Annotated in this window: 42 protein-coding genes (2 of these 42 cut by a window edge); 12 read left to right on the top strand and 30 right to left on the bottom strand. The window is 58.9% G+C overall.

The window, feature by feature from the left end; translation table 11 throughout:
- The 5 genes in view from ureC to FZE95_RS07140 are tightly spaced (at most 10 nt apart) and all read left to right on the top strand, a layout consistent with a single transcriptional unit that may run on beyond the window.
- Window positions 1–64, top strand: the 3' end of a protein-coding gene (ureC, locus tag FZE95_RS07160; RefSeq protein WP_150300173.1) for an urease subunit alpha. 1,637 nt of this gene lie to the left of the window's left edge; 64 of the gene's 1,701 nt are visible here — the last part of the coding sequence; its start codon lies beyond the left edge, outside the window; it ends in the stop codon at window positions 62–64.
- Between the two features lie 10 nt (window positions 65–74).
- Window positions 75–566, top strand: a complete 492-nt coding sequence (gene ureE, locus FZE95_RS07155) for an urease accessory protein UreE (protein WP_150300172.1) — start codon at window positions 75–77, stop codon at window positions 564–566.
- Entirely contained in the window at window positions 553–1,239 is a 687-nt protein-coding gene (locus tag FZE95_RS07150; RefSeq protein WP_150300171.1) for an urease accessory protein UreF, read from the top strand. The genes ureE and FZE95_RS07150 overlap by 14 nt, the downstream gene beginning before the upstream one ends.
- A gap of 10 nt (window positions 1,240–1,249) precedes the next feature.
- Window positions 1,250–1,891, top strand: coding sequence for an urease accessory protein UreG (ureG, locus tag FZE95_RS07145; RefSeq protein WP_150300170.1), 642 nt, complete (start codon window positions 1,250–1,252; stop codon window positions 1,889–1,891).
- A 2-nt stretch (window positions 1,892–1,893) separates the two neighbouring features.
- The gene (locus FZE95_RS07140) at window positions 1,894–2,466 is read left to right on the top strand and encodes a HupE/UreJ family protein (RefSeq protein ID WP_150300169.1); all 573 of its coding nucleotides are present in this window, start codon (window positions 1,894–1,896) and stop codon (window positions 2,464–2,466) included.
- 10 nt (window positions 2,467–2,476) lie between these two features.
- On the opposite strand, the gene FZE95_RS07135 is transcribed toward FZE95_RS07140, so the two are convergent.
- The 7 genes from FZE95_RS07135 to FZE95_RS07105 all read right to left on the bottom strand — a co-directional run bounded on the left by FZE95_RS07135 (window position 2,477) and on the right by FZE95_RS07105 (window position 13,835).
- A complete protein-coding gene (locus FZE95_RS07135; protein WP_150300168.1) occupies window positions 2,477–3,517 on the bottom strand; it encodes a proline racemase family protein in 1,041 nt (346 codons plus the stop codon).
- The gene (locus FZE95_RS07130; RefSeq protein ID WP_150300167.1) at window positions 3,517–4,686 is read right to left on the bottom strand and encodes a zinc-binding dehydrogenase; all 1,170 of its coding nucleotides are present in this window, start codon (window positions 4,684–4,686) and stop codon (window positions 3,517–3,519) included. Before FZE95_RS07130 ends, FZE95_RS07135 begins: the two co-directional genes overlap by 1 nt.
- A gap of 59 nt (window positions 4,687–4,745) precedes the next feature.
- Window positions 4,746–5,843, bottom strand: coding sequence for a lipocalin-like domain-containing protein (locus tag FZE95_RS07125; protein ID WP_150300166.1), 1,098 nt, complete (start codon window positions 5,841–5,843; stop codon window positions 4,746–4,748).
- The gene (locus FZE95_RS07120) at window positions 5,836–8,310 is read right to left on the bottom strand and encodes an ABC transporter permease (protein ID WP_150300165.1); all 2,475 of its coding nucleotides are present in this window, start codon (window positions 8,308–8,310) and stop codon (window positions 5,836–5,838) included. Before FZE95_RS07120 ends, FZE95_RS07125 begins: the two co-directional genes overlap by 8 nt.
- Window positions 8,307–8,975, bottom strand: coding sequence for an ABC transporter ATP-binding protein (locus tag FZE95_RS07115; protein WP_150300164.1), 669 nt, complete (start codon window positions 8,973–8,975; stop codon window positions 8,307–8,309). Before FZE95_RS07115 ends, FZE95_RS07120 begins: the two co-directional genes overlap by 4 nt.
- A gap of 659 nt (window positions 8,976–9,634) precedes the next feature.
- Entirely contained in the window at window positions 9,635–11,422 is a 1,788-nt protein-coding gene (locus FZE95_RS07110; protein ID WP_150300163.1) for an acyl-CoA dehydrogenase C-terminal domain-containing protein, read from the bottom strand.
- Window positions 11,423–12,044: 622 nt separating this feature from the next.
- Window positions 12,045–13,835, bottom strand: coding sequence for an acyl-CoA dehydrogenase C-terminal domain-containing protein (locus FZE95_RS07105; RefSeq protein ID WP_150300162.1), 1,791 nt, complete (start codon window positions 13,833–13,835; stop codon window positions 12,045–12,047).
- A 269-nt stretch (window positions 13,836–14,104) separates the two neighbouring features.
- Here FZE95_RS07105 and FZE95_RS07100 point away from each other — a divergent pair, with 269 nt between their 5' ends.
- On the top strand, window positions 14,105–15,901 hold the full coding sequence (locus FZE95_RS07100; protein ID WP_150300161.1) for an SLC13 family permease: 1,797 nt from the start codon (window positions 14,105–14,107) through the stop codon (window positions 15,899–15,901).
- Window positions 15,902–16,001: 100 nt separating this feature from the next.
- On the opposite strand, the gene FZE95_RS07095 is transcribed toward FZE95_RS07100, so the two are convergent.
- From FZE95_RS07095 to FZE95_RS07035, 13 genes are all read right to left on the bottom strand, one after another.
- Complete coding sequence (locus FZE95_RS07095) at window positions 16,002–17,276, bottom strand: bifunctional O-acetylhomoserine aminocarboxypropyltransferase/cysteine synthase (RefSeq protein ID WP_150300160.1); 1,275 nt, start codon at window positions 17,274–17,276, stop codon at window positions 16,002–16,004.
- 165 nt (window positions 17,277–17,441) lie between these two features.
- Window positions 17,442–18,209, bottom strand: a complete 768-nt coding sequence (locus FZE95_RS07090) for a ParA family protein (protein WP_150300159.1) — start codon at window positions 18,207–18,209, stop codon at window positions 17,442–17,444.
- A 24-nt stretch (window positions 18,210–18,233) separates the two neighbouring features.
- Window positions 18,234–19,316 (bottom strand): uroporphyrinogen decarboxylase, encoded by a 1,083-nt coding sequence (gene hemE / locus FZE95_RS07085; RefSeq protein ID WP_150300158.1) that lies wholly within the window; start codon window positions 19,314–19,316, stop codon window positions 18,234–18,236.
- A gap of 132 nt (window positions 19,317–19,448) precedes the next feature.
- The gene (locus FZE95_RS07080; RefSeq protein ID WP_150300157.1) at window positions 19,449–20,867 is read right to left on the bottom strand and encodes an FAD-dependent oxidoreductase; all 1,419 of its coding nucleotides are present in this window, start codon (window positions 20,865–20,867) and stop codon (window positions 19,449–19,451) included.
- A gap of 91 nt (window positions 20,868–20,958) precedes the next feature.
- On the bottom strand, window positions 20,959–25,407 hold the full coding sequence (gltB, locus tag FZE95_RS07075; RefSeq protein ID WP_150300156.1) for a glutamate synthase large subunit: 4,449 nt from the start codon (window positions 25,405–25,407) through the stop codon (window positions 20,959–20,961).
- A gap of 461 nt (window positions 25,408–25,868) precedes the next feature.
- On the bottom strand, window positions 25,869–27,344 hold the full coding sequence (locus FZE95_RS07070) for an AAA family ATPase (RefSeq protein ID WP_150300155.1): 1,476 nt from the start codon (window positions 27,342–27,344) through the stop codon (window positions 25,869–25,871).
- On the bottom strand, window positions 27,341–28,432 hold the full coding sequence (gene aroB / locus FZE95_RS07065) for a 3-dehydroquinate synthase (protein WP_150300154.1): 1,092 nt from the start codon (window positions 28,430–28,432) through the stop codon (window positions 27,341–27,343). The genes FZE95_RS07070 and aroB overlap by 4 nt, the downstream gene beginning before the upstream one ends.
- A gap of 144 nt (window positions 28,433–28,576) precedes the next feature.
- Window positions 28,577–29,083 (bottom strand): shikimate kinase AroK, encoded by a 507-nt coding sequence (gene aroK / locus FZE95_RS07060; protein ID WP_150300153.1) that lies wholly within the window; start codon window positions 29,081–29,083, stop codon window positions 28,577–28,579.
- Window positions 29,083–31,251: a type IV pilus secretin PilQ gene (pilQ, locus tag FZE95_RS07055; RefSeq protein WP_150300152.1), complete on the bottom strand. Its 2,169-nt coding sequence runs from the start codon at window positions 31,249–31,251 to the stop codon at window positions 29,083–29,085. The genes aroK and pilQ overlap by 1 nt, the downstream gene beginning before the upstream one ends.
- Before the next feature lie 57 nt (window positions 31,252–31,308).
- The gene (pilP, locus tag FZE95_RS07050; RefSeq protein ID WP_397387111.1) at window positions 31,309–31,842 is read right to left on the bottom strand and encodes a type 4a pilus biogenesis lipoprotein PilP; all 534 of its coding nucleotides are present in this window, start codon (window positions 31,840–31,842) and stop codon (window positions 31,309–31,311) included.
- A complete protein-coding gene (gene pilO, locus FZE95_RS07045) occupies window positions 31,839–32,459 on the bottom strand; it encodes a type IV pilus inner membrane component PilO (protein WP_150300151.1) in 621 nt (206 codons plus the stop codon). The genes pilP and pilO overlap by 4 nt, the downstream gene beginning before the upstream one ends.
- Complete coding sequence (locus tag FZE95_RS07040; RefSeq protein WP_150300150.1) at window positions 32,456–33,034, bottom strand: PilN domain-containing protein; 579 nt, start codon at window positions 33,032–33,034, stop codon at window positions 32,456–32,458. The genes pilO and FZE95_RS07040 overlap by 4 nt, the downstream gene beginning before the upstream one ends.
- Window positions 33,034–34,098, bottom strand: coding sequence for a pilus assembly protein PilM (locus tag FZE95_RS07035; RefSeq protein WP_150300149.1), 1,065 nt, complete (start codon window positions 34,096–34,098; stop codon window positions 33,034–33,036). Before FZE95_RS07035 ends, FZE95_RS07040 begins: the two co-directional genes overlap by 1 nt.
- A 186-nt stretch (window positions 34,099–34,284) precedes the next feature.
- Here FZE95_RS07035 and FZE95_RS07030 point away from each other — a divergent pair, with 186 nt between their 5' ends.
- Together FZE95_RS07030 and FZE95_RS07025 are read left to right on the top strand one after the other, a co-directional pair.
- The gene (locus FZE95_RS07030) at window positions 34,285–36,684 is read left to right on the top strand and encodes a penicillin-binding protein 1A (RefSeq protein WP_150300148.1); all 2,400 of its coding nucleotides are present in this window, start codon (window positions 34,285–34,287) and stop codon (window positions 36,682–36,684) included.
- Between the two features lie 216 nt (window positions 36,685–36,900).
- Window positions 36,901–40,191, top strand: coding sequence for a carboxyl transferase domain-containing protein (locus FZE95_RS07025; RefSeq protein WP_150300147.1), 3,291 nt, complete (start codon window positions 36,901–36,903; stop codon window positions 40,189–40,191).
- A gap of 206 nt (window positions 40,192–40,397) precedes the next feature.
- Here the strand turns inward: FZE95_RS07025 and cydC are convergent, their stop codons facing one another.
- The 6 genes from cydC to FZE95_RS06995 all read right to left on the bottom strand — a co-directional run bounded on the left by cydC (window position 40,398) and on the right by FZE95_RS06995 (window position 47,422).
- Window positions 40,398–42,053 carry a thiol reductant ABC exporter subunit CydC gene (gene cydC, locus FZE95_RS07020; protein WP_150300146.1) on the bottom strand — a complete coding sequence of 552 codons (1,656 nt, stop codon included), beginning with the start codon at window positions 42,051–42,053 and terminating at the stop codon, window positions 40,398–40,400.
- Window positions 42,046–43,641 carry a thiol reductant ABC exporter subunit CydD gene (gene cydD, locus FZE95_RS07015; RefSeq protein ID WP_397387110.1) on the bottom strand — a complete coding sequence of 532 codons (1,596 nt, stop codon included), beginning with the start codon at window positions 43,639–43,641 and terminating at the stop codon, window positions 42,046–42,048. The genes cydC and cydD overlap by 8 nt, the downstream gene beginning before the upstream one ends.
- Before the next feature lie 85 nt (window positions 43,642–43,726).
- Entirely contained in the window at window positions 43,727–44,728 is a 1,002-nt protein-coding gene (gene cydB, locus FZE95_RS07010; protein WP_150300144.1) for a cytochrome d ubiquinol oxidase subunit II, read from the bottom strand.
- Window position 44,729: 1 nt separating this feature from the next.
- Entirely contained in the window at window positions 44,730–46,136 is a 1,407-nt protein-coding gene (locus FZE95_RS07005) for a cytochrome ubiquinol oxidase subunit I (RefSeq protein ID WP_150300143.1), read from the bottom strand.
- Window positions 46,137–46,337: 201 nt separating this feature from the next.
- Complete coding sequence (locus tag FZE95_RS07000) at window positions 46,338–47,063, bottom strand: LrgB family protein (protein WP_150300142.1); 726 nt, start codon at window positions 47,061–47,063, stop codon at window positions 46,338–46,340.
- Complete coding sequence (locus tag FZE95_RS06995; RefSeq protein ID WP_150300141.1) at window positions 47,060–47,422, bottom strand: CidA/LrgA family protein; 363 nt, start codon at window positions 47,420–47,422, stop codon at window positions 47,060–47,062. Before FZE95_RS06995 ends, FZE95_RS07000 begins: the two co-directional genes overlap by 4 nt.
- A 400-nt stretch (window positions 47,423–47,822) precedes the next feature.
- Between FZE95_RS06995 and FZE95_RS06990 the strand changes: the two genes are divergently transcribed.
- A complete protein-coding gene (locus FZE95_RS06990; RefSeq protein ID WP_190324521.1) occupies window positions 47,823–50,339 on the top strand; it encodes a putative bifunctional diguanylate cyclase/phosphodiesterase in 2,517 nt (838 codons plus the stop codon).
- 62 nt (window positions 50,340–50,401) lie between these two features.
- Here FZE95_RS06990 and FZE95_RS06985 read toward each other — a convergent pair whose 3' ends face one another.
- The 3 genes from FZE95_RS06985 to FZE95_RS06975 all read right to left on the bottom strand — a co-directional run bounded on the left by FZE95_RS06985 (window position 50,402) and on the right by FZE95_RS06975 (window position 53,576).
- Complete coding sequence (locus FZE95_RS06985) at window positions 50,402–51,544, bottom strand: acyl-CoA dehydrogenase family protein (protein WP_150300139.1); 1,143 nt, start codon at window positions 51,542–51,544, stop codon at window positions 50,402–50,404.
- An 18-nt stretch (window positions 51,545–51,562) separates the two neighbouring features.
- Window positions 51,563–52,741: an acyl-CoA dehydrogenase family protein gene (locus tag FZE95_RS06980; RefSeq protein WP_150300138.1), complete on the bottom strand. Its 1,179-nt coding sequence runs from the start codon at window positions 52,739–52,741 to the stop codon at window positions 51,563–51,565.
- 364 nt (window positions 52,742–53,105) lie between these two features.
- Window positions 53,106–53,576, bottom strand: a complete 471-nt coding sequence (locus tag FZE95_RS06975; protein ID WP_150300137.1) for a hypothetical protein — start codon at window positions 53,574–53,576, stop codon at window positions 53,106–53,108.
- A gap of 461 nt (window positions 53,577–54,037) precedes the next feature.
- Here FZE95_RS06975 and FZE95_RS06970 point away from each other — a divergent pair, with 461 nt between their 5' ends.
- The 3 genes from FZE95_RS06970 to FZE95_RS06965 all read left to right on the top strand — a co-directional run bounded on the left by FZE95_RS06970 (window position 54,038) and on the right by FZE95_RS06965 (window position 57,323).
- Window positions 54,038–55,690 carry a sodium:solute symporter family protein gene (locus FZE95_RS06970; protein ID WP_150300136.1) on the top strand — a complete coding sequence of 551 codons (1,653 nt, stop codon included), beginning with the start codon at window positions 54,038–54,040 and terminating at the stop codon, window positions 55,688–55,690.
- Between the two features lie 46 nt (window positions 55,691–55,736).
- Complete coding sequence (locus FZE95_RS19725; protein ID WP_218573642.1) at window positions 55,737–55,868, top strand: putative transporter small subunit; 132 nt, start codon at window positions 55,737–55,739, stop codon at window positions 55,866–55,868.
- A gap of 402 nt (window positions 55,869–56,270) precedes the next feature.
- Window positions 56,271–57,323, top strand: coding sequence for a glycosyltransferase family 2 protein (locus FZE95_RS06965; protein ID WP_150300135.1), 1,053 nt, complete (start codon window positions 56,271–56,273; stop codon window positions 57,321–57,323).
- Here FZE95_RS06965 and rfbC read toward each other — a convergent pair.
- Window positions 57,291–57,671, bottom strand: partial view of a dTDP-4-dehydrorhamnose 3,5-epimerase gene (rfbC, locus tag FZE95_RS06960; protein WP_150300134.1) — the 3' portion only. It continues 168 nt past the right edge of the window; 381 of the gene's 549 nt are visible here — the last part of the coding sequence; its start codon lies beyond the right edge, outside the window; the stop codon is at window positions 57,291–57,293. The genes FZE95_RS06965 and rfbC overlap by 33 nt on opposite strands.

Raw genomic sequence — 57,671 nt, 5'->3', positions numbered from 1 at the left:
CGTCGCCCTGTTATGCGATCCCGCCGAAGACCTACCGCTGGCGCAACGCTACTTTCTTTTCTGAGGAGGCTTAGATGCTCGAATGTCACCAATGGCTGGACGACACAGGGCCGGTTCACCATGAGCTGGAGCTGACTTACGAGATGCGTACCCGCAGTCGGCTGCGCACCCACACGCGAGCAGGCGTCGAGGTGGGGCTGTTTTTGCCGCGTGGCCGCGTTTTGCGCGAAGGCGACCGTCTGCTGGCCAATGACAATACGGTGGTGATGATCCACGCCGAGCCGGAGCCGCTATCACGCGTGCTCTGTGACGACCCGCTGCTGCTGGCCCGTGCCGCCTACCACCTGGGCAACCGGCACGTTGCGCTGGAAGTACTGCCAGGGCAGTTGCGCTATCTGCGCGATCATGTGCTGGAGGCCATGCTCATCGGGTTGCGGCTGGAGGTGGAGGATATCTTTGCGCCGTTCAATCCCGAGCCCGGCGCTTACCACGGGCACGCGCATAGCGTCGCCACACCGCCAGCGCCTTTTGTTCGGCTGAACGGCAAGCAGCATGTCGAGCACTGAACAGGCCGACAGGGCCCTGTTGCGGGTACTCCAGCTGGCCAGCCCAGCGCTGCCGATCGGCGGCTATGCCTACTCCCAGGGTATGGAATATGTCGTGGAACAGGGCTGGGTGACCGATCTCGACTCGGCAGTGGAATGGCTCGACGGGCTGGCGACGCGATCGCTGGGGTACCTGGATATTCCGCTACTGATGCGCCAGTACGTGGCCATGGATGATGGCGACCTGGATGCCGTCTCTGAATGGAACGACTGGCTGCTGGCCAACCGCGAAACGGCTGAACTTTATCTGGAAGACAGCCAGCAAGGCGGCGCGCTGTTGCGGCTGCTCTGTTCGTTGGAAATTCCGCTGGCGCTGGACTGGCCCAGGGGCGAACCCATCGCCCTGATGACCGCCTTCGCCATGGCCGGCTGGCATTGGCAGACTGGTGCACACCAGCTGGCACTCGGCGTGCTCTGGAGCTGGCTGGAAAACCAGACCGGTGCCGCAACCAAACTGATTCCGCTGGGCCAGACCGACGCCCAACGGCTGCTCGACCACCTGTTGCCGCGTCTGCCGGTGATCGTCAACGCAGCGACGCAGCTGCATGACGACGAACTCGGCGCTGGCTTGCCCGGTCTGGCCTTTGCCAGCGCCCGGCACGAACACCAATACACACGACTGTTTCGATCATAAGGAGCACTACATGAATACCAAACCCGCATTGCGCGTGGGGATTGGCGGCCCGGTCGGTTCGGGCAAGACCGCACTGGTCAGCACGCTGTGCGAGCACCTGTATCCCCACTACAACCTGGCGGTGATTACCAATGACATCTACACCCGCGAGGATGCCGATTTCCTGCTGCGCAACCAGGCGCTGCCGGCTGATCGCATTCTCGGCGTGGAAACCGGCGGCTGCCCGCACACCGCCATCCGCGAAGATGCATCGATGAACCTCGCCGCCGTGGCGGAACTGCAGGAACGCTTCCCGGGTGTTGAACTGATTCTGGTGGAAAGCGGCGGTGATAACCTCGCGGCGACCTTCAGTCCGGAGCTGTCGGATCTGACGCTCTACGTGATCGACGTGTCCGCCGGCGACAAGATCCCGCGCAAGGGCGGCCCCGGCATTACCCGCTCGGACCTGCTGATCATCAACAAGACAGACCTCGCACCGCTGGTTGGCGCTGACCTCGGCGTCATGGACCGCGATGCGAAGAAGATGCGCGGCGAGCGGCCCTTTGTGTTTTCCAATCTGAAAAGTGGCGCGGGTGTCGACGACATCATCGCCTTCATTGTTCGCGAAGGCATGCTGCGTCCATTACCCGCATCTGCCGCAGAAGGAGTCTGACCATGGGTCACCTGATAAGCCGTACCTTCACCCTGACCGCACTGATCGCCCTGCCGACACTGGCGCATGCTCACCCCGGACACACCGAGCTCGGCGGACTGGCCGCCGGGCTTGGGCATCCCATCGGCGGGCTTGACCATCTGCTCGCCATGGTTGCGGTCGGGCTTTGGGCGGCGCAGCTCGGTGGACGTGCGCGCTGGTTGTTACCGGTATTGTTCGTTGCCTTCATGCTCGCCGGCGCCGGCCTGGGCATGGCCGGCATAGCAGTTCCTGGCGTCGAGCAGGGTATAGTCGGCTCGGTACTGGCGCTCGGGCTTCTGCTGCTCTGGGCCAGGCGCGTGCCGTTGCTGCCTGGTGCAGTACTGGTATCCGCTTTCGCTGTGATGCACGGGGTGGCGCACGGTGGTGAGATGCCGCCCGGCGCAGAGATGACGCTGTATATGCTCGGCTTTGCGCTGAGCACTGCAGTTCTGCATTTGGTCGGCGCCGGACTGGGTAGCTGGAGATCAACCTGGCTGTCACGGGTTATCGGCGCTGCGATTGCGCTGGCCGGGGTGGGTCTCGCGCTCACCTGACAGGCGTATTTCACGGCTGGCGGCTGCTGAGAATATGCAGCAGACCGCCACACTCCACCATCGGATCCTCACAATTGATGATGATCTCCGAGCGGGCCAGGATGTAGCACTTGCCGGTGATGCTGTTCTCTACCAGCTGATGGTCGCCGGCCTGGTTCACGCCGGTGAATTCACCGATAAAGCCGGTATCACGCAGAGAAACGGTTTCAAGCCGGTCGCCCTGTTTGATACTGCCTTCGTAGTGCATCAGCGCCAGACGCGCCGAAGTACCGGTGCCGGTAGGACTGCGGCAAATCACTCCCGGATGCACATAGGTGGCAGAGCGTGACCGGTAAAAACTGTCGGACAGTTGCTCCACCGGCCCCATGTAATGCAGAAACGGCAGCGGCCCGACTTCGCCCAGCGTGTAATGCGAAAAACCACGCTCGGCCTGCAGGGCATCGACAATGGCATGGGCGCAGGCAGCCAGCTCCAACTCCTCTTCCCGCACTAACGAAAACCCCAGTGCGGGCGCGTCTACCAGCGCATAAAAGCCGCCACTATAGGCAACGCTGTAGGTCACATCGCCAATCGCCGGCACATGGATGCTATTCCGGTAGCTGTGAATGTAGGTTGGCAGGCCTTCGCAGGTAATGGCTTCGACTACGCCGTCCTGCACCACGGCCTCGATATGCACCTGACCGGCAGCCGATTCCATGACGAAACGCTGGCGGCCTTCGCGTTTTTGCACCATGCCGCATTCCAGAACGGCCGTAGCAGTACAGATGGTATTGGACCCTGAATAGATGGGATAGCCCATCACTTCCATGACGATGTAGCCGACCTCCGCCGCAGGATCGTTCGTCGGCACGATCAGATCCACCGACATTTCGGGTATGCCGTAAGGCTCGGTGAGCAGCAAACGGCGCAGCCCATCCGCCTCGTTGCTCAAATACTGCATCTGCTGTCTGACCGTGTCGCCCGGCAACGGCCCAATCCCACCAATGACAATACGGCTGACATCTCCGCCCGCATGGGTGTCGATCAGCTTCAGCGAAAGCTCCTCTTTCATCAGTCAGCCCTCAGCGCAAAGCGCGCGCCGTGCTGCGCCCATTCCGAATCGGGAACGATGACGATCTTGCCCAGAAAGTTGTTCGAGCGATGGACGAAAAAGGCCTCCGCAGCGTGCAGCTCGGACAGCTTGAACGCACCAAAGAGGACCGGCCGCAACTGGCCGGAGCGGATCCAGGCAATCAGCTGTTCGGCCTCTTCCCGTGTGCCGTGTGACACCCCGAATATCTGCACCTGGTACAGATAGATGCGCGTCCACATAATCTCGCTGACATTGTTGCCGCTGGCCCCGGCAATGCTCAGTCGCGGATAGGTCGTACGGCGGGTCATATCGAAGATCATGGTATCGATGAAGCGATTGGTCATCTCGCCGCCGACCAGATCCATCACCGCGTCAATCGGCGCTCCGCCCGTCACCCCACGCACTCTGTCGATGAAGCCGCTCATGTCGGAGCGATCGAAAACCGCTTCGGCACCCAGCACGCGCAGCGCTTCAGCCTTGTCCTGCTGGCTGAGCGCATAGGGAATGGCACCGAGGATACGGCAGAGCTGGATCAGAGCCGTACCCACGCCCCCGCTGGCGCCACTGACCAGCACCCGCTCACCAGCCTTCACCTGAGCCGCAGTGAGCATATGCAGCGCCGTTTGATAAGAGCACATACCCAGCGCCGCGAGCTCTGCATCGGCGAGTTCAGGGTTGGCAATGTGGTGAAATTGCGTCGAAGGCACGGCGATGTACTCAGCGAAACCGCCGTCTGCACCATGTCCGTAATAATCCGGGGTGAGATTGATGTCTCTCCGGTCATCGGCGTACAGGTTGAAATCCAGTAGCCCCCGCTCACCGATTCGCTCTGGCTCAACCCCATCGCCGACCGCCACCACAGTGCCCACCACGTCTGCGCCCTGAATACGGGGGAACGTCAATGTAGGCGCTCCGGCAATCTGGAACGAGGTCATTTCAGCCTTGTCCCGCGTCGGGTACAGCCCCTCGCGCGCCTTGCGATCGGTATTGTTTTTGGCCGTCGCGCTGATCTTGACCAGCACCCCGCCCGGTTTTGGCTGCGGGACAGGGATATCCTGGCGGTATTCCAGCTTGTCCAGGCCGCCGTGCCCGGTGAGGATCATTGCCGACATGCTTTGCGGAATGGGTATCGGAGCTCTGGCAGACATGCGGGGGGCCTCGCAGAAAAGATCATCTCGACTCACCTTAGCAGAAGCTCGCCTCCCAGCTAGTAGCCGGTCATTTCAAGGTAGCCTACCCCTGTGTGGCTCCCGCCGAAACGAATCGGACCTTCCCAGTACGGGATGGTGGTGCCCATCCAGGCCTGCTCGTTCAGTGGTTCGGTGGTCACATCAAAAGCCCTGCTGGGTATTCTGAGGCGCCAACGGGTAGGCACCTCGCGCCCTGCGACGGTCGTCTCGTCCAGCGGCTCCAGCTCTATCGCGCCGGGAGCCAATGGCTGTGTTTCGCCATCCGGCTGAATCCAGGTGCCTGAATAATAGTGGCTGCCATCGGTGCTGCGCAGGCGAAACAACATCAGCTTTTCACCGCCATCCAGATGCAGGGAAAACCAGTCCCAGCCCTGCTGGTTGGCGGCCAGCGGCTGACTGCTCCATTCTCGGTCCAGCCAGGCTTGTCCGGTGACGATATGCCGCTGACCTTCCCATTCGATGGCACCTTCGACGCTGAAAAAAGGCTGACTGTAGTAATAGGACGCCTGATCGCCCTCGGATTTGCGGCTATAGCCCTGTTCACCCTGGAGCACGACGGGTCGGTCCGCGGTTAGATTGAGCTGATAGCTGAAGTCCTCCCCGGCTGCCTTCACCGACAGCGCGCTTAAACTGTCTTGTCCTTGTGTGTCTCTTGCCTGCGCGAGTGACCAGTCATCTATCCAGGCCTCGAAGGGCTCCACCCGCACGCCCGCCTGCCCCACGCCGCCCCGCGCCAACCGATCAGCATATTTATGGCCACCAGCATGGGTAACCGCAGAGTGACCCAGCCAGACCTGGGCACTGTTCCAACCGGCCTCCGCTTCCAGAGGCGTCTGCGGTTGCAGCGCCTGACGGAACAAGGTCCATTGCGCGCCCCATTCCCGGCCATCTTCATCCGTCAGGTTGGCGGTGACATACCACCATTCGATGCGGTAGTCCGGGTGGGCGCCATGATCAGCGGGGAATTCGAAACGACGATCCGGGGAAACCTCGGTGAAACCCTCCGCCTGCTCACCGAGGCCGGCGAATCCCGCATCCACTGATTGCTGCTCAGGTTCGCAACCGGCCAATCCCAGCATCGCCAGCAGCACGAAGAGGCAAGAGAATCTATGCATTATGGGCAAACTGCCTCAGCAACTGGGTGGGGCCGACCCGCACGATGCGCCACACCGGGCTGATGCTGGCCAGCAATACGGCCAGCAAGGCAAAGCCTGCCAGGGTCAACCATTGGAAGGGAAACCAGTGCCAGGGCAGCCGCCAGCCGAATGCCTGGACATTGACCACCTCGACCAGACACCAGGCCAACGCCAGCCCGACCGGTATTGCCAGCACGCAGGTCAAGGTAGCAAGCATGAGCATCTGCGCCAGACTCAGCCAGGCCAGACGGGACGGTCGCAAGCCCATCGCCCACAAAGGCGCCAGCTGGCTGAGTCTGGCATCGGCAAGGCTGAGCAAACTGGTAAAGAGCGCAACGGCTGCCACGCCCAGTGTCAGGGTATTGAGTGCGGCGGTGGCGGAGAAGGTCTGCTCGAAGACTTGCTGCGAATAACGTTTCAGCGCTGCCTGATCAATCAGGCTGAAGCCACCCAGTTCGAAGTTGTCTTGCAGGCCGGCGACCAGATCACTGATCGCCGCCTCGTCGACCAACAGGCCAATACTGCTTACTTCCAGACCGGGCCAGCGCTGGTTGAGCTGCTCGGCCGACACCAGCAACTGGCCCTTGGGATTCCCGTAATCGGCGTAGCGTCCCAGCACGGGTAGTGTCCAGATACCGTCGGGGGTTTCCAGCTCAATGGCATCTCCCAATTCAATGTCGAGCCGGTAGGCCAGTTGTTCGCTGATCACTGCGCCGCGCCCCTGGGCCAGTTGGTCCCAGGCCCCGGGGACGGCCTCAATCAACGGCCAGCGCCTCGCGTAGAGCGGATGATCAATAACCCCGCTGACTTCCGTTGGCCAATCCCGGACCCGACTCTGCACCTGCCAACTAGGCAGCTGAGCCTGCACGCTCGGTTGCCGACTTAACCACTGCTCAATGCTATCTGCCTGAGCCTGGGATTCGGGGCGCAGGTAGAGATCGGCAGCCAGACGCTGGTCCAGCCAGCTGGTGAAGGTCAGGCGAAAGCCTTCGGTCATGCTGCCTACGCCAATGTTCGCCGCCAGCGCCAGCAACAAGGCCATCAGTGCCAGACTCAAACCCGACAGCTGCTGCTGACTGTCAGCCCAGAACCAATGCCCGAGAGGGCTGCGCGCGAGCTTTCTGCCTCCACGCAGCAGCAGACTCAGCACCAGTGGCAATAACCAGGCTGCACCGAGCAATAAGCAGCCAAGCAGCATGAATCCCGTCAATAGGCTTTCACCGACGTAGATCAAGATGCCCGCGACCAACAACAGCAGCACGCCCATGATCGCCAGGCGCCTGATGCTGCGAGCCTGCGCATCCCGCCAGGCTTGCGGTCGCGCCCAGGCCAGCACCGGCATGCGCATGGCTTTCAATACACTGCTGCCGCCAGCCAGCAAGGTGCCGGCAAGGCTCATTGCCAGGCCGGTCAGCCACCACTGCGAATCGAGCACCAGTTGACCGGCCACCTGAGCGCCGTATAAACCACGCAGGCTGGCGGCCAGATCACCGACCAGCAAGGAGGCCAGAGCAAAACCGCTGAGTACGCCGAGACTCCCGCCGACCAATGCCAGTACCAGCAGCTCCAGCAACAGCGCGCAGACCACCAGACGCAAGCTGGTGCCGCAGGCACGCAGCGTCTGCAACAGGCCGCGCCGTTGCTCCATGGCCAAACCCGCCGCGGCGTGCACGATGAAAAGCCCGACAATGAAGGCGAGCAGCCCCAGGGCGGTGAGATTCATATGGAAGCTGTCAGTCAGACGCTGCAGATCGCCTTCGTCGCGTACGTCCCAGCGCAGCGCCACCTGCTCCGGCAAGGGCGGCTGATTCGCCGCAAACGCGCCCTCTACCAATAACTGACTGAGTCGGCCAGATTGATCAAGCATCCGCTGCGCCACGCCGATATCAACCAGTAACATGCCCGGCGGCACGGCCGCGAGGGACTGCAGCGGGGGCAGCGCATGCCCGTTCGCCAATTGCGCGGTATCGCCACTCGACAGCCCCAGCTCGGCAAGCGTGTCGGGTGCAATCCAGGTTCGCCCGGGCGGAACCAGAAACCCGACGAGATCCACCTGCTGTATGGTGCCGACCACGCTGCCCTGCTCGGGCACACTCAGCGGCTCGATGCCGGTCAAGCGTAAACGCGTCGCCGCCCCGTCGGGCCCGTTAAGGGTAACGCTGCCCTGCAGAACGGGCGAGACAGGCCAGCCAGCACGGCGCAGCGTAACGAAGTACTCCTGATCGAATGGCTGATTACCCGGACTGACCAGCACACTCTGGTTGTCCTCGCCAAACAGGCCCGCTGCGCGGTCATAACTATCACGGGCCTGTTCGTTGAGCGCCTGAACACCCGTCCACAGACCTGTCGCCAGCCATAAACCCACCAGCAAACAGACGCCCTGCAAAGGGTGACGCCGCCAATGACTCAGCAGGGTTCGCAGCACCCAGCCCAGGCGTTCAATCATGGAAGGCTGTCACCAACGATACGGCCCGCAGACAGCGTTACCTGACGGTCCAGGCGAGCAGCCAGCCGGGCGCTATGGGTGACCATCAGCAAACTGGATTCAGCCTCTCGCACCAGCTCCAGCAATAACGTCATCACTTCATCAGCTGTGTGTTCATCCAGATTACCGGTCGGCTCGTCCGCCAGGATCAACGGCGGCCGTACGGCCAGCGCGCGGCCGACAGCGACGCGTTGTTGCTGTCCGCCGGATAACTGCTCCGGATAGCGATCAAGCAATGAAGCCAGCCCGAGACGTTCGGCCAGAAGCGCTAGCCAGGCGGTGTCCTCACGGCCAGCCAACCGCGCCTGAAAAGCCAGGTTATCAGCGACCTTCAGCGAAGGAACGAGATTGAACTGTTGGAAGATGACAGCGACGCGATCACGGCGGTAGGCGGCACGAGCCGCTTCACCTAACCCTGTCAGCGAAGTTCCGGCGACCTTGATCTCGCCCGCGTCCGCCTGATCCAGACCCGCCACCAGATGCAACAGCGTACTTTTGCCACTGCCCGACTCGCCCATCAAAGCGAGCGTATGCCCCGCAGTCAGCCGGAGATCGACTCCGTTGAGCACTTGCAAAGGCCCCTGAGGGTTTTGATAACTCTTGGTCAGCGTGCTGACTTCAAGCATTGGCAGACACCCCGACCAATCGATGCCAACGGATTGGTCGTAAGATCGGTAAACGAACAGAGCGAAGGAGATTTGAATTCATGCGTGCAGTATAGGTCCGCCGCACCAGAGCGTGTATTCCAGACATCGAAACGGCACTTACGGCAACGGAGAAAGGGCATCTAGCGAACGCCTGCCCGGTTTTTGACGCTCCAAAAGAAAAACCCCGCCGAAGCGAGGTTTTATAGAACTTGGTTGCTGATCATTATCCTTAACGATCATGCCATCCCGGCGTTACCACTGGTCATCTTCCTGATGACACGCCATCCTGGCTCTATCCCTGACCATCGTCCTTAACGTAGCGTCATCCCGACACTGTCCTTGACCGCCATCCTGCGATCTTTGCCATCCTGGCTCTGTCCCTGACATCATCCTTAACGTAGCGTCATCCTGACACTGTCCTTGACCGCTATCCTGCGATCTTGCCCTCCTGGCACTATCCCTGATATATCTTCCCTGGTACCGCTCCCTGATCCCTATTGATCTGTCGCGCTTCCTTGCTTGCTCCTAGCCAGACCGATAGTACGCAGGGTCACGAATGGCGGAAATAGTCCTTTACCACCACGCCGTGTAAGCAAAGGCTTACACGGCGTGGAAATCCGGCAGACGAGCACCGCGCTTCAGAATTGATCCGCATCCAACTCATACAGCGGCTCGCTGCCAGCACGAACGGAGGCGCTCAACGACTGCACCCGCGGCAGCAACCGCTTGAAGAAGAATCGCGCCGTGCCGAGCTTGGCCTTATAGAATCCATCGGCGTCCTGCTCCAGGCAGGCCGCGGCGACTTTGGCCATCTTTGCCCACATATAGGCATAGGCGGTGTAGCCGAACACATGCAGATACTCGACCGATGCGGCACCGATCTCGTTCGGGTTACTGCGGCTACGCTCTATCACCTGTGCGGTCAGCTCCTCCAGATTGGCCAGGGCATCCGCCAGGGGCTGGATGAACTCGGCCAGCGCCTGATCCTGATTGTCGGCAATAAAGGTTTTCACTTCCTCAGCGAACACCTTGAAGAACGCACCGCCATTAGCAACAGTCTTGCGCCCCATCAGATCCAGCGCCTGGATGCCGTTGGTACCTTCGTAAATCTGTGAGATACGCACGTCACGCACCAACTGCTCCTGGCCCCACTCGCGTACATAACCATGGCCACCGAACACTTGCTGGCCGTGCACGCAGTTTTCCAACCCGATGTCAGTGAAAAATGCCTTCGCGATCGGGGTCAGCAAAGCGACCAGATCCTCACCCTTTTTGCGGATGTCAGCGTCTTCGGCAAATTTGCTGATGTCCAGTTGCGAGCCAACATAGGTAGAGAAAGCCCGGCTGCCTTCTGTCATGGCCTTCATGGTCAACAACATGCGGCGTACATCGGGGTGCACGATGATCGGATCGGCCGCCTTGTCAGGCTGAACGGCACCGGTGGGCGCACGGCTCTGAATGCGGTCACGGGCGTAGGCAACGGCGCTCTGGTAGGACGCCTCCGAACAGCCAATGCCCTGAATGCCGATAGACAGTCGCTCGTAATTCATCATGGTGAACATCGCGTTGAGGCCCTTGTTGATTTCACCAACCAGGTAGCCTTCGGCACCGTCGAAGTTCATCACACAGGTCGCCGATGCCTTGATGCCCATCTTGTGTTCGATAGAGCCACAGCTGACCGCGTTGCGCTCGCCCAGGCTGCCGTCTTCATTGACCAGGAACTTCGGCACTACGAATAGCGAGATACCCTTGGGACCCGCCGGGGCATCAGGCAGCTTGGCCAGAACCAGATGGATGATGTTCTCGGTCAGATCGTGCTCGCCACCGGTGATAAAAATCTTGGTCCCTGTAACAGCGTAGGTGCCGTTGGCGTTCGGGACAGCGCGGGTGCGGATGATGCCCAGGTCAGTGCCGCAATGCGGCTCGGTCAGGCACATGGTGCCGGACCAGGTGCCTGCGTACATATTCGGCAGGTAGCGCTGCTTGAGCTCGTCGCTACCGTGCGCATCCAGCGCCAGACAGCTCCCGGCAGTCAGAGCCGGATACAGCGCAAAACTGTTGTTCGCGCCGTAGACCATTTCCTCAACCTGCACGCCCAGCGTCTTCGGCATGCCCAGGCCGCCGAGCTCCGGATTGCCCGCAAAGCCGACCCAGCCGCCTTCGGAATAGGTGCGGTAGGCTTCCTTGAAACCGGAGGGCGTGGTCACTTCACCGTTATTCCACTGGGCGCCCTCTTCGTCCCCACTGCGGTTCAGCGGGGCGATTGTTTGCGAGGTGATCTTGCCCGCCTCTTCAAGCATGGCGTCGGCTGTCTCGGCATCGATAGTGTCAGCCAGTCCGGGCAGGCTCTGCCACAGTTTGTCGGCCTCGAAAACTTCATTGAGGACAAAACGGATATCGCGCAAGGGGGCTTTATAATCGGCCATGGACACTCCTATAGCAGTCGGCTCGCCCGGGGCATCCCGGAATATGCGGAGGATTGTAGCGCGACAACGAAAAGACCGATACCGTCTTTAAATGACTTCCGACCAAAGTCTGGTCACGAAATTGAGGAGGCAACTGCTGATCAGCACAACGCGGTAGCTTGTGCGGCCTGCGGAACGGGAGACTGAGCAGACTGCGATCTCTGGGCGTCCTTTGGACGCCGTCGCGCCGAGGGCGACCCTCCTACGAAAAGCGATGAGTGGCGTATATCTGGGTGCGGCCGTGGCGAACTCTACGCAACGCAGAAGTCTATCTAGTCTGCGGGCCCGGCAGCTGGCGCAAGTGTCGAAAACAGGGATGTTTTCGTCAAGCCTCCATGGATGGATTCACGGCGTCTTGCGGCAGTTGCCGGGCACGCGGGCGTGGGCAATCACCCACCACCGGAGCAGTACGGGTGCTTGGAAGCTGCCGGTTTGCCCAGCCTGCGCATTTCAACCTGGGCGTCCTTCGGACGCCGTCGCGCCGGGGGCGTCCCTCCTACGAAAAGCGGCCTGCGATCTGGCGGCGACAGGCTGCATAAAAAAGCCCCGAACCAGTCGGGGCTTTTTAGCTACAACTGGCAGGTTAGAACTGCTCGGCCGACATCTTCATCAGCGTATCGGCGCCAGCTTCAAGTGCCGCCAGGTGCGCCTGGGCCCGTGGCAACAGCCGCTTGAAGTAGAACTCCTGCGTTGCCAGTTTGGCCTCATAGAAATCAGTCTCGCTGGTACCAGCGTCCAGCTTTTCCTGCGCGACGACGGCCATCTTCAGCCAGACGAAAGCGAGGGTGACATAACCGGAGAACATCAGGAAATCCGTCGATGACGCTCCGACCTCCTCGCGGTTCTGCATCGAGCGCATGGCGATCTGCTGGGTCAACTCGCCCCACTGCTTGTTCAGCTCGCTAAGCCTGTTCACAGACTCTCCGAGCGTGGCGTGACCTTCATACTGCTGACACAGCTGATGCACCTGCTTGGTAAATACACGGAGCAGCTTACCCTGGCTCATCAGCACCTTGCGGCCGAGCAGGTCCAGCGCCTGAATACCGTTGGTGCCCTCATAGATAGGAGCAATGCGGCAGTCGCGCATTTGCTGCTCCTGACCCCATTCGCGGATGTAACCATGGCCACCAAACACCTGCATGCCGTGACTGGTGACTTCCAGTCCGGTATCAGTCATGAACGCCTTGCAGATCGGCGTCAGGAACGCCAACTGATCTTCCGCATCAGCCTTGGCCGCCTCGTCCGTGGAGTAATGCGCCTGGTCCAGCAGCTGCGCTGCATAATAGGCCAACGCCCGATTGCCCTCGTTGAAGGCTCTCATGGTCAGCAGCATACGACGCACATCGGGATGCACAATGATCGGATCCGCCGGCTTGTCAGGTGCCGCCGCGCCTGACAGCGAACGCATCTGCAGACGGTCCTTGGCGTAGGCTACTGCGCTCTGGTAGGACGCCTCACCATGGCAGAGACCCTGCATACCGGTGCCCAGACGTGCATGGTTCATCATGGTGAACATGCAGTTCAGGCCGCGATTGGCCTCGCCAATCAGGAAGCCGGTCGCGCCATCGAAGTTCATGACACAGGTCGCGGATGCCTTGATACCCATCTTGTGTTCGATCGAGCCGCACTTCAGAGCATTGCGTTCACCACTTTCGCCATTGGCATCAGGCAAAAACTTGGGAACGATGAACAGCGAAATACCCTTGGTACCGGCCGGCGCGTCGGGAAGCTTGGCCAGCACCAGATGCACTATATTTTCGGCCAGATCGTGCTCGCCACAGGAAATGAAGATCTTGGTGCCGGTAATCTGATAGCTGCCGTCAGCCTGGGGTACCGCACGGGTCTTGATCAGGCCCAGATCGGTGCCGCAGTGAGGCTCGGTCAGGCACATGGTGCCGGTCCAGTCACCCGGGGTCAGTTTGCTCAGGTAGCTGTCTTTCTGCTCCTGGGTACCGTGTGCGCGAATCGCCGCAGCGCAGCCGTGGCTCAGGCCGGGATACATGCTCCAGGCATAGTTGGCCGATGCAATCATCTCGCTGATGACCAGCCCCAGCGAGAACGGCAGACCCTGACCGCCATACTCGGTCGGCCCGGTCATGGAACCCCAGCCGTTATCCACGTACTGCTGATAGGCTTCCTTGAAACCCTGCGGCGTGGTGACGACTCCATCTTCGAAGTGACAGCCTTCCTCGTCCCCGGTGCGGTTGAGCGGTGCCAGAACTTCACCGGCGAAGCGCGCACCCTCCTCCATAATCGCACTGACCAGATCCGGTGACGCATCAGTCAGGCCATAGTTTTCATAGCGGGCGCCGAAATCGAACACCTCGTCAATCAGGAAGCGCATATCGCGTAACGGGGCTTTGTAATCTGGCATAGCAATGTCTCCACTAAATCAGCCGGGCCATCCTGACTGAACGAATATTCATACAAGCGTTTGAACACTACGGCCCGTCAGGTGGCTGGTCAAGAATCAAGCCAGTTCATTAGTCAGCTTGATGCAACATTATAATTCCGGCCCCGCGCTTTATTCGCTTATGGAATAACAAAATCCTTTTTCGGCCTTGGACAGCTTAAGCAATCCCTCTTACTGTGTCCGCCCGAGGTTTCATGGCGAAACCCCAAACGGTGTTCAATAGGTAACAGATGAGCTGGGATTCCCTGCCGATGATTGGCGTCGCCGCCCTGCTGTGCTGGGTGTTCTACGCTTTCGCTCGCGAAAAATTCAGCCCTGACGTAGTGGTCGGCATAGCCGTAGCCGTGCTGCTGGTCAGCACCTTGCTTACGCCTGCCGACATACTCGGCGTGCTGTCGAACAGCGCGCCGATTACCATCGCCTGCATGTTTGTGCTGTCCGCAGCCCTCGAGCGCACCGGTTGCGTCGAGGCCCTCGGTCGCTGGCTGGCGCGCATGGGTGGCGGCAGCCCCCTGCGCACGCTGTTCAGCCTGATGTTGACTGGCATGGTGCTCTCGACCTTCATCAATAACACCCCGGTTGTTGCGATTCTCACCCCGGTAGCGGTCACGCTCGCCGCACAGGTTGGCACCAAGGCTTCAAAGCTGCTGATTCCCTTGTCGTACGCCACCATACTTGGCGGCACCATGACCATGATCGGTACCTCAACCAATATTCTGGTTGACGGGGTAGCGCGCCAGAACGGCCTTGAGCCCTTCGGCATGTTCGACATATTCCTGCCGGGCCTGATCATGGCGGTCATCGGCGTGACCTTCATCATGCTCATCGGACACCGGCTGCTGCCAGACCGTGAGAGCCTGTCGAAGCAACTCAGGCCCGATCAGAGCCGCCCGTTCATGACTGAACTGCTGGTACCGCACGATTCAGCTGTAATCAACCAGAGCATCGCCCAGGCCAACCTCAATGGTGAGAGTGGTATTCAGGTGCTGAAAATTTTCCGCGGCGACGAGGAACTGTCCACACCGGTCAATACCACGGTGCTGGCGGCCGGTGATCGCCTGGTATTGCACGCCCCCATGCGCGATTTCATCGAGCTGCGGGAAAACGGCCTGCTCACCTTCAACCGCAACCAGGCCGCTAATTTCGAAACCATCTCGACCCGCGATGTCACCCTGGCCGAGGCCATCGTGGGCAGGAGTTCGCGCTACAGTCACCGGCCCATGCGCGATCTGAACCTGACAGCACGTTATGGCATTCACGTGCTGGCCGTGCACCGTCAGGATGAGAATATCCAGGAGAACCTGGATGACTTCCAACTGCAGTTTGGCGACGTCATGCTGGTAGAAGGTTCGCCCGCGCAGATCCGCAAGTTCGCAGATAACGGCGACCTGATCAGCTTGAATACAGTGCAGGAGCGCGCCTATCGGCGGAACAAGGCACCCATCGCCATCGTCTCTGTGTTGTTGGTCATGCTGCTCGCGGCGTTCAACGTGATGCCGATCGAAGGCCTGGCGATGATTGCCGCCGTCACGGTTGTCGCCACCGGCTGCCTGGATACCGAGGATGCCTACAAGGCGATCGATTGGCGCATTCTCGCGCTGATATTCGGCATGCTCGCGATCAGTATTGCGATGAACAAGGTGGGATTGGTAGACAGCCTGGTCAGCCAGGTCATAACGCTGGCGCCACTGCTAGGGCCGCTGTTCATGCTGTCCTTCGTGTATCTGCTGACTTCGATACTCACCGAACTGGTCAGTAACAATGCGGTTGCGGTACTGCTGACACCGATCGCCATCGGCGTTGCTCACCAGTTGGGCGCGGATCCTCGACCCTTCGTCGCAGCAGTAATGTTCGCGGCCAGCGCCAGCTTCGCCACCCCGATCGGTTATCAGACCAATACCTTCGTTTACAGCGCCGGTGGCTACCGTTTCACCGATTTCATGCGCATCGGCATACCACTGAATCTGATCATGTGGCTTACCGCTACGCTGGTTATTCCGTGGGTGTGGCCGTTGTTTCCGGCATAAAGGCGGGAAAGCGGAAGCGCGAAGCCGGAAGCTGGAAGGGAGAGATTTGTGGTTGGGATTTAACGTTAGCCGGCGCGGCTTGGCCGCGCCGGGTCAGGGCTCAGGCTGCTGCTGTCAGTGCCTGCTCGAGATCGGCCAGGATGTCATCGATATGCTCGATGCCGATCGACAAGCGCACCATGTCACGCGGCACGCCGGCCTTTTCCAGTTCCTCGTCGTTCAGCTGTCGATGCGTAGTGGATGCCGGGTGGCAGGCCAGGGACTTGGCGTCACCGATGTTTACCAGACGCACCACCAGCTCCAGTGCATCGATGAAACGCCCGCCCGCTTCCTGGCCGCCCTTGATACCAAACGACAGGATCGCCGCAGGAATGCCGCCCATGTAACGCTGGGCCAGCTCATGTTCGGGATGATCCCGCAGACCGGCGAACTGCACCCACTCAACTTGCGGATGCTGCTTCAGATACTCGGCTACCCGCAATGCATTCTCGCAATGGCGTTCCATGCGCAGCGCGAGCGTTTCCAGCCCCTGCAGAATCTGGAAGGCGTTCATCGGAGACAGCGCCGCACCCATATTGCGTAGCGGAACGACACGGCAGCGGCCAATAAACGCAGCCGGACCGAAGGCTTCGGTATAGACGACACCGTGATAGGACGGGTCGGGCGTGTTGAGCATCGGGAAGCGCTCGGCATTGTCTGCCCAGGGAAAACGCCCACCATCAATCACCATGCCGCCCACCGTCGTGCCGTGACCACCGATGTACTTGGTCAGCGAATGCACGACGATATCTGCGCCATGTTCGATCGGGCGACACAGCGCCGGGGTAGCCACTGTGTTGTCGACAATCAAAGGCACGCCATGGCGGTGCGCCGCTTCGGCCAGGGCTGCGATATCGATGATATTGCCCGCGGGGTTGCCGATGGATTCACAGAAGACTGCCTTGGTGCGCTCGTCAATCAGCGCTTCCAGCGCGGCAATGTCATTGTGCGCGCCAAAACGCACTTCGATACCCTGGCGAGGCAAGGTGTGGGCGAACAGGTTGTAGGTACCGCCATATAGCTTGGCGACCGAAACGATGTTGTCGCCAACTTCCGCAATCGTCTGAATAGCGGCAGTAATGGCTGCCATCCCGGACGCCATCGCCAGCCCGCCCACGCCCCCTTCCAGTGCCGCAACGCGCTGCTCAAGCACGTCATTGGTGGGGTTCATGATCCGCGTATAGATGTTGCCAGGCACTTTCAGATCGAACAGGTCCGCGCCGTGCTGGGTACTGTCGAAAGCGTAGGACGTGGTTTGGTAGATCGGCACGGCCACGGCCTTGGTGGTCGGATCCGGGCTGTAGCCGGCGTGGATCGCCAGAGTCTCGAGCTTCATTATTATGTCCTTCCGTTGAGATTTGGAGAGCTATGCAGCATGCGCAAACCACCGCGCTCGATCAAGTATCGCTGCAGGACGCATAAACGGAAACAGAACAGGGGAGCTTGTGGCCATCAGACTGAAAGGACGAACCACCGCTGGCGGGCTGGACCATCAAAAGCCTTAGGCTTCGAGGTGCTGGTGCAAGGCCACGAACTGCTGGGTCAGTTTATGCCGGCTGTCCAGATAGATAAGCGGCATGCATTCCTCGTGGGACTCACGCATGCGCACCGAGCTGGGCAGATACACCGGAATTATCGGCAATCCCTCGGCAACCAGTTCATCAATCATCTGTTGCGGCAAGGAAGCACGCGCCTGGAACTGATTTACCACCACGCCCTCGATCTGCAGATCCTCGTTGTGCTCGTCACGAAAATCTTCCAGCTCCGCAAGCAGGCTGTACAACGCCTTGCGCGAGAAGCTGTCGCAGTCGAAGGGAATCAGGCAACGGTTAGCAGCTATCAGTGCCGAGACGGTAAAGAAGTTGAAGCTTGGCGCCGTGTCGATATAGATGCGTTCGTAGTTGTGCTTCAGTTCATTCAGCAGCTTGCGCAGCTTCTTGATCTTGTAGCGCGACTCGAGCTTGTGCTGCAGTTCGGAGAGCTCCGCATCGGCCGCCATCAACCAGAGGTTTTCGAATGGCGTTTCGCTCACATACTGCTCCGCCTTTTTCGTCGCAGCACCCGAAGCGAGCGTCTGCGCGAAAAAATCCGCAAGCGTAACGTCCAGTTGCGCCAGCCGATCGCCCAGCAGGTAATGACTGGAGTTGGCCTGGGGATCTAGATCGACCACCAGCGTCTTGAAGCCGGCAGCGGCGCTAACCGCTGCCAGGTTACAGGCGATACTCGACTTGCCTACCCCACCCTTCTGGTTGAACACCACCCGCCGCATATCGCCCCCTGAACCGGAATACCGTCAGGCTACGATAGCAGAAGGATCGTGGTAGGCAGCGGAGAGTTCGTGAACCGCTTCAATAAACGCACCGGCATGTGCTGGGTCGACTTCGGGGGTGATCCCATGACCAAGATTGAACACATGGCCTGAACCCTTGCCGTAGCTGGCCAGAATCCGACCCACCTCGGCGCGGATCGCGTCGGGCTTGGCATAGAGTACCGTCGGATCCATGTTGCCCTGCAATGCAACACGCGAACCCACCCGTGAACGTGCCACGCCCATATCAATGGTCCAGTCCAGACCCAGCGCGTCGGCACCGGTATCAGCAATGCTCTCCAGCCACAGGCCGCCATTCTTGGTGAACAGAATCACCGGCACCTTGCGGCCTTCGTGCTCGCGTATAAGTCCGGCGACAATCTTGCGCATATAGGCCAGGGAAAACTTCTGGTACGCGTCGGCGGACAGGTTTCCGCCCCAGGTATCAAAAATCTGCACCGCCTGGGCACCGGCCATAATCTGGCCGTTCAGGTAGGAAATAACCGAATCGGCCAATTTGTCGAGCAGCAGATGCATGGCTTCCGGCTGATCGTAGAGCATTGCTTTGCTCTTGCGGAAATCCTTCGACGAGCCGCCTTCCACCATATAGGTCGCCAACGTCCATGGGCTGCCGGAAAAACCGATCAGCGGTACGCGGCCGTTGAGTTCGCTACGGATAGTGCGTACCGCATTCATGACATAGCCCAGGTCCTGTTCGGGATCCGGTACTGCCAGCGCTTCGATATCAGCGGCCGTGTCGATCCGCTTGCGAAACCGCGGTCCTTCGCCTGTCTCGAAATGCAGGCCTAGTCCCATGGCATCAGGAATAGTGAGAATGTCGGAGAACAGGATGGCGGCATCCAGCGGATAACGCTCCAGCGGCTGCAAGGTGACTTCGCAGGCCATCTCCGGGTTGGTGCAAAGCCCCATGAAATCTCCAGCACGGCTACGCGATGCCCGGTACTCAGGCAGGTAGCGGCCAGCCTGGCGCATCATCCATACCGGCGTTACATCCACGGGCTGGCGCATCAGGGCGCGCAGGAAACGGTCATTTTTCAATTCATACATGGGAAGGTCCAATAGCGGGATCAGCGGCCATTGTACCGATAAAACGCGAGGAAGATCAGAGCGCGGCTATCCCACCCAGGGAAAGCTCAGTGCAGGAAGCAGAAAGGCGCCCGCAGGCGCCATTCCATGTGCTTACAAATCCAGATATTCGAGAATACCTTCAGCCGCCTGACGCCCTTCCCATACGGCCGTTACTACCAAATCAGAACCGCGCACCATATCCCCCCCGGCGAACACCTTGGGGTTACTGGTCTGGAACTTGTAGCGTGCCATTTCCGGCGCATTGACCCGACCCTGGCCGTCAGTTTCGATTTCGAAATCGCTGAACCAGGACGCCGGACTTGGGCGGAATCCGAAAGCGATCACCACGGCGTCGGCGTGCAGTACTTCCTCGGAGCCCGGAATTGGTTCAGGGCTGCGACGTCCACGGGCATCTGGCTCGCCAAGACGCGTTTCAACCACTTTGACGCCCTCGACGCGGTCTTCCCCAACAATGGCGATCGGCTGGCGATTGAACAGGAATTTCACCCCTTCATCTCTCGCGTTTTTCACTTCCTTGCGCGAGCCGGGCATATTTTCTTCATCACGGCGATACGCACAATGCACCGACTTGGCGCCCTGACGGATAGAGGTACGGTTGCAGTCCATAGCGGTATCACCACCACCGAGGACCACGACTTTTTTCCCCTTCATGTCGATGAAGTCCTCGGCGGATTTCTCGAAGCCCAGGTTGCGATTGACGTTCGCCACCAGAAAGTCCAGCGCGTCATAAACGCCAGGCAGATCCTCGCCCGGGAAACCGCCCTTCATATAGGTATAGGTACCCATCCCCATGAACACGGCATCGTATTCGGCCAGCAAGTCCTGCATGGCTACGTCCTTGCCAATTTCGGTATTCAGCCGGAACTCGATACCCATGCCACCGAACACCTCGCGGCGACGGGACAGGACCGTCTTCTCCAGCTTGAATTCAGGGATACCAAAGGTCAGCAGGCCGCCGATCTCCGGGTTGCGATCAAACACCACAGGTGTCACGCCGGCGCGTGCCAGCACATCGGCACAGCCCAATCCCGCCGGGCCTGCACCAATGATCGCAACCCGCTTGCCAGTGGGCACAACCTGCGACATATCCGGACGCCAGCCCATGGCGAAGGCGGTATCGGCGATATATTTCTCCACCGAACCGATAGTCACCGCGCCAAAGCCGTCATTGAGGGTACATGCCCCTTCACAAAGACGGTCCTGAGGGCAGACCCGACCGCACACTTCCGGAAGCGTGTTGGTCTTGTGCACCATCTCCGCTGCTTCGAGAATGTTGCCTTCAGATACCAGCTTCAGCCAGTTGGGAATGTAGTTATGGACCGGGCACTTCCATTCGCAATAGGGGTTCCCGCACTCCAGACAGCGGTGCGACTGGTCGGACGCCTCCTCCGGCTTGAACTGCTCGTTGATCTCCACGAACTGCGTCTTGCGCGCACGCAACGGCCGCTTCTTGGGATCCTTGCGGCCTACATCTATAAATTGAAAATCGTTATTCAAACGGTCAGCCATATAAATTACCTCGCAGCTGCGCTGCTGAAATCTCTGTAACGAATGCGCTGAATCGCGAGCGCATTCGCCGGGGCAGTTGGGTTACTGACAGTTACTGGGGGTTAGCTACAGTGGTCGTCAGCAGGGCGCGCAAGTTCGCAGCCTTCGGCTTGACCAGCCAGAAGCGCCGGATGTAGTTATCCAGGTCATCCAGCACTTCCGCGCCCCAGGCACTGCCGGTCTCGCTTACGTATTCCGTCAGCACTTGGGTCAGATGGCTGCGATACGCCTCCATCGACTCGCTGGTGACACGGCGTAGTTCGACCAGTTCGTGGTTCAGTCTGTCGAAGAAGCTGTTGTCCATGTCCAGCACATAGGCCAGACCACCGGTCATGCCTGCCCCGAAGTTGTAACCCGTCTGACCCAACACACAAACCATGCCACCTGTCATATATTCGCAGCAGTGGTCGCCAGCGCCTTCGATAACCGCATGGCTGCCCGAGTTGCGGACAGCGAAACGCTCACCGGCCACACCCGCAGCAAACAGCTTGCCGCCGGTCGCGCCGTAGAGGCAGGTATTACCGATGATCGACGTCTGCTCGGAGCGGAACGGACTGCCCGCAGGCGGCACTATCACCAGCTTGCCCCCGGTCATACCCTTACCGACGTAATCATTCGCGTCGCCCTGCAGATACATATGCAAACCGCCGGCATTCCACACGCCGAAGCTCTGTCCAGCAGTGCCTTTGAAACGGAACACCACCGGCGAGCTTGCCATGCCCTGGTTGCCGTGCATCTTGGCAATCTCACCGGATACCCGGGCGCCGATCGAGCGATCGCAGTTAGTCAACGTCATCTCGAACTCGCCGCCACTAGCACCGTCAATCGCCGTACGGGCCAGCTCGACCATTTTCTCGGCGGTCAGACCCTTATCGAATGGCACGTTACGCGGCGACTCGCAATACTGCGGCTTGTCCGCTGGAACGTGCTCGCTGAACAGCAGCGGTTTCAGGTCCAGATTCTGCTGCTTACCGGTTGTGCCCGGCAGGATTTCCAGCAGATCGGTGCGTCCGATCAATTCCTGCAACGAACTTACGCCCAGCTTGGCCAACCATTCACGGGTCTCGGTCGCGACGTAGGTGAAGTAATTCATCACCATTTCCACGGTACCGATGTAGTGGTTGTCGCGCAGGTGACGGTTCTGTGTAGCAATACCGGTCGCGCAGTTATTCAAATGGCAGATCCGCAGGTATTTGCAACCCAGTGCAATCATCGGACCAGTACCGAAGCCGAAGCTTTCAGCGCCAAGGATGGCCGCCTTGATCACATCCAGACCGGTCTTCAGACCGCCATCTGTCTGCACCCGCACCTTGCCGCGCAGATCGTTGCCGCGCAGCGTCTGGTGCGCTTCCGACAAACCCAGCTCCCAGGGCGAGCCCGCATAACGGATCGAAGTCAGCGGCGAGGCGCCGGTGCCGCCGTCATAACCGGAGATGGTGATCAGATCGGCGTAGGCCTTGGCCACACCAGCGGCGATGGTCCCCACGCCTGGCTCTGATACCAGTTTGACCGATACCAGCGCAGCCGGATTGACCTGCTTGAGATCAAAAATCAGCTGGGCCAGGTCCTCGATTGAATAGATATCGTGGTGCGGCGGTGGCGAAATCAGGGTCACGCCCGGTACCGCGTAACGCAGACGAGCGATCAATTCGTTGACCTTGCCGCCTGGCAGCTGGCCACCCTCACCGGGCTTGGCGCCCTGGGCAACCTTTATCTGCAGTACGTCAGCATTGACCAGATATTCAGCCGTCACGCCAAAACGTCCCGAGGCGATCTGCTTGATCTTGGAGCTGCGCTCGGTGCCATAGCGGGCCGGGTCTTCGCCGCCCTCACCGGAGTTGGAACGCGCACCGAGCCGGTTCATCGCCTCAGCGATCGCTTCATGGGCTTCGGGCGACAATGCGCCCAGGGAAATACCTGCCGAGTCAAAGCGCTTCAGCACACTTTCAAGGGGCTCGACGCTGTCCAGCGGGATTGACGTCTGATCCTCCCGCAGCTTCAGCAAGTCACGCAGTGACGCTACCGGACGCTCGTTGACCAGTGCGGCGTATTCCAGATATTTGTCATAACTGTCGCCCTGAACCGCGTCCTGCAATGCACGCACGACATCAGGATTATAAGCGTGATACTCACCGCCAAATACGAATTTGAGCAATCCGCCCTGCTGGATTGCCTTGCGCGGATTCCAGGCTTCCTTGGCCAGCAAGGACTGCTCCAGCTGAATGTCTTCAAAGCGTGCGCCCTGAATACGGCTGGCTACGCCCTTGAAGCACAGATCGACAACTTCGTCAGCCAGGCCCACCGCCTCGAATAGCTGCGCACCGCGATAGGAGGCCACGGTGGAGATACCCATCTTCGACAGGATCTTCATCAAGCCTTTTGAAATGCCTTTGCGGTAATTCTTGAACAGCTCGTACAGATCACCGATCACTTCGCCGGTGCGGATCAGGTCCCCGAGCACTTCATAGGCCAGGTAGGGATAGATCGCGCTCGCGCCGAAGCCAACCAGTACTGCGTAATGGTGTGGGTCGCGAACGGTAGCGGTTTCCACCAGGATGTTGCAGTCGCAACGCAGCCCCTGGGCAATCAGATGATGATGCACGGCGCCGACTGCCAATGACGCATGTACCGGCAGCATACCCTGGCTGATATCGCGGTCGCTCAGAATCAACAGCGTCTTGCCTTCACGTACCGCCGCTTCAGCCTCCAGCACAATGCGCTTGACCGCTTCGCCCAGCGGCAAGTCGGCAGGCACGTTTAGATTGATGGTGATCCGATCGAAGCCCGGGCGGTCCATGGTCATCAGGGTCCGCCATTTGGCAGGGGACATCACCGGCGTACTGAGGATCACACGATCGGCGTGATCGGCGGTTTCTTCGAATGCGTTGCGTTCCGCGCCTAGACAGGTCTCCAGCGACATGACTACCGACTCGCGCAACGGGTCGATTGCCGGATTGGTCACCTGGGCAAATTGCTGGCGGAAATAATCGTAGACCGGGCGTACACGGCTCGAAAGCACCGCCATGGGCGTGTCATCGCCCATCGAGCCCACTGCCTCCTGGCCGTTCTCGGCCAATGGACGCAGCACCTGATCTCGCTCTTCGAAGGTCACCTGGAACATCTTCATGTACTGCTTGAGCTGCTCCGGCTCGAGAAATTCAGACCCGTGATCGCGGTCGTCCATGGTCGCCTGAATCCGCACCGCTTTTTCTTTTAGCCATTTGCGGTAGGGGTGCCGTGATTTGAGTCGATCTTCGACGTCGTCGGTATGCAGTACCTCGCCGGTGTGAGTGTCGACGGCGAGAATCTGACCGGGTCCAACACGCCCTTTGCTGATCACATCTTCCGGCTGATAATCCCAAACGCCAATTTCCGAGGCGAGTGTGATGTAACCATTACGCGTGACGACATACCGCGCCGGACGCAGACCATTACGGTCCAGCAGACAGACGGCGTAACGACCTTCAGTCAAAACGATACCGGCCGGGCCGTCCCAGGCTTCCATGTGCATGGAATTGAATTCATAGAAAGCCCGCAGGTCGGCATCCATGGTTTCGACGTTCTGCCATGCTGGCGGAACCACCATGCGGATGGCGCGGAACAGGTCCATGCCACCGGTGATCAGCAGCTCCAACATGTTATCCATGCTGGAGGAGTCCGAGCCTTTCACGTTGACAATCGGCGCCAGGCTGTCCAGATCCGGCAACATCTCATTGGCGAACTTGTTGCGTCGAGCCTGGGCCCAGTTGCGGTTGGCGGTGATAGTGTTGATCTCGCCATTGTGTGCAATCAACCGGAACGGCTGGGCCAGCGGCCATTTCGGCAGGGTGTTGGTAGAAAAACGCTGGTGGAACACGCTGATCGCGGTTTCCATCCGGCTGTCACTCAGCTCCGGATAGAACTTGTCGAGATCGGCCGGCATCATCAGGCCTTTGTAGGAAATTACCTTGTGCGACAGGCTGCAGACATAAAACTCGTCATCTGCCTGCATGGCGATCTCAGCCTTGCGCCGCGCATAGAACAGACGGGTGCCGAATTGCTGCTCGTCGAGCCCTTCGCCCGAGACGAAGACCTGCTCGATTCGCGGCATGCAGCTCTGCGCCAGCGAGCCGAGTACGCTTGGATCAACCGGCACTTCGCGCCAGCCCAGCGCTTGCAAGCCCTGATCGTTGAACGCGTCGGCGAAGGCTTGCTTGGCTGCCTCGGTCGCTGACTGCGTGGCGCCCATGAATACCATACCCACGGCGTATTGCTCGGGCAGCGTGACGCCAAGCGCATCCTGGGCGACAGCACGCAGAAATCCGTCTGGTTTCTGAATGAGCAAACCACAACCGTCACCAGTCTTGCCGTCGGCATTGATACCGCCACGGTGGGTCATGCAGGTCAGGGCCTCAATGGCCGTTTTCAGCAAGTGATGACTGGGCTGCCCTTCCATATGGGCAATCAAACCGAAGCCACAGTTATCCTTGAACTGGTCTGGCTGATATAGACCGGCTTTCATAGGCACACTCTCAAAAATGTAATGTATTCAGACGCTTAGTGAAACCGGACAGTAGCGGGCCGGGCTGCGCCACTCAAAATGGGAAGGTGATTGTACACACCACCTGCTATGGGGACAATAATTCAGTGCCGCAAAAGCGACCAGAAATGTCGTAATAAGAGAAGACTTTTGAAACGCGGGAGTTCGCAACTCAGCACCCAGCGGCGATGAAACCCTGCGGGAGCATCCCGACAACCTGAAGGTCAGGCGACAAAACCTCTGCAGCCCTTACGGTTAGCGCCATTCGATGAAGAGCATCGGCCCATAGCAGCGGTTCAGCACCCGCTGAACAATATCACCCGTGACAAGGGAGTGCGATCGGACAGCAAAATGCAGCACCACACTTAAAGCGGGTACTGCCTTCTGATCAGCGGCGGCTTATTCGCGAGGAATAAAGCCCGGCGCGATGCTGTAACAGCCTCCTATGGCAAGGACTGTTGAATCCCGGCCATACTACGTGGCCAGGGTTTGAGCGTGCGTACAGCGTCGGGCAGCCCGGCGATCGCCCGCTGGGCCTGTTCTCGTCCACCGTATGCGCCTTGCGTTACGACAAACCACGGCTTGCCCTCATGTACCGTCTCGAAATAATGCAATTCGGACAACGCGCTGTGACGAGTGACGAAATCGGCTGCGGCCTGCTCCGAACGCGTACCCAGCAATTGCAACGCAAAATTGCCAGCCGGTTGCTGGCGATACCAGCCAGCATTCCCGGCAGGCTCGGGCTTCCCGGCCTGAGCTCTTTCGGTTCGAGCGCTTGCTGACTGTTCGTCAGTTGACCCATCCGGGGCAGAACCGGGATCCGCCGACGGTGCGGAGGGCGCAGCCTGCTCCACCGAAAAAGGCTCTATCTCGACGACAGGTTGAGCTTCGGAGGGCAGCAGCTCGGGTATCCTCTCTCCAGACGGCGCTTCCGATCGAGAAGGTGGTGGCGCGACATTGAACGGCTGGCGGCCGTCAGCTGCCTCTGCATCCAGCACATCGGTCGTCGCGACCGGCCTGGGTAGCTCCAACACGGTGCGCTCGGGTTCAGGCTCGCTGTCGTCCATGGTCCACACGACAACTACGGCGACGGATACCAGTATCAATGCGATCAACGAGCGAAGCGGAAACGCAGAACCGCGTTGCGGTCGCAGCGCTGGGGGCTCGATTGCCGCCAGCATCGCTTCTCTGGCTACCATATTGATTCGCCCTGGCCAGCCCTCGCTTTGCTGATGTATCCAGCCGAGCTGCTCATCACTGAGTAGTTCAAGACCTTGTCCTGCCGCTTCAAGTCGCTGCGCCAGATAGTCGCGCGTCTCATCAGGTCGAAACGGCTGTAATTCAATAGTATGCAACCATGCCTGTCCGTCGGACATTTGCACCGTACGCAGCGCTGTCTCGATAGAGGGCTCAGCGAACAGAAAAACCTTTGGAGCGCCCCGCAAGTCGATCTGACTGAGGTCAGCGAGGCTTTGCAACGCCTGCGGGTCCAAAAGATGTGCATCGTCGATAACGATATACAGCTGGAGACCCGTCTGGAAAAGTTCAGCGGCCTTATCAAGCAAGCCAGCTTCAGTTCTGACGGGTGAATTGATTGCCTGCGCCAGGAAGCCTAGCAGTGCATCGGCAGACGCCAATTCCCTGGCCGAGGCAACCACGCATTGCACATGGTCCTTTTTGCTGCTGGCCACCAGAACCTGTCGGAGCAATGTCTTGCCACTGCTCCGCGGGCCGGTAACAACCAGTAACTGCTGGGCGAACCGCGCCAGATGGTGCAGTTCGGCGAGGACACTCTTGCGCCGCGCAGTGAAAAAGCGGAATCCGGGCGTGCGCGGCAGAAACGGGTCGTGAGTCAGCTCATAGTGCGCCAGCAGGTCGGCCTCGACAGCAGCATAGTCAGGTTTATGTTCGGCGTTCATAAGGGCTCTGATGGGTACTCTGAATGCAGGGTGGCTTGCAACGCGGCCACGTCAAAATCGGCAGTGACAACCGCTTCCCCCAGCTGACGCAGCAGCACAAGCCGCAGCTGCCCGCCGACCACTTTCTTGTCCACTGCCATCAAGCGCATGAAGTCGTCTGCGGTCATGTTGTCGGGCGGCGCAACCGGAAGCCCCGCCGAGCGAATGATCTTGACCGCGTGATCATAATCGCTCTGACTCAACCAGCCTGAGCGCCTGGATAGCTCCAGCGCCATAACCATGCCGGCGCCCACCGCCTCGCCGTGCAACCAGCGTCCGTAGCCCTGATGCGCCTCAATCGCATGACCGAATGTATGCCCCAGATTGAGGATGGCGCGCAGCCCGCCCTCTCGCTCGTCAACCGCCACAACGTCTGCCTTGATTGCGCAGGACCGCGCGATGGCTTCGGTAATCGCCGATGGCTCGAGTGCACGCAAAGCTGACATATTGGCTTCGAGCCAGTCGAGGAAAGCCCGATCCCTGATCAAACCGTACTTGATGATCTCGGCCAGACCGGCACTGATTTCACGTTCAGGCAGGGTATGCAGGCTGTCAGTATCGATAATGACTGCCTGAGGCTGATAAAACGCCCCAATCATGTTCTTGCCAGCGGGATGATTGATGCCTGTCTTGCCACCCACGGATGAGTCAACCTGAGACAAAAGCGTCGTTGGGATCTGAACGAAGTTCACCCCGCGCTGGTAACAGGCAGCGGCGAAGCCGGTCATGTCGCCGATCACCCCGCCACCCAGCGCAATAAGTGTAGTACCCCTGTCATGCCTGGCGGCAAGCAAACCATCAAAAATCTGCTGCAGGGTGCTCCAGTTCTTGAAGGCTTCGCCAGTTGGCAGAACAACCTGTTCGACCTGATATCCCGCAAGCGAGCCCAAAAACCGGGCAAGATAAAGCGGCGCGACGGTATCGTCAGTGACGACGCATACTTGCTTGCCCGAAAGATGCGAACCCAGCAAACCGGGCTGATCCAGCAACCCGCTGCCGATGTAGATTGGATAGCTGCGGTCAGCCAGTTCAACGGTCAATTGCTGCATGAAGCCTCTCCCTTAAGTCCACGCAAGCATACCTCAGACGCACGGGGCGCGCAGGCCGGTATTGCTGGTTTTTTATTTCGAATCGAATGGCAGACAGCCCGGGATCCCGGGCTGCTCGGTCGTCTTGCTCAACGCAGTTGCAGTTTAGGCCTTGAGTGCGGTCAGAATCGTATTGACCACAATCTTCGGCCCGCGCTGGTCCGTATCGATAGTCAGATCAGCGATCTCGCTATAGAGCGGGTCACGCCTGGCCATCAGCTCGCGCAGGACTTTTTCCGGATCGGGAGTCCGTAACAGCGGACGCTGCCGATCCTTCGCAGTGCGCTGCAGCTGTTGTTCGACACTGGTTCGCAGATAGACCACCAGACCGTGGGCGCCGAGCGCCTGACGGTTGGCTTCGCGCATAACCACACCGCCGCCCGTCGCCAGAACGATCCCATCTTCCTTGACCAGCTCGGCAATCATCGCCTGCTCACGCTCGCGAAAGCCATCCTCCCCCTCAACGTCAAAAATCCAGGGGATATCGGCGCCAGTACGCGCTTCTATCTCCCGGTCTGAATCCTTGAAGGGGTACCCGATTTCCTTGGCGAGCAGACGCCCGATGGTGCTTTTACCAGCACCCATCGGGCCTATCAGAAAGACGTTACGCATTACTTGGCAAGGGAAATAGCTCCACTATTGATGATGCGTGGCGTGAGGAATACCAGCAGCTCGGTCTTGCTTTCCGACGTTATATCACGACGGAACGCCCGGCCCAAAATTGGCAGGTCGCCCAGGAACGGAACCTTCTGTTGTCCCTTGGAGGTTTCGCTGGAGAATACCCCACCGATGACAATGGTTTCGCCATCGGCCACCAGGATCTTCGCGTTCACTTCATTCTTGCGAATAGTCGGCACCCCGTTCACTTCGTTGGTGAAGTCCGGCTCGTCCTTGGTAACGATCACTTCCATAATCACCTGGTTGTCCGGGGTGATCTGCGGGGTTACTTCCAGAGACAGCACAGCTTCAGCAAAGGCGGTAGTGGTGGCCCCACTGGAACTCGCTTCCTGATAAGGAATCTCGGAACCCTTCAGGATCTTTGCGGTTTCCTTATCAGAGGTGACCACTTTGGGCTGGGAAATAATCTCGCCATTACCGGTGCTTTCCATCGCCGACAGCTGCAAATCGAGCACGGCGTTGTTGGTGATAAAGCCGATGCCGACGCCTGATGTCGCACCCAGCACACCCATATCCACAAAGGGCGTGTTGAACGGACGTTCCGGAATACCGATGAAGCCGCCGGTATTCCGCGACGGGATATAATCGTCATCACCAGGCAAGCCCCGCGCGTTGGGATCTTCCACTACGCCGGTCTGACCGTCCTTGCCGAACAGATCGAAACGATCACCCATTCGCAGGTTGCCACCCCAGCGCACACCCAGTGCCTTGTCGAAGCCAACGTTAGCTTCAACGATGCGCGCCTCGATCATGACCTGGCGAACCGGAATATCCAGCTGAGTAACAATGCGGCGCAGCTCGTCGAGCTTGTCCTGGGTTTCCAGAGCAATGATGCTGTTGGTGCGGTCATCTACGGTGATGGAGCCACGCTGCTCGCCCTCGCCTGCGGTTACCGACGCGAACAGGCTGGCGATATCAGCTGCGTTGGCGTAGTTCACCTGGATCAGCTCACGACGCAGCGGAGCCAGCTCGGCAATCTGCCGCTGGGATTCCAGCTCCTGACGTTCGCGTGCGGCGATTTCGTCGGCCGGGGCAACCAGCAGGACATTACCCACCTTGCGCTTGTCGAGCCCCTTGGTTTTCAGCACCAGATCCAGCGCCTGATCCCAGGGCACATTCTGCAAACGTAAAGTGATGCTGCCCGAGACGGTATCACTGGCGACCAGGTTCATGTCAGTGAAGTCTGCAATCAACTGCAGCACCGAACGCACTTCGATGTCCTGGAAGTTAAGCGACAGTTTTTCACCTGTATAGGCAAAGTCGGCAGCACGGCGTTGCTCGACCTCAGTTTTGCTCAACGGCTTGAAGCTGACAATCAGACGATTATCGGTCTGATATACCAGATGCTCGTAAAAACCGTTTGGTTCGATATTGATGGTTGTGTCGTTACCGCTGGTGCTGGCGTTGACGAAATTGACGGGGGTTGCGAAGTCCTTGACGTCCAGCCGTACGCGCAGTTCATCAGGCAGGCGAGTGCCAGGGAAAGTCAGCCGCACACGACCGCCCTGCTCCTGCACGTCGACTCGTACAGACGGGTCGGACAGGTCTACGATGACGTTACCCTCTCCCTGCTCTCCACGCTGAAAATCCAGGCCGCGAATGGCTTTGCCCGAAGCAGCTGCTGGCGAATTTGCTGCCACGGCCGGCTCGTCGGCAGCACGCCAACTCGCGGTTGTCGGTGCGCTGGGTGCAGCGGCTCTGTCGGGAGCGTTATAACCCGGAGCCTGATCGGCGCCGACCATGACGTACAGATTGTTGCCTTCGACCCGCGTGGCGTAAGGCGCAAGATCGGTAAGATTGATGATCAGGCGAGTCCGGTCACCGGCCTCTACCACGGTCACACTACGTGCGTTCCCGAGGCCGAGGTCGCGGCTGCGCTCGCCCAGCTTGTTCTTGACGCCAGGCAAATCCAGAGCGATACGTGCAGGTTGCTCAATGGTGTAGCCCTTCGGTGCGGCAACGGGTTCGTCAAAGCTGAGCTTGAGCTCGACCCGTTCACCCGGCAGCGAGGCCACGTCCATATTCTGAAGGTCGGCCGCGATGGCCAGAGGATTCAACAGCGCCAGGGCTGCTGCAAGCGATAACTTCCTGGTTAGAGGCATTTGGTTGCGTTCCACGCGTGACTGTTTGCAGTTCATGATTATCTCTCCCTGGTTGTCCTAACCGCGCTCAGGCAAGCTGAGGGTACGCGGACGCTCCAACCATCCCCCTTCGCCGTCAGGCACTATCTCGACCACATCGAGACGACCTTCCTCGATGCTGACGATACGGCCGTGATTACGGCCCAAGTAGTCGCCGATCTTCACCCGGTGCACGCTACCAGCGCCTTGTATAAGCGCCTGCATGCCTCCCTGATTACTGAGTGTGCCGACCATTTCGAACCCTTCGATATTGAAGCCCTCGAGGAATTGCCGGGTTCTGTCTTCGTCCGGCTTGATGTCCTGAGAACCACGCTGACGCTGGGTCAGGTCGATACGGATAGGCGGCTGAAAGGGGCTGCGCAACGAGGTCGCGCTGTAGACGAACGCTTCGTAAGGGCTGAAACGCGGCAGCGGCTCAATAGTGCCGGCCGGACGCGCCCTGGTTTCTTCCATGAAGACCTGCAAATCATTGAAGTCGTCGCCGCCACACCCGGTCAATAAGGCCGATGCAGCAATGGCAAGCCCGGCCAAACGCTTGTGCATGCTCATCATTGCGCTCCTGATTCGTTGTAGCGATAGGTCTTGGCCAGAATGCTCATCTTGAGCAGATCCGGGTTACCCTCGCTTACGGGCGCAATAGTGAAATCGTGCAGCGTTACGATACGTGGCAGCCCGGCCACGCTACTGACGAAGGTGCCGATATCGTGGTAGTTGCCCTGCACCTGGATGCTGATTGGCAACTCGGCATAGAACTGCTTGGCGGCTTCAGGTTGCAAGGTAATCGACTCGAACTCCAGCCCGCTGTTGAGGCCCATCTGAGTAATATCTTCAAGCAACCCGGGGACTTCGGTGTCACTCGGCAACTGCTTGAGCAGCGTACCGAAACGCTCCTCGATTTCTGCCAACTGCTCTTTATAGGCATCCAGGTTCGCCGCTCGAAACGACTTGTCGGCAAAATCCTTGCGCAGCGCTACTTCCTGCGCCTGGCTGCGCTGCAGGCTGGCCTGCAGATCCTTGAGGTGAAAATGGTAGCCAAGGAACGCCAGGATCACGAACACCAATACCGCGACGATCACCTTCAGCGCGCCCGGCCAGGCTCCTATATTGTTGAAATCAAGATCGTTGACGTCGATCTTTTTCAAACTTTCCATGGATTGAGCGAAAGTCATGGCTGCTGTTCTCCCTCAGCGGCACGCGTCTGCGGTTCCGTCTGACGCACTGACAGTTCAAAGACGTTGGCCTGATCCAGAGCCCCCTGGGTCACCGCACGCACGGCTGTCAGGTTTGGCGAAGTCAACCACTCTGAAGCGTCCATCTGGCGCATCAGATTGGAAACCCGACTATTGGATTCGGCGCCGCCCTTGATATTGATAGTCGACTCTTTCATGTCGACCGATGTGAAATACACGCCGTCAGGCAAGGTACGCGCCATTTCGTCGAACACGCGAACGATGATCGGGCGATTGCCCTGCAGATCCTGGATGATTTTCATCCGATCCAGCAGCTGGGTGCGGCGGGACTGCAACTCTTCGATCTCCTTGATACGGGTCTCGAGCACCCGGATTTCCTTGGAGATAAACTCGTTACGGGCGTTCTGATGATCAATCTTGCCGTTCAGATTGCGGTCGACAAGAAACACCAGCGCGCCAGTGAAGACCAGAATCAGCGCCAGAATGGTCAGAAATTCCTTCTTGCGCTCTTCCCTGAGCTGCTCGCGCCAGGGTAATAAGTTAATGCGCGCCATTAGTCGAAACTCCTCATTGCCAGACCACAGGCAATCATCAATGCTGGCGCGTCATTACTGAGCGCAACCGCATTTACCTTGTTGGAAAGGGTCATGTTTGCGAAGGGATTGGCCACCAGCGTCGTGGTTCCGAGCTTTTGCTGGATCAGCTGATCCAGGCCCGGAATCGATGCGGTGCCCCCCGCAAGGAGGATGTAGTCGACGTCGTTGTACTGATTGCCCGCGAAAAAGAACTGTAGCGAGCGCGACACCTGCTGGACCACGGCATCCTTGAAAGGACCCAGCACCTCGGTTTCGTAATCGTCTGGCAGGCCGCCCTGCTTCTTGGCCAACCCGGCCTCTTCCTGCGAGAGGCCGTAACGACGCTGGATCTCTTCGGTCAATTGCTTGCCGCCGAACAGCTGTTCTCGGGTATAAATCGTGCGACCCTGGCTCAGCACGCTAAGCGTCATCATCGTTGCGCCGATATCCACGACGGCAATGGTGAGATCATGCTGACCGCTATCCAGCTGGTCGGTAACCAGGCTACAGGCGCGTTCCATAGCGTAGGCTTCGACTTCGACTACTTTGACATCGATGCCAGCCAATGCGAGAGCCGCTTCACGTATGTCGACATTTTCTCGGCGGCAGGCTGCCAGCAACACTTCGACTCGCTCAGGATTTCGCGGGGAAACTCCCTGGACTTCGAAATCGATCGCAACTTCGTCAAGGGGATATGGGATATATTGGTCAGCTTCAAGCTTGATCTGTTCTTCAAGCTCATCGTCATCGAAACCGGCATCCATCTCGATGATCTTGGTGATCACCGCCGAACCTGCTACGGCGACTGCGGCCTGTTTTACCGAGGTACGGGATCGCGCCAGGACCTTTTCCAGGGCCTGCCCGACGCCTTCGAGCTCGACAATATTTTTCTCGACCACCGCGCTCGGTGGGAGAGGTTCGACCGCGTAGGCCTCGACCTTATAGCGGTTCCCGGAGCGACTGAGTTCTAGCAGCTTCACGGTCGTGGAGCTGATATCGATACCCAGAAGCGTATTCGATTTCTTTTTTATGAGCCCTAGCACAGCCAATTCCCTATCAGCATCCGCCACTTACGGGCGGTTTATGTTGTCCTACATTAAATAGCAGAGAACACACAAGCGCAAATGGCTAAATTCAAAACAAAACGCTTATAATGCACGCTGCTAAACCGCATCTCACCAAGCTAACCGCTAACCTTTTCATAAATCAGGGAACACCTTCCTATCCCTATGCGCTTCATAAAAATCGTTTTCTGGTCTTTGCTTGCCTTGGTGACTGCCCCTCTCCTGGGCATAACCGGCATGGCACTTTATCTTAGCCCCGCTTTGCCGGATGTTGAAACACTTCGTGACGTACAATTGCAAACGCCGTTGCGGATATATAGCACAGATCACAAATTGATTGCTGAATTTGGAGAAATGCGTCGATTCCCTATCAGTTTCGACCAGATTCCCCAGAACTTTATACTGGCCATGCTGGCCGCTGAGGACGATAACTTCCTCAATCATCATGGCGTGGACCCAGCAGGCCTGTTGCGCGCCGCCGGAGAACTGGCCCGCACGGGTGAAATTCAGACAGGCGGTAGCACCATCACCATGCAGGTGGCGAAGAACTACTTCCTCTCCAGCGAGCGGGTATTTTCGCGCAAACTCAACGAGATTTTCCTGGCGTTGCAGATCGAGCGGAGCCTGAGCAAGGAAGAGATCTTCGAGCTCTACGTCAACAAGATTTATCTGGGCAACCGTGCCTACGGCATCGAAGCCGCCGCTCACATCTATTATGGCAAACCCATCGCCGAACTCCCGCTGGCCGATATGGCGATGATTGCCGGCTTGCCCAAGGCACCGTCGCGTTACAACCCCATCGCCGACCCGGAGCGAGCGATCGCCCGTCGCAACTGGATCCTGCAGCGCATGCTGGGCCTCGGCTATATAGACCAGGCCGCCTATCAGGACGCAATCGCTACACCCAATAACGCGCGAAACCACGGCGCCAATCCCGAGCTGGAGGCCCCATACGTTGCCGAAATGGCCCGGCTCGAGATGATTCAGCGTTACGGCAATGCTGCTTACACCGATGGGTTCCATGTTTACACCACGATTGACAGCCAACTTCAGGAGCTCGCCCACCGGGCGCTCCGCGATGGTCTCGAGGAATACGACAGGCGTCACGGCTATCGCGGACCAGAAGCTCGCCACTCCGATATTGATTCGCAACAGTGGCCTGCTTTGCTGGCTAAACACGGGGAAATTGGCGGCCTCGCGCCTGCGCTGGTTACAGAGGTCAACGCTGAGCACGCCCGCATCCAGCTTCGCAACGGTGATCAAGGACGCATCGAATGGGACGACATGCGCTGGGCCCGGCCTTATCTGAACGTCAACAGCATGGGGCCGGTGCCTGAACAGCCGGCTGATGTACTCGCAGCCGGCGATATCATCCGCGTTCGCACCACGGATAAAGAAGGCCAGTACCGTCTGGCCCAGATTCCGCAAGCGCAAAGCGCCTTGGTCGCGCTGGACCCACAGGACGGCAGCCTCAAAGCACTGACCGGGGGGTTTTCTTTCGCCCAGAGCAAATACAACCGTGCTACCCAGGCACGCCGCCAACCGGGATCCAGCTTCAAACCGTTTCTATATAGTGCCGCACTGGATCACGGTTACACACCAGCCAGCATGGTCAACGACGCACCTATCGTATTCGCCGATCAGTACATGGATACCGATTGGCGGCCGCGTAACTCGGGTGGCGACTTTCTGGGTCCGATTCGGCTTCGCGAAGCGCTGTACCGCTCTCGCAATCTGGTATCTGTCAGGCTGATGCAGGATCTCGGGGTCGACAATGCCCTGACCTACATGGAGCGGTTCGGGTTTGCCCGTGAGGAGCTACCGCGCAACCTCTCTGCCTCCCTTGGAACGCCGGAGCTTACGCCGCTGCAAATAGCGCAGGGTTACACCGTTATAGCCAACGGCGGCTATGCCGTTAAACCCTACTTGATCGAGCAGATTCAGGATCGCAATCGAGAAACTATTCACATTGCCCAGCCGGCGATGACGCCGCAGCGCCTTGCACAACGGCATGACGCCATTGACAGTTACCGGCGCAGCGCTGAACCGGATGAGGCTAAACAGGTATTGCTGGCCGAACAGGTCATAGACCCGCGCACCACCTATCAGCTGACCAGCATGCTCAAGGACGTGATCAATCGCGGGACTGCCGTGAGGGCGAAGGCGCTGGAGCGTAGTGATCTGGCAGGCAAGACAGGCACCACCAACGATCAGAAGGACGGCTGGTTTTCGGGCTATAACGCTGACCTGGTCGCCACCGTCTGGGTTGGATTTGACCAGCCAGCTCCGCTTGGACGACGCGAGTATGGCGGTACGACGGCATTGCCGATATGGATGAAGTTCATGGACACTGCTCTGGATGACAAACCGGAGAACAGCCAGCCCATGCCCGATGGCCTGCTCACCATGCGCATCGATCCGAACACTGGCCGCAGCGCGCGGCCTGGCAGTAATGACAGCATTCTTGAGATATTCAAGGAAGAGGACGCCCCGCCCTCTTTCAGTGAAATAGACGATAACGGCTACCGCGACGACGGCGCGGTCACGCCGCTTGAGCTGTTCTGACACGCTATAAGCTGGAGCACTGTCAGCATATTCGAGGCGCAAACGGTCGCTGCTTTTTGCGGGTCTCTGACTCTAAGCTGCGATCTGCCTGCCAATAACAAAGGGTCCGCGCCCGGCTTCAGATTCGTTGTCCAACGCAGCGAACCTGTAACCGCTTGAACCGTCTCCGGGATCTGCTCGAGCGGTTTATCGCCTGGCCGCCCGCCGAGGACGAATATGAAGCTATTCAAAAGCATGCTGATCGCCAACCGTGGTGAAATTGCCGTGCGCCTGGCTCGCGCCGCGGCAGAACTGGAAATCACCAGCGTTGCGGTTTATTCAGAAGATGATTCCCTGTCGCTTCATGTACGCAAGGCGGATACCGCAGTGCCCTTGCGCGGGCGCGGCGTTGCCGCCTATCTGGACGGCGCCCAGATCATCGCTGTAGCGCTGGAACAAGGCTGCGACGCCATTCATCCTGGCTACGGTTTCCTTAGCGAGAACGCCGATTTCGCCCGGCAATGCACTGCCGCCGGATTGACCTTCATCGGTCCTGACGCCCGCGTACTGGATGTTTTCGGCGACAAGGCAAATGCCCGTCGCCTGGCTGCTGAACTCGACATCCCCCTGGCTCAAGGCACCAGCCAAGCGACCAGCCTCAACGAAGCTCACGCGTTCATGGTATCGCTGGGTGCTGGCACATCGGTAATGTTGAAAGCGCTGGCTGGCGGGGGCGGCCGTGGCATGCGCACGGTCACGGATGCGGCCGAGCTGGAATCAACCTTTGCCCGCTGCAGCTCCGAAGCCCAGGCAGCCTTCGGCAACCCCGACCTGTATATTGAGCGATTGATTTCCCGCGCCCGCCACATTGAAGTCCAGATTGTCGGCGACGGCTCAACAGTCAGTCATCTCTGGGAGCGCGATTGCACGTTGCAGCGGCGCAATCAGAAACTCCTGGAAATTGCGCCGGCCCCGAATCTTGACCCTGAGCTGCGCCAGCGTCTGCTTGAGGCTGCGCGGAAGCTCACCTCCGCAGTCGGTTATCGCGGCCTGTGCACGGTCGAGTTCCTGCTCGACCAGGACACGGGTGATTTCATTTTCATGGAAGCCAACCCGCGTATTCAGGTAGAGCACACCGTCACTGAAGCGGTGACGGGCCTTGATCTGGCCCAGCTGCAGATACAGCTTGCTGCGGGCATGAGCCTGTCGGAACTGGGAGTCGAGCAGGCACACATTCCTGCACCGCGCGGCTATGCCATACAGCTGCGCATCAATCTGGAAAGCATGCAAAGCGATGGCAGCGCCAGACCCGCCGGCGGCACGCTGACCGCTTATGATCCGCCTAGCGGGCCTGGTGTGCGTGTCGACGGGTGCGGTTATACCGGCTATACCAGCCACCCCGGGTTCGATTCCCTGCTGGCTAAGCTGATCGTGCATGCGGCTGCCGATTTCCCGGCCGTATTGCGGCGAACCTATCGCGCGTTATGCGAGTTTCGCCTGGAAGGCGCGCCAAGCAACCAGGCGTTTCTGCAGAACCTGCTGCGTCATCCCGGGGTGGTCGATTACCAGGTCAGCACCGGCTTTATCGAAGCCCATGCCTCTGGATTGCTCCAAATCGCTAGCGAAGCGCATCCACAGCTTTACTTTGAACAGCAGGCTCCCGAGCAAGACGCGCTGGTTGGCCGTCCCGCCGCTGTGCCGCAGGGATGCCTTTCTCTGAATGCCCCGGTCCAGGGCGTTCTTGTCAGCCTCGACGTCAAGGCCGGCGACACAGTGACCGCCGGGCAGCAGGTGGCGATCATCGAAGCCATGAAGATGGAGTTCGAGGTCAAGGCAACCCAGAGCGGCATCGTCCACGCGCTGGCGGCAGCACCCGGCGCTAATCTGTTTGAATCCAGTCCACTGCTATTTATTGAACCGGCCGACATTCAATCTGACGCCCAGCAAAACGAAGAACAACTGGATCTGGCGTACATCCGTGCGGATCTGGATGAGGTGCTGCAACGCCGCGCGCAACTCACCGACCAGGAGCGTCCCGACGCAGTGGCCAAGCGGCGCAAGACTGGTCAGCGAACCGCCCGTGAGAATCTTGCCGAGTTGCTCGATGAAGGCAGCTTCATGGAATACGGCGGCTTTGCACTGGCCGCGCAACGCACCCGCCGTAGCCATGAAGAACTGTTGAAGATGAGCCCTGCCGACGGCCTGATCTCCGGCATCGGCACGGTCAACGCGGATCTCTTTGGCAACCAGGTGGCCCGTTGCATGGCCATGAGTTATGACTACACGGTATTCGCCGGCACCCAGGGCGTGATGAATCACAAGAAGACCGACCGCATGCTCGAGCTGGCTGAGCAGTGGCGTCTGCCCCTGGTGTTTTTCACCGAGGGCGGCGGCGGCCGGCCTGGGGATATCGACAAGGTGGGTGTGGCCGGGCTGGACTGCACGACCTTCATGCGCATGGCGCGATTGAGCGGACAGGTTCCGCTGGTGGGCGTGGTGTCGGGTCGCTGCTTCGCCGGCAATGCGGCACTATTGGGTTGTTGCGATGTGATCATTGCGACAGAGAACGCAAGCATCGGCATGGCCGGCCCGGCAATGATCGAGGGCGGCGGGCTCGGGCGCTTTACTCCGGAACAAGTCGGGCCCACCAGCGTGCAGGCACCCAACGGGGTAATTGATGTGCTGGTCAAGGATGAGGCCGAAGCGACCCGGGTCGCCAAGCAATATCTGTCCTATTTCCAGGGCGATTTACCGAGCGGCGAATGCACCGACCAGCGCCGGCTACGCCATCTGATTCCGGAGAACCGTCTGCGCGCCTACGATATCCGTGAGGTAATCGAGACGCTGGCCGACGGCGGTTCTGTGCTGGAACTACGCCGCCAGTTTGCTCCAGGACTGATCACTGCGCTGATCCGTATCGATGGCAAGGCCTTTGGCTTGATGGCGAATAATCCCATGCATCTGGGTGGCGCAATAGATGCGATCGCGGGTGACAAGGCTGCACGCTTTATGCAGCTGTGTCAGGCGCATGGGCTGCCGCTGGTGTCCTTGTGCGATACGCCCGGTTTCATGGTCGGCCCGGAGTCTGAGCAGCAGGCCACGGTGCGGCATGTTTCGCGCATGTTTGTGACGGCGGCCAGCCTGACGGTGCCCTTCTTTACCGTCGTGCTGCGCAAGGGTTACGGGTTGGGTGCTCAGGCGATGGCGGCGGGCAGCTTTGGCGCACCGATGTTCACCATTGGCTGGCCGAGCAGTGAATTTGGCGCGATGGGGTTGGAAGGTGCGGTTCGGCTGGGGTATGCCAAGGAGCTGGCGGCGGTCGAGGATGAGGGCGATCGTCAGGCCTTGTTCGATAAGCTGGTTGCCGAGCTCTACACCCGCGGCAAGGGTATCAGCATGGCCAGCTATCTTGAGATCGATGCGGTGATTGATCCGCTGGAAACGCGCGATTGGTTGTTACGCGGGCTGAGTTCGGCGCCGCCCGAGTCACGGCAGCGTGGAACTCGGCCTTTTGTGGATACCTGGTAGGTGATGTTGCTCGACTCGCTGGCGGTTTGTGCTGATAGGCCAGCGTGCTGAGTCACTGGCGCAAGACGCCGTGAATCCATCCCTGGAGGCTTGACGAAAACATCCCTGTTTTCGACACTTGCGCCAGCGGCTCAGCCCGCTGGCTTGATTAGCTTTCGCGTGGCGTTAGGTTCGCTGTCCCAAACCTCAAAACAATGTCTATAGACTCAACTCTGGAGCTCGGACCAGGTTAGCGTCCTGTCTGCTCTGGGTAATAATTCTGGCGCATGTCCTAGCAGCAGTACCGTGCGGCCGGTCAGCCATGGTTCGATGTTGCGCCGAACGCGCTCTGCTGTCGCCTTATCCAGGCCGTTGAATGGCTCGTCGAGTATCACCACCGGGCTGTCTTTGAGCAGCACTCTTGCCAGCGCGAGCCGGCGCCCTTCTCCGCCTGACAGTTGCTGACCGGATTCGCCGACCCAGGTATCCAGCCGCGCGGGTAACCGTTCGACCATGTCCGCCAGCTCGACCATCTCCAGCACGTGCCAGAGCTGTGCGTCGGTTGTATCCGGCGCGGCCAATAGCAGATTGGCGGCGATGCTGACGTGCAACAGTTCGGTTTGCTGGGTCAGGTAGCCGACCTGAGCGCGCCAATCCTGCAGGGTTAATTGATTCAGGGCGGTTTCGCCGATTCGTACCGTGCCCGCGTCGGGATCGATCAGCCGAGCGGCGAGTTGTGCGAGGGTGGATTTGCCGCACCCGGAGGGGCCGATGATTGCCAGTGAGGTGCCCGCCGGCAATGCGAGGTCAAGATTGGCAATCCCGGCGTGCTCTACGTCGACGGCTTCCCAGTTCAGTGTGAGGTCGCCAGGCACTGGATGCGGCGCTGTTGGCTCGGGCAGTTGGCTGCTTAGCGCTACCTGCTGGTTCAGTCGTGCCGCTGCGGCGCGGGTGGCGCCGTATTGGGCGAAGGCGCCGGGTAGCGGTGCCAGGCCTTCGCCGAGGGCGAGCAACGCCAGGGTTATCAATACGGCGACGGGGCCGCTGAGAACCCCTTGCTCGGCTACCCAGAGCGCGCCGAAAAAGCCGATGAGCACACAGATCAGTACACCGGTGGTAGCTAGCGCCTGCCCCAGGGCAACTCGCAGCTGCAGTTTTAGTTGATCGTCGAGCATGCTGTGGCTGGCTTGTAGCAGTTGCGCTTGATGGCGAGCAAGGGTGCCGGCGGCGGTGAGTTCGGCGAGGCCCTGCAGTTGTTCGATGCTCAGTGTTCGCAATTGATCGAGCTGCTCGACGCGTGCGGCGCTCAGGCGCATGGCCCAGGCGGCCATGCCGAAGGTTAAAGCACACAGGAGTATCAGAAGCGCCATGCCCAGCAGTACGCCTAATGCGAGATGAAACAGCGCAATGACGCCGCAGACCAGCAGTACGCCAAACAAGGCTACGGCGGGTGGTGCCAGCAGCCTGAGATAGAGCGTATCCAGCGTATCGATATCCGCCGTCAAGCGGTTGAGCCACTGGGCGGCGCGCAGTCGACTCAGGGTGGCGCCGTCCAGGCGCGCCAATGCGGAAAAATGCGTGCTGCGCAGGTCAGCGAGCAGGCCGAGCACGGTGTTGTGGTTGTAGATGCGCTCCGTATACCGCGCGACGGTGCGCGTCAGAGCGAAGAAGCGAATACCGCCACCGGGTACGTAGACATCGAAAGCCACACGCTGGCCTGCAGCCCAGAGCATGGCGGTGACGCCGGTTGCGGAAATGAACCATCCCGACAACGCCAACAGGCCTATGGCGCTGAAGAAGGTTGCCGCGATCAGCAGCGCGCCGATCGTCAACCGGGCGCGTTTGGTCATTATCAGCGCCAGCCATGGTCGCAACTCATTCATCGGCGAGTATCCCGGCGTGCAGTCTGAGCGTCCGATTGGCAATAGCGACGATGGCCGGGTGATGAGTGGCGATCAGAATGGTTCTACCGCTGCGGGCAAGCGCCAAAAGCGCTTCAATGACCTCTGCTTCGCTTTCAGGGTCCAGGCTTGCGGTCGGCTCATCCAGCAGCACCAGCTCGGCATCAATCAACCATACCCGGGCCAGCGCCAGGCGTTGGGCCTGCCCCCCTGACAGACCGCGGCCACCTTCGCCCAGCGGTGTGTCGAGCCCCTGCGGTTGGGCGGCCACAACATCCTTCAATCCGACAGCTTCGAGCGCTGCATGCATGGCGGATAACTCTGCATCCGGCGCGATCAGTCTCAGATTGTCGACCCAGCTGCCTTTGATCAGAAATGGTTTCTGGCCGAGCCAGGCGACTGGTTCCGCCCCGGGTGCTTGACCGAACAGCGTGACATCGCCTGCCTCGGGCTGGATAAATCCTGCCAGACAGCTGAGCAATGTGGACTTGCCTGATCCCGATGGTCCGACCAGGGCAACCACTTCGCCTCGATCGATGCTCAGGCTGACGTCCTCAAGCACTGCGCTGCGGCCTGGATAGCCCGCTTTCAGGTGTTCAGCAATGACGCTATTAGTGCGCGGCCCTGCACTGAGTGCGCGTCTACGCAATGGATAGCCATGCTCGGTGGGGGGTAACCCGACCAGTGCGTCAGCGGCGCCCAGCGCCGCTGCCCGGTCATGGTAGTGCTGCGCGAGATTGCGCAGCGGCTGAAAGAATTCCGGGGCCAGCAAGAGGATAAATAACCCACTAAACAGGGTCAGCTGCGGGGCGGGCCCAAAGTCGATATAGCCGAGCAGACCAAACCCGATATACATGGCGACCACGGCAATGGCCACGGAGGCGAAGAACTCCAGCACTGCAGAAGACAGAAACGCCACACGCAGGGTGCGCATGGTAACGGCCCGATACTGTTCGGCCGTATGGGTGACGTCGGCGCTCGCCTGCGCTACCTGACCGAACAGCTGCAGAGTGGTGAGGCTGCGGACTCGATCGAGAAAATGCCCGGCCAGACGGCCCGCTTCGAGAACATGTTGCTGGCTCAAGCGCTCTGCACTCATACCGATCAGGGCCATGAACAGCGGAATCAGGGGCGCGGCTATCAACAGGAACAGGGCGGCGAGCCAATCCAGCCAGAACACCACTGCAAGAATGGACAGAGGAACGAGCAGTGCTAACCATTGCTGGGGCAGATAACGGGCGAAATAGCCGTCCAGCGCTTCGACCTGCTCCACCCAGTGATTGGCCAACGTAGCGCTTGAGCGCCCGGCCAGATTCACCGGCCCCCGCGCGGCCCATTGCTCAAGCAGTTCACTGCGCACCAGCTGGCGCACCCTGGCGCTGGCGAGCTGACCGAAGCGCTCCTGTGCAACCTGACTGATCGAACGGACGATCACTGCCCCTATCAACCCGATCGCAGGCCCGATCTGCGCACTTAAAGCTTGCCCGTCGATCACCGTGCGGTATATAACCAGCGCGAGCAGTCCGGCCAGGCAGATAAACGCCAGCGCATTAACCAGTCCTGCAACCACCACTCCAATTAGCAGCGGCTTGACCGTCGACTGCTGGCGAGCCAGCCAATGTCGAGCCGAATCCGGCGTGCCGAATCCTGCCGACTCAGTGATAGCCTTCTCCGACTCTGACCTTGCCGCGGAATACCCAATAGGCCCAGGCCGTGTACACCAGAATGATCGGAATGACGAACAACACCCCTAGCAGCAGGAAGAGCTGAGACTCCGGCGCCGAGGCGGCATCCCACAGGGTGAAGTTCGGCGGAATAACGTACGGCCAGCGTGTCCACAGCAAGCCGAAATAGGTCGCGCCAAACATGCCCATGGTCGCCACGAAGGGCAGCGCCTCTCTGCGCTGACGCAGGCCGCGCCAGATCTGAAAGGCAAAGAACGCCGCAAGCGCCGGGAAGATCCAGATCCAGCGAATCGCCGAGAACCAGCGTTCAAAGGCGGACGGATCTACCGAGGGCGTCCACACACTGACCGCCAGAAATATCAGCAGAACCCCGGCCAGCAGCCAGGGCGCCAGCTTGTAGGCCCATGCCTGAATGTAACCTTCAGCCTTGAGAATTATCCAGGTGCAGCCCAGCAGCGCATAGCCGACGAGAATGCCGAAACCGGTCAATACGGTGAAGGGCGTCAGCCAGTCCAGCGGGCCGCCTGCATAGACCAGCCCTTCGGTCTGGTAGCCTTCGATATAGGAACCGACGACTGCCCCCTGGGCAAAGGATGCGACGACCGATCCTCCTGCAAAGGCCCAGTTCCAGAGATAGCGCGACTTGTGTGCCTTGAAGCGGAACTCGAAGGCGACGCCCCGAAAAATCAGGCCCGCCAACATCAGAAACACGCCGATATACAAGGCGGGCAACAGGATCGAATAGACCAGTGGAAACGCAGCCAGCAGACCGACACCGCCGAGTACCAGCCAGGTTTCGTTGCCATCCCAGATGGGCGCCACCGAGTTCATCATCACGTCGCGAGCTTCTTCGTCCGGGGCGAACAGAAACAGAATTCCGACGCCCAGGTCAAAGCCGTCCATCAGCACGTACATGATCACGGCGAAGGCGATGACTACCGCCCAGATCATCGACAGATCAATATTGCCCATATCAATGCTCCTCGTGTTCAAAGCGAACATGGGTGGCTGAGAATGGACGCATGGGGCGCTCAGCCTGATCCGCTTGATCCGACAGTTCCTCCTCTTCGACCGTAATACCCTTCTGTAGCACACCAAACAGGTAGTACAGCCCCGCACCGAATATCGCTGCATACACCAGTACGTAACCGATCAATGTGAAGAGTGCCATCCCACCGGTCAGGGAAGGTGTGAGGCCCTGTTCATGGCTGAACGTCTCATAGACTATCCAGGGCGCGCGGCCCACCTCGGTGACCACCCAGCCGGCGGTAACCGCGATGAATGGGGTGATGCTCATGAAGCGCAGGCCCTGCAGGAACCAGCGGGTCTGGCAATAGCGTTGGCCGCGGCGTAACCACAAACCGGCGAGCCCGAAGGCGATCATCAACAGCCCCATGCCGACCATAATGCGGAAAGCAAAGAAAACGATCCAGACCGGCGGCTGCTGTTCCACATCGATCTCGCGCAGCCCGGGGACTTCGCCGTCCCAGGTATGGGTCAACAGCATGCTGCCAAGGCGTGGAATACCGAATTCGACGCGATTGGCCTGCAGATCCCTATCCGGCAATGCGAATAACAATAAAGGCACGCCGACATCGGTATCCCAGTTGCCTTCCATCGCAGCTACTTTCATCGGCTGATGCTTGAAGGTGTTCAAGCCATGCAGATCGCCGACCACCGCCTGTGTCGGCGCCAGAAACAGAATCATCCACAGGCACATCGAGAGCGCCTTGCGATTTACCTCTACCTCCCTCCCACGCAGCAGGTACCAGGCGCTCACGCCAGCCACCACGAAAGAACCGGTGAGGAATGACGCAATCGCCATGTGGGTAAAACGATAAGGAAAGGACGGGTTGAAAATCGATTCCGTCCAGGAGGTAACGTGGAACACGCCATCGCGCAGCTCGGTGCCCTGTGGGGTGTGCAGCCAACTGTTGGCAGATAGAATCCAGAACGCGGAGATAAGTGTTCCCAGCGCGACCATACAGGCCGCAAAAAGATGAATACCCTGGGGGACGCGGTTACGCCCGAACAGCAGCACACCGAGGAAACCCGCTTCCAGAAAAAAGGCGGTAACGACCTCGTAGCTGAACATCGGGCCGATGAAATTCGCCGCCGTATAGGAAAAATTGCTCCAGTTGGTGCCGAACTGGAACGCCATCACTATCCCGGATACCACCCCCATGCCGAACACCACGGCAAAGACCTGAATCCAGAATTTCGACAACTGCGTCCACAGCGGATTGCCGGTTTTGAATGCCAAAGCTTCGAGGAATGCGATATACGAGGCCAGACCGATAGTGAATACCGGAAAGATCGCATGGAAGGACACGACGAAGGCAAACTGGAAGCGCGATAACAACAACGGATCCAATTCCATTAGAGGACTCCTGTCGGAAACGGGCGAAGCTGGGTTATGCCGATCAGCCCTGCGCCATACGCACCACGCCGATCAGCTCGAAGCTGTGACCACCGCCGCGCTGCTGGCGTTCCATTCTTTTATCCAGCCAAGCGCTCCAACTGACTGATTCGAAAGCTGAGGATCCTCCCAAGCCCAGCCGCCATGAGTTGGCAACTTGGGTCAGAACCACAGCGTCCACAGCGTGACGCCGAGCGGCAACAATATTGCCGAGCCCATACCCATCATGCTCATCCCCAACGCCGCGAAGGCGCCAGCTTCCTCGCCTTCTTCCAGCGCACGCGAGGTGCCAACCGCGTGGGCAACAATGCCCATGGCCATGCCCCACGCAGCCGGATGCGTAATGTGAAACAGGCGCAGCAACCAGGGGCCAAGTAGCGCGCCGAGCACTGCAGTAATCATCACGAACACCGCAGCCAGCGCCGCCACACCGCCAATTTGTTCTGCCAGCAACATGGCGATCGGTGTGGTCAGAGACTTTGGCGCCATGGTCATCAGGATCATCGACTCTGCACCCATCAGCCAGCCGATGAGCAGCGTGCTGAGCGTGGCAAACAGCCCGCCGAGCAATAGCGTGACCACCACGGGCCGCAGAAATTGGCGAATCCTGCGCAAATTGAGATACAGCGGAACCGCCAGCGCGACCGTGGTCGGCCCCAGCAGAATGGTCACCGGCACCACAGCTTCGCGATAGGTGGGATAGTCGAAGTCCAACGCCCAGAGAACCACCAGGATCAGCGGCACCGAAACGATGATCGGGTGGAATAACGCCAGACGGGAGCGCTCATATAGCGTGAGGCCGATCTGGTAGGCAGCAAGCGTCACACCAATCAGAAACAGCGGATGGTCAACCACAGCCTGAAGCGCGGCCTCAACCGAGCCGTTCATTGGTCTGCCTCAATACGTTGTTGCTTGCGGATCAATCGCTGCATCAACCAGCCACAGAATGGTAGCGTCAGCAGAAACGACAGCAGCATGGTAACGAGAATTGCCGCCCAGCCTGCCGCAAGCTCCTGGCCATAGAGCATCACGCCGGCGGCTGGGGGCACCAGGAGCAGCGGCAGATACTTCAACAGACCGCTCGCGGCCTGATCCAGAGAGTCACTGACGCCCCCGCGCAGACACAGACAGATCAACAGCAGCAGCATGCCGATAATCGGGCCCGGGACGAAGGGCAGCACCAGGACATTAAGCCCGGTTCCCAGCAGTTGAAAGGTGATCAACCAGGTTAATCCGCGAAGCAACATAGCGAGTTCCTGCCGTAAATAAAGCGAAGGTTAATCACTGTTGCGAGGAAAGCCCACCCCTCTCGCAAACCAGCAATCAATCAGCAGATGGCGCCTTGGTTGCAATCGGTATTTCACGACTTGGCGGGATGCCGGTTTTTTGGCTATTACGCCGGTGAAACGGCACCGGTATTGGTTGTGGCGAACCGGTCAAATGACCGGTAGTCTGTGCCTATTAGCGGCCGTTTGGCCGATTTCGGGGGAGCCAATCAGATATACATGCCCAGGCGCCTGATTGGCGCTTCAATGCACTGAGTCCGGATCACTGGAAATGCAGAAGGAAAAGGAAGCGGACACGACCGCATCCCGTTCCGGTAGAACCCGCGCACTGGCTCGCGCAGAAAGATTAAGGAACCGCGATTTGATCCTCAGCAAGCTCTCCGTCGATACGCTGATACGGAGCCGCCACAACAGCCATCACCCAGCGCTGCGCAAAGCGGTAGGGCTCGCCATCACCATGGCACTGGTGCTACTGATGGCATCGCTGCTACCGCTGTCTACGCTGCCTCCGGCTGTTTTTTTATCTGCACATACCCTGCTGGAAGTATTTTCCATCGTCGTTGCCAGCCTGGTATTCGCGGTCGGTTGGGAAACTCATCGGCGTAAACAATCTGCCAACCTGCTGGTACTTGCCTGTCTGTTCCTGGGTGTTGCGCTGTTGGATATCTCGCACACCCTGACATTTCCGGGCAACCCAGGGCTCCTTGTGCCGGCGCACATCGATAACACCATCATTTACTGGTTGAGCGCGCGGCTGCTGGCAGCGCTCGCACTGCTGTGGATGGCCATTCGGGCGCCCTGGAACGATGTCGCTCAGGTGCCAAACCGCTGGGCGTTGCTGCTAGGGGTACTGGCCGCGGTTTCGGCGCTGCATGCGGTGCTGTACTTTTTCCCGGAGGCATTACCAGCCACCTTCTATCCCCATTCGGGCCTGACGCCCTTCAAGGTCGGTTTCGAATATTTCCTGGTCACGCTGAACCTTGTAGCCGCCTTTCTGCTATGGCGTGCCATGCGCGGCCCCCTGTCATTCAATGCTGCCTCGCTTTTCGGTGCCGTCTGCGCCATGGCACTCAGTGAGTTCTGCCTGACGCTCTACAGCGTGACCAACGACACCATGTCCTTGCTCGGTCATTTGCTCAAGGTAGCTTCCTACCTGTTTTTGTTTCGCGCCGTGTTCATCGAGACCGTCGAACGCCCCTTCGCTGCGCTGCAAGCTTCACAACAGCGGCTGCAAGCTATCTTCGATGCGTTGCCGGACATCCTGGTTGAGGTTAACAAGTCCGGTAAGGTAATGGAGTTCCATGCGCCGCACAGTGATGAACTGGACCTGAGCAGACGACAGATGGTCGGCCGGGAAATGGTTCCCTTGCTTCCACCCGAAGCCATCCCTATCTGCGAGCGCACGTTCATTGAGGCCAAGCAGCGCGGACACGCCCAGAGCGAACCTTTCCGCTCGCGAATTGACGGCAGGACCGTATGGTTCCAGATTTCGGCCGCGCCCAAACAGGGCGCTGACGGCCACCACTATCTCGTCATAGCGCGCGATGTTACCAAGACCAAGGAGCAGGAATCTGAAATCCTGAGACTGTCACAACATGACAGCGTCACCCACCTGCCCAATCGCAAGCTGTTCATCCAGCGAACCGAGATGACGCTCCGCCTCACCGCCCGCAACCAAGGCAGCTTCGCGCTGATGCAGATAAACCTGGACGGTTTCAAGCAAATCAACCTGGCCCACGGCCACCAGGCGGGGGACCAACTGCTCGCGGCTTTGGCAGACCGATTGCGTGCCATTCTGCGAGAGGAGGACGTGCTCTCACGTGAAAGCGGCGATCAGTTCATCCTCACGCTGCCCGCGCTCGATAGCGTAGCCGCCGCCCATGTAGCCGAACGTCTGTGCCATTCAATCGCCCGTCCCCTGAGCTTCGGTGAACATATCGCGCCCCTTACCGCGTCAATCGGTATTGCCATCTATCCGGACGATGGCAGCACCCTCGACGAGCTGACCCGCCGAGCCGCAGCAGCATTGCAGCTGGCGAAGCAGGATGGAGGCAACACCTACCGATTCCTTAGCGAGGATCTGCAGGCGAGAATGGCGCACATCCTGCAGCTGGAAAACCTGCTGCGCGACGCCGAGGAACACCTGGAACTGTCGCTGCGCTATCAACCTCAGTGGGAGCTCGGCAATCGGCACCTGGCCGGGCTGCATGCCAGTTTGCGCTGGCTCAACGCGGAACTGGGCGAAATCAGCGTGGAAGAATTTCAGCCCATAGCCGAAGCCAGTGGTCAGGCGCTCGCACTGAACGACTGGGTACTTCAACAGGTTCTGGCGCAGCTGAAACGCTGGCAGGATGAAGGCCTGACACCGGTCCCTGTAGCAGTGAGTCTTTGCCCAGCGAAGTTCAGGATGGATAATCTACCCGCCCGGATACGCAAGAGCCTGGAAGCCTGGAGTATCGAGCCACGCTACCTTCAACTGGAGATACCGGAAGATCTTGCGATGGAAGACCCCGCTGCGACGGCCATCAAGCTCAAGTCGCTGCGCGAGCTGGGGGTGTCGATTGTTATCGGGAATTTCGGCGATTGTTATTCGTCGCTGCAGCAGATGCAGTCGTTCCAGCCCGACATCGTAAAAATCGACCGACTATTCATCAGCGAGCCGACAGCGAGCAACCGGGAAATAATTCTGGGTAGTCTGATTGATATTGCCCACCGGCTAGGATTGAAAACCATGGTTGAGGGCGTCTACACACGCGAGCAACTGGCGCTGGTCCAGCGCAACGGATGCGACTATGTTCAGGGCGACCAGCTCAACCCGCCGCTGGCACCGGAGGAGGCTTCACGACTGCTCATTGAGGCCCGGACCGAACGCCCTTGAGCCGGGATCCGGGACCGATCTGGCCAGGCTCGGTCCCTTCAATCGCTGGCTGACAGGGTCAATCAGAACCCATGCAACAGGGCAAAGCGATCAGCGTGGTAGCGGTAGTCGCCTAGCAGTTGCTGCACGACACGGGCTCGCTTGATGAACAGCCCTGCGTCGAACTCGTCAGTCATGCCCATGCCGCCATGCATCTGGATCATCTCGTTGGTCACCAGCTCAGCCACTTCACAGGCCTTGGCTTTGGCCAGGCTGACCAGAGCCGAGGCATCCGGTGCACCTTCGTCCAGCGCGACGAGCGCTTTCAACACCACCGACTTCACTAACTCCAGCTCGCTGAACATATGTGCCGCCCGATGCTGCAGCGCCTGGAACGAACCGATTACCACGCCAAATTGCTTACGCTCCTGAAGAAAGCTGACAGTTCGCTCAAAGGCTTCAAGCGACAATCCCAGTAATTCCGCAGCAAGTTGCGCGTTGCCGGCATTCAGCACCGACTCGACTACCGGATGCGCCTGGTTCAGCTCGCCAAGCAATGCATCGTCGTCCACTCGCACGTGGTCCAGCGTTATCCGTGCGGCGTTGCGGCTGTCCGCCATGATGGTCCGCTCCACCCTGACGCCGTCGGTGCCGGGATCGATAACAAACAGACTAATGCCGTCGCTATCCTGACTGCCAATACTGGTGCGCGCGGCCACGATCAGTTTGTCGGCGACATGCCCGTCGACCACGGAACACTTGTGACCATTAATGACAAAACCCCCGTCCAGATTCTGCGCGGTCGTGTTGATCGACCAGGGTTGATGGCGGGCTTTTTCGTCGATAGCCAGCGTCACGATCAGGTTACCGCTGGCGATAGCCGGCAACATCGCACGCTTCTGCTCGTCCGAACCGGCCAGTGAAAGGGTCGCTGCAGCCAGCACGGAGCTGGAGAACAGCGGGGATGCACTCAGGTTGCGCCCGGCCTGCTCAAATAACTGCCCCATACCTACATGGCCAAAACCCGAACCGCCAAAATCCTCGGATATCAGGGTCCCAGCAAAGCCCATCTGCGCCATGTTGTGCCAGAGTTCGGTCGAAAAACCTGTCTCGTCGCGAGTGTCGCGCAGCCCGCGTAGCTGGGAAACCGGGGCGTTCTCCCTGAAAAAACGTTGGGCGGCGTCCCTGAGCATGTTCTGCTCTTCATTCAAAACCAATGCAGCCATGGTGCGTCCTCGGGTCGATTACTGAAGCGCGAGAATATTGCGCGCGATTACGTTGAGCTGAATCTCGCTGGTGCCACCTTCGATGGAGTTGCCCTTCGAGCGCAGCCACATCCGCGGCAAAGCACCGTGATGGGAGGCCTCGCCTTCCCATACCAGCCCATCGCTGCCGCGCAGCGCAATCATCAGCTCCTGGCGTCGCTTGTTCAGCTCGGTGCCGTAGTACTTGAGCATCGCCGACGTGTGGCCCACGCCCTGGCCGGCCTTGGCTTCATCGAGCACCCTCTCTGCGGTCAGCTCGAAGGCTTTCGCATCTATTGCCCACCGCGCGACCTCAGCGCGTAACAGGCCGTCAGCCAGGCGGCCGTTTTCAAGCCCGACGCTGTCCACCGCAAAGTCCGGTAGCGTCTGCTGTCCTGCTGCTGTGCGGCCCATGCCGCCGATCATCTCGCGTTCATGGGTCAGCAAATATTTAGCGATAGTCCAGCCCTGATTGATCTCACCCACCACCTGGTCCTTTTCAACGCGCACGTCGTCGAGGAAAGTTTCACAGAAGGGTGAATTGCCGGAAATCAACTTGATGGGACGGGTGCTCACGCCTGGCGTCGTCATGTCGAACAGAACCAGGGAGATGCCCAATTGTTTGCGCGCATCGGGGTCGGTACGTACCAGACAGAACATCCAGTCAGCCTGATCCGCATAGGAGGTCCAGATCTTCTGGCCATTAACCACGAAGTGATCGTCATGATCTTCGGCCCGTGTCTGCAACCCCGCCAGATCAGAGCCTGCACCGGGTTCACTATAGCCCTGACACCAGCGAATCTCACCTCGCACTATGGCCGGGAGATGCTGCCTCTTCAACGACTCGGAACCGAACTTGAGTATGGCTGGCCCAATCATCCACACTCCGAAACTGGAGAGCGGCGGGCGTGCCCGGATACGCGCCATTTCTTCACGCAATATCTTGTGCTCAGCCTGGCTGAGTCCGCCGCCGCCGTACTCGCGTGGCCAATCCGGCGCCGTCCAGCCGCGCGCAGCCATGCGCTCCAGCCAGATTCGCTGATCATCGCTGGAAAACTGAAAATTGCGCCCGCCCCAGCATTGATCCCCTTCCTGTTTCATGGGCGTGCGCATAGCCGGTGGGCAGTTTTCCTCCAGCCAGTCGCGCGTTTCCTGTCGAAATGCATCAAGATCGGTCACATTGATTCTCCTCGATGAAGCTGCGTATAGGATCTGACCAAGATACTCCGCATAACCTCCCTGCGCTGCGCTGTAAGCAAGCGGAATGACGATTCATTAGCAAACAGAATCGGCATCCAGCCCTGGTCGTCCATCCTCGAGAGGATTCATGTAGCGATTCAGCAGCGTCGAACGCTCAGGAGCCCCAGGGGCATTGGAAAGCGGCAGGGCATATCGAAAAGCGTGGGGAGGTTGCCGACTGACCTGACAGCACGATGCCGTTGGGCAGAATCGAGGAAGAACGCGGGAGGGCAAGGAACTTCGAGCGCCGAGCGAGGCTCTGAATAACGTCCCGAATCCTGACTTACCGGGACGCTGAAACCGATCAGAATTTTAGTTGATCACCTGGCTCAGGTTTGGCCGGACACTCTGGTACGGACTCGCCGTCCGCTGCGCAACGTTCATCGCCGAGAGTGTAAAGCGCGTCACGAACGATTGCCTCCTCTTCCGGGTTGACTGGCTCAAGCGCAAGCTTCTGGTCGGCTTCGGGGACAACAGGCTCAGCCGGTCGGGTATCAACAGTCGGAATGGGTTCGGCGATGACAGCCGGAACCTTGGCGGCAGCAGCAGCATCAGTACAGCCCTCTGTAGTACATGGGCCCGAGGCAAAGCTGACATCGATATTCTGCGTAGCAGCCAGCGAGTCAAACTCAGCTGAGCTGTCTGTTACGTGTTCGCCAAGCTCGGCTTGCTTTGCTTCATATCCAAGCACGCTTTTATCAGCCCCGCTTTTACCACAGCCGGAAACTGACAAGCCGAGTACTACGCCATACGCCAATAGGCGAATTATCTTCATGAAGGTGTTCAGCTCTCACTTCTCAGTATGGATCGAGCGCTCCTGGTGCGCTGGTTATCATCGACCACGCTCATCGGGGTGTTGGTGCTTGTACTTCATTGCTTGCATATGCCCGCTCACGGTCCTCGGAAGGCCCGTTTGATCAGCGCGGAAAAGGCACAGTTTACCCTTGACAGCCTTTCGTAGTAATGCTGGCAAAGGGCTAGGATACAGCGCTCCGGGTGGACTGGCTCCGGTTGAACTGATAGGGTAGTCCTCCACCGGACGTAGCAAACCCGGGCCAGCAATGCGTTTTCATCGGTCATCTGCGCCGAAATCTATCGGGTTATATCCCTTCTGTTTGTGCCTGGGCGAGAGCTTCAACGCGCCGTGCTTGCTTGAGTCCGTTATTTAACCGCTGATGGATCCTCGTTTGATATTTATGGATTTCCAGCCCTGTCAATTCACAAAGGGACGATAATTTGAACGATTCCACACTTTTCCAATTCTCGACGTTGACTGTGTTGCTACTGTTGCTCGCGTTTTATGGCGGCACCTATCTGCTGACGTTGCTGATCAAGGACAAGAAAGAAAATACCGACGCCTTTATGGTTTCAAACCATCGCATCGGCTTCGGCCTGGGCGCCGCCAGCATGACCGCCACCTGGATCTGGGCCGCCTCATTTTACGCAGCCGCCACCTCCGGTTATACCTACGGTGTATCAGGCCCTCTGCACTATGGCTTGTGGGGCGCCTTGATGATCCTGTTTATCTACCCCTTCGGTCGCCGGTTCCGCAAGCTGGCTCCGAATGCGCACACGCTGGGCGAATTGATACATGCCCGACACGGTGCTTCGAGCCAACTGATTCTGGCCTCGTCTAACGTACTCGGCAGCATCATCAGCCTGATGGTCAACTTCACCGCGTCCGGTGCGCTGGTATCGGTACTGTCGCCGTTATCTTTCCAGGCCGGGGTCATCATTGCTGGCGTCGGCGTGCTGTCATACACACTCTGGTCTGGCTTCCGCGCCTCGGTCCTGACAGATTTCGCCCAGCTCATGGCAATGATGGCCATCGCCATCGTGATCATTCCTGCAGTACTGTTCTCCCTTGGTGGACCAGCCGCTCTGGTCGACAATATGGATGTGCTCACACCCGAGCAGGCAAACCTGTTCTCCATGGATGCCATCCTCAACCAGGGTGCACCTTTCTTTGTGGCTGTACTGGCCTATGCGATCGGCAACCAGACCATTTCGCAGCGTCTGTTCGCGGTCCGCGAAGATCACATAAAGCCCACCTTTATTACCGCTACCATTGGCTACGGTGCCATCGTGATCGGCCTGGGCATGATAGGGCTCATGGCACTGATAACCGGCATCGAACCCATCGATGGCGACATGAACAACCTGATCCCACAGATGGTCTCGATGTATCTGCCGCCGGTGTTCATTGGTCTTTTCTTCATTCTGGTTATCGGCTCGTTATCATCGACTGCGGACTCTGACCTGTGCGCGCTTTCCGCCATTGTCATGGCAGACGTCTACGGCAAAAACATCGCCAAGAACAATCCCGACCCGACAAAGATGTTGTTCATCGGCCGGTTGACCATGATCGTGGCCACGCTGCTCGGCGTAATTTTTGCCAGCTTCTCCATGGATATTCTGATCATGCTGGTATTTGTCGGTGCACTGTGGGGTGCAATCGTATTCCCGGTGATCGCAAGCTGTTTCTGGGATCGAGTGACCAACACGGCGTTCACCTGGGCGGTGGTAGCCGGGTTGTTGATGTTCTGCCTGGCGCGCTTCGAACTGCTGCCCATGACTGGCGTGATCGGCGTGTTCTTCGAACTGCTCGGCTCTGCTGGCGGCGGCGTGGTCATCGGTCTGATGAGCTTCGGGTTCTTTGGCCGTCGCGCAGGTCTCATCATAGGTGTGCTCGGCGCACTGGTCCTGGCCTATTTCACCCTGGGCTTCCTGCGCGACTACACCGTGCTACTGGCCTCGCTGACCGCCTATGGCGCAAGCACCATCGTGTGTATAGCCATCAGCCTGCTGAGCTCGCACAAGTTTGATTTCCAGAAAATCAGCCGCGACGTGGGCAACTACGACCACAACGCCAAAGCGGCTCAATCCTAATCTTGGACAACCGCCGCCCGCTCTGGGCGGCGACAGGAGACATACTATGCAATCACTACTTCTAGGTTCTTACATCCTGATCTGGCCGCTGGCGTCGCTGGCCGTGCTGGCGGTGATTCTGACCGCCACACTAAAAGACCTTCGCAAAGCCAAGCAGGAGCAGCGCGGCCTGGTCTGATCCAACGAGGGCGTGCGGGTGAGAATCCGGCCGGCATGCCCTGCTCAATCACTGCCCCCTCCATGCATGATATCCCTGCCAATCTTCACTCCCGCCGTTACCCGCCTGTCTTAAAACTCTGCCTATAGCGCAGGATGTGATACGCGTCTAGATAACATTTCACTTTTTAGTTTAATTTTTCATATAACCGCCAATCGTCGCTCACAAACTTTCTAAGCGGAAGGTGAGCCGTCAACTTTTATACAATAAAATCAGTAACTTTTGAACAAACAGCCCGAACAGCCTGTCTTGTTAGGGTGCACTTGCTTTATATCGATTTGTAAAATTACGTGTGCTTATGCAGCTTCTTACCCATACTGCTCACAGCGCAGAAGGAACAATCAAACATACTAGGAAGATGGTATGAATAAGATTTTTGCGGTAATACTCACCTTTAATCGAAAGGATTTGCTTAACAGGTGTTTGCAAGCGGTCTACAGCCAGACCCGAGCCTGTGATGGTGTCATTGTTATCGATAACGCTGGCACCGATGGAACCGAACAGATGCTCAAAGAGCTCGATTTTCCGAATCTTGAAGTACACATCCTGTCGAACAATATAGGTGCGTCAGGCGGATTCAACGCCGGGTTTCGGATTGCTTATCAACAAGGCGCTGACTTCGTCTGGATGATGGATGATGACGTTATCCCCAGCCCTGACGCCCTTCAGCGCCTGCAGGAAGCGGACGAGCTCCTGGAACAGAAATCGATGGAGCGCGCATTTTTACTGTCCACTGCGTATACGGAAGGCGGTCTGATAACGAACGCACCTTCCATGGACCAGCGGCGCAACCGTATCGATTATGAAAATTGGCCACTGACCCTGGAGCACGGCATCGTCCCGGTGCGCAGGGCAACTTTTGTGTCGATACTCGTACCGCGGGCGACGCTGGCAGAGTACGGGCTACCTCTGGCTTCGATGTTTATCTGGGGCGAAGATACGGAATACACATTACGTATTACCCGGAACGCTCCCGGCTTTATCGTGGGAAATAGCAAGGTCCTGCACCTTAGACAAGAAAACGGTGCTATCAGCATTCTCGCCGAGCACAATCCCAACCGATTGAAATACCATCGTCATTACGTTCGCAACGAGGTTTTTGTAGCGAGAAAGTATTATCGTCCGCGCCGCCTGATCATGTCAGTTTTCCACCAGATCAAACTCATCAGTCAACTACTCGGAATGAAAGAATTCGGTAAAGCCAGAATTGTTCTCCAAGGACTGATTGAAAGCAGCCACTTCCATCCGAGTGCGGAAGCGATAGATGCGCCGTTTTCCAATCTCGGGGTAACCGTGCGTAGCTTCCTGCTGGATGCTCCGCAACCACTGGCTACCCCTCCGGTCGCAGTCTCCAGACTCGAGCCGGTTAACGAAGACAATATGTCAGAACAGTTTCTCAGAGCGGTCTACGATTAGCGGCCATGCCGCATCCTTGTCCGAGATGGTCGTTACCGCCTCGGGCCAGGTAATCCCAAGCCGTTCGTCGTTATAGCGCAAGCCGCGCTCGGCCTCCGGCGTATACGGAGCCGAAACCAGATAGCTCACCTCTACATCATCCTCCAGCGTCTGAAATGAATGCGCAAAGCCTGGCGGCACGTAAAGCTGGTGCCGGTTCCGGTCGGTAAGCTCGAATAGCTGGTGCTTCAGATAGCTTGGCGAGTCTTCGCGCAGATCGACAATCACATCGACGATGGCCCCGCGCAAGCAACGCACCAACTTGGCTTCAGCGTAGGGCTCGGCCTGGTAGTGCAAGCCCCGTAGTGT

This window comes from Pseudomonas profundi (assembly GCF_008638305.1).
Lineage (GTDB): Bacteria > Pseudomonadota > Gammaproteobacteria > Pseudomonadales > Pseudomonadaceae > Halopseudomonas > Halopseudomonas profundi.
Note: the sequence above shows the minus strand (reverse complement) of the source record. Positions and strands in the feature narration are given on the sequence as shown.

Coding starts and splice junctions, on each gene's coding strand:
- aroB (WP_150300154.1), bottom strand. CDS start 28,432: ATGCAGCAATTGACCGTTGAACTGGCTGACCGCAGCTATCCAATCTAC.
- pilQ (WP_150300152.1), bottom strand. CDS start 31,251: ATGCCTCTAACCAGGAAGTTATCGCTTGCAGCAGCCCTGGCGCTGTTG.
- FZE95_RS06995 (WP_150300141.1), bottom strand. CDS start 47,422: ATGTTGCTTCGCGGATTAACCTGGTTGATCACCTTTCAACTGCTGGGA.
- FZE95_RS07115 (WP_150300164.1), bottom strand. CDS start 8,975: ATGCTTGAAGTCAGCACGCTGACCAAGAGTTATCAAAACCCTCAGGGG.
- pilO (WP_150300151.1), bottom strand. CDS start 32,459: ATGACTTTCGCTCAATCCATGGAAAGTTTGAAAAAGATCGACGTCAAC.
- FZE95_RS06985 (WP_150300139.1), bottom strand. CDS start 51,544: ATGGCTGCATTGGTTTTGAATGAAGAGCAGAACATGCTCAGGGACGCC.
- FZE95_RS07125 (WP_150300166.1), bottom strand. CDS start 5,843: ATGCATAGATTCTCTTGCCTCTTCGTGCTGCTGGCGATGCTGGGATTG.
- ureE (WP_150300172.1), top strand. CDS start 75: ATGCTCGAATGTCACCAATGGCTGGACGACACAGGGCCGGTTCACCAT.
- cydB (WP_150300144.1), bottom strand. CDS start 44,728: ATGGGCAATATTGATCTGTCGATGATCTGGGCGGTAGTCATCGCCTTC.
- FZE95_RS07025 (WP_150300147.1), top strand. CDS start 36,901: ATGAAGCTATTCAAAAGCATGCTGATCGCCAACCGTGGTGAAATTGCC.
- FZE95_RS07030 (WP_150300148.1), top strand. CDS start 34,285: ATGCGCTTCATAAAAATCGTTTTCTGGTCTTTGCTTGCCTTGGTGACT.
- FZE95_RS07005 (WP_150300143.1), bottom strand. CDS start 46,136: ATGGAATTGGATCCGTTGTTGTTATCGCGCTTCCAGTTTGCCTTCGTC.
- FZE95_RS07040 (WP_150300150.1), bottom strand. CDS start 33,034: ATGGCGCGCATTAACTTATTACCCTGGCGCGAGCAGCTCAGGGAAGAG.
- gltB (WP_150300156.1), bottom strand. CDS start 25,407: ATGAAAGCCGGTCTATATCAGCCAGACCAGTTCAAGGATAACTGTGGC.
- pilP (WP_397387111.1), bottom strand. CDS start 31,842: ATGATGAGCATGCACAAGCGTTTGGCCGGGCTTGCCATTGCTGCATCG.
- FZE95_RS06975 (WP_150300137.1), bottom strand. CDS start 53,576: ATGAAGATAATTCGCCTATTGGCGTATGGCGTAGTACTCGGCTTGTCA.
- FZE95_RS07100 (WP_150300161.1), top strand. CDS start 14,105: ATGAGCTGGGATTCCCTGCCGATGATTGGCGTCGCCGCCCTGCTGTGC.
- FZE95_RS07070 (WP_150300155.1), bottom strand. CDS start 27,344: ATGAACGCCGAACATAAACCTGACTATGCTGCTGTCGAGGCCGACCTG.
- cydC (WP_150300146.1), bottom strand. CDS start 42,053: ATGAATGAGTTGCGACCATGGCTGGCGCTGATAATGACCAAACGCGCC.
- FZE95_RS07140 (WP_150300169.1), top strand. CDS start 1,894: ATGGGTCACCTGATAAGCCGTACCTTCACCCTGACCGCACTGATCGCC.
- FZE95_RS07120 (WP_150300165.1), bottom strand. CDS start 8,310: ATGATTGAACGCCTGGGCTGGGTGCTGCGAACCCTGCTGAGTCATTGG.
- FZE95_RS07000 (WP_150300142.1), bottom strand. CDS start 47,063: ATGAACGGCTCGGTTGAGGCCGCGCTTCAGGCTGTGGTTGACCATCCG.
- FZE95_RS07130 (WP_150300167.1), bottom strand. CDS start 4,686: ATGTCTGCCAGAGCTCCGATACCCATTCCGCAAAGCATGTCGGCAATG.
- FZE95_RS07135 (WP_150300168.1), bottom strand. CDS start 3,517: ATGAAAGAGGAGCTTTCGCTGAAGCTGATCGACACCCATGCGGGCGGA.
- FZE95_RS07095 (WP_150300160.1), bottom strand. CDS start 17,276: ATGAAGCTCGAGACTCTGGCGATCCACGCCGGCTACAGCCCGGATCCG.
- aroK (WP_150300153.1), bottom strand. CDS start 29,083: ATGCGTAACGTCTTTCTGATAGGCCCGATGGGTGCTGGTAAAAGCACC.
- FZE95_RS07150 (WP_150300171.1), top strand. CDS start 553: ATGTCGAGCACTGAACAGGCCGACAGGGCCCTGTTGCGGGTACTCCAG.
- FZE95_RS19725 (WP_218573642.1), top strand. CDS start 55,737: ATGCAATCACTACTTCTAGGTTCTTACATCCTGATCTGGCCGCTGGCG.
- ureG (WP_150300170.1), top strand. CDS start 1,250: ATGAATACCAAACCCGCATTGCGCGTGGGGATTGGCGGCCCGGTCGGT.
- FZE95_RS07110 (WP_150300163.1), bottom strand. CDS start 11,422: ATGGCCGATTATAAAGCCCCCTTGCGCGATATCCGTTTTGTCCTCAAT.
- FZE95_RS07105 (WP_150300162.1), bottom strand. CDS start 13,835: ATGCCAGATTACAAAGCCCCGTTACGCGATATGCGCTTCCTGATTGAC.
- FZE95_RS07090 (WP_150300159.1), bottom strand. CDS start 18,209: ATGCGGCGGGTGGTGTTCAACCAGAAGGGTGGGGTAGGCAAGTCGAGT.
- hemE (WP_150300158.1), bottom strand. CDS start 19,316: ATGTATGAATTGAAAAATGACCGTTTCCTGCGCGCCCTGATGCGCCAG.
- FZE95_RS06965 (WP_150300135.1), top strand. CDS start 56,271: ATGAATAAGATTTTTGCGGTAATACTCACCTTTAATCGAAAGGATTTG.
- FZE95_RS07080 (WP_150300157.1), bottom strand. CDS start 20,867: ATGGCTGACCGTTTGAATAACGATTTTCAATTTATAGATGTAGGCCGC.